The sequence below is a fragment of the Palleniella muris genome (assembly GCF_004792655.1).
Lineage (GTDB): Bacteria > Bacteroidota > Bacteroidia > Bacteroidales > Bacteroidaceae > Prevotella > Prevotella muris_A.
This window is the reverse complement of record NZ_SRZC01000013.1, coordinates 1-57,671: the sequence shown is the minus strand read 5'-3', so window position 1 is coordinate 57,671 and position 57,671 is coordinate 1. Positions and strand designations below refer to the sequence as shown.

The window sequence follows — 57,671 nt, the reverse complement described above, 5'->3', positions numbered from 1 at the left end:
TACCACGAGAAATATGGCATACGTGACCATCGTGGCGGTGGCAGAACCTCTGCCCGCATAACCATCAGCAGATGTGTCGCCGGTGCATTGGCAAAACTTGTGCTGCGACAGATTGGTGTGGAGATTCATGCGTACACAATGCAGGTTGGCAATGTCGGTATAGGAAAGGATTATCAGAAATACGACCTGTCATTGTCGGAGACAAATGCTGTCCGTTGTCCTGATTTGCAGAAGGCAGCGGAAATGGAACAGCTGATAAAGGAAGTGAAGTCAGAAGGTGATACCATTGGTGGTATAATCCAATGTGTGGTGAAAGGATGTCCTGTAGGACTTGGTTCACCGGAGTTTGACAAGCTTCATGCTGTCCTTGGCAAAGCAATGTTGAGCATCAATGCTGTTAAGGGCTTTGAGTACGGTGATGGTTTCGATTGTATATGTGCTCGTGGTTCGGAACAGAACGATGTGTTCTATAAGGATGCGGACGGTTCTGTGCGGACACGAACTAACCATAGCGGCGGAATTCAAGGCGGACTGTCGAATGGGCAGGATATTGTCTTCCGTGTAGCTTTTAAGCCTGTTGCTACATTGCTGAGAGAACAGGACACAATCGACATGGAAGGGAATCCTACTGTGCTGAAGGCAAAGGGACGCCATGATCCTTGTGTTCTGCCACGTGCAGTTCCTATTGTTGAGGCTATGGCTGCGATGGTTATACTTGATGAATATCTTAAGAACAGAAGTGTAAGATAATAAGAAAACTGCTGAGAACTAATTTATATGGAGTTTTATAAATTGGTTCTCAGCAGTTTCTTTATTTTAGGAGAGAATTTATTCCGAGAGAATTTGTGCGTAAATCCTTTCAAAATGATTGCGGAGGAGAGTGGGGGAGGCTATTATATTACGTATGTTTTTCAGGTGCTGTTCATTCTCCGAACCGGCAATCCAAAGGTGTATATAGCCACGGGCGGAGTATTTGGCATCCAGATGTTTGTAGAACCGCTCAAAATGTTCCTCCTTTGTTTTCTCCGGATAATGGTCCATACCATATTCTATGGTGCGGCGCATGATAGTTTCCGGTTCCAGTTCGCGGTCTGCCTCAGCGACAATCTTTCCGTAGATGCTTCTCGGTGCTTTTGAAGCGGAAGCACGATGGTCTTCAACGGCCTCTTTCATTATCTTCAGTTGTTCCGGTGAGAACCAACGTCTTAGCCTTGCGTCGGTGATAAGAATCTTTCCTGATGTGATGTGGTGTATTGCACGAGGTCCTTCAAGTCCCAGATCATGGTATGCTGCAATGACATAAGCCATATCCTCGTCCGCACCGATATTGCGCGCAAGGGTCAGGGACTTGTTGATTACATTTGTTGCGTGCCTTATTGAATGGGCACGGTCGAAATCATTGTATCGAGGGAGAATCTCCGTCTCGATGAAATTCATTATTTCAAGATTCATGTCAGTTATTGAATGTCCAGTTGAGTCCAAAGCGGAACACACGTCCGTTGATAGGATTGTGCGGTGTCAGGAAGTAGTTACCCTTGCCGGAGCAGTTGACATGGCTCATCATAAAGAAGAAGCGGCATTGTTTCAGCTGGAAGTTAGCATAGACATTGCAGATAGGGTAGTTGCCGACCTTGGTGCGTAAGTCCGGGTTCTCCTGAATTGCGAATGATTGCAACTGCGGTACATATTCCGGTGCGTAGTAGTTTGTGAAGTAGCGCATGTCGACACCGAAGTCTGTGGCAAGCACGCGGGCAATCTTGAATCGGAGGTAGAGTGTGCTGTAGACATTGAATTTCGGCAATGGAAGGACTGTCTCATCCGAGCTTTTCTGGAATGTGAGCACATTGTCAAAATGCAGGATGCCAAACTTCAGGTTCTGCCACAGTTGCGCTGTGATGACCTGCACGCTCGATACCTGATGCGGTGCTGCTGTTGTGGCGATGTGCGCGTTGTTTTCTCCCAATTCGTATGATGTTCCGAGGTAGGTGTAGTTTGTGATGTTGTCGACAGCGAACCGGAAGCGCGTTTTCGTACGCTGGAGTGAGAAGTTTCCTTCAATGTGAGTGCGTGTCGCGTTGTCAAGGTTCTCATCCCATTGGAAATGGCGTGATGTGAAAGTCTCAAAATATTCGCTTGGGTCATTAAGACTGAATCCGCCTTTTGCCTCCAAGGTAACTGTATCTCCGAGCAAAGGGAAATTGACTTCCGCCTTACCTTCTATCTCAAATTGTCCGGCATCGTCTCCGGCAACGCACACTTCACCGATGACATCAAAGTTGAAAGTCTTGCCCTGATGCCTTGAGAGTTGTCCGCCCACACTGAAGTTGTGCTCATTCCATCTTTTGAACTCGTGGGGTGATATTGGGTTGGAATAGTGGTACAATTCACTGGCAGCGAACACCTTGAGTCCGGCTTTCGCATATTTGTTGAATCCTTCGAGAAGAGAGACACCAAAAGTGTTGCGTAGATAGGAATGTTTATATCTGTCGTTGATGGAGTCTGTCTCCAAGTTGTAGAAGTCATCCTTGTAATAATTCTCCGGTGAGCTATATGCAAGATATGTTCTGCGGTAATTATCAAACTGTGCTGTATGGAAGAAACTTGTAACAGGAACGTATTCTTCCTTGGTGAAGTCCTCTTTCTCCTGTTGTGGCTTTTCCTCGATGATTTCCCCGTTGCCGGCTTCCTCCTTCTCCTCCTTTTCTTTCTCTGCCTTTTCCTTTGCAGCGGCAATGGCAAACTTTTTTGCTTCAATTTCCTGCTCAGTCATTGGAACACGGCGTGTGAAGCCCAAACTGTAGCGGTGTGTGAAGAATACGTGCTGATTGTCGTGCCTGTTCCAGTTGTTGCTGAGTACTGTGGGAATCTCGTTCTCACTGAAGTTGTCCGTGAACATTTCCGGATGTTTTATGTAATTATCATCCAGTATGCCACCGTTCTCTGCTTGTTTCTGGTGGTTTGTGGACATCAGCAGGTGCGCTTGGTATCTGTCGCCAAGATAGCTGCCCCACATAGTGTAGTTAAAATGTGAGGTGCTTTGATTCTGATAATATCCTCTTGCGTACAGGTAGTCAAACTTGAATCCCACTCCAAGTTTCTTACCAGCATTTACGGCAAACAAAGCTTTCAGGTGGTCCTCACCGTTCATCTTGTTTCCGCACTGGTTGTATTCAAAGTTTGTTATTGGCGACAGAGTGTTTGTGAAATGAAAGTCCTGCGGTTTGACAATGATTTGCGACCATCCGCTTGTGAATATGAATTCATCGTCATCATCATCTCTGTCTATGAAAATCCTGTTGATGCGTGGGGAGCCGTTATTGCCAAGGGTCTGATATTCTCCATATATTCCTGATGGGAACACATGGTTCATGCGGAGATAGGAAGTCGTATCAGGTTCGGCATGGCTCATGTCTCCGGACAAAGCATCTACTGTCCAGACATAGAGTCCTTTAGGAATCTTCTTATGTTGGGCAGTAGAGTCGCGGCGTCCGTTTGTCATATTGCCGTCTGCATCGACCATAGTTCCGTCATCAGAAAGTAGTGTGTCGTCAAATTGTGCGTTGGTTGTGATTGCACAGAAAAATAAGAGTGATATTATTAAAAGTCTTTCCACTTATCGAATTATAGAGTTATAATACATGTAGAGCCGTGTTGTTTGGGATGCCTCTTTCTATTTTCGGAATCTCAATACACATTCTGCCATTTTGAAGAACATTGATGTCATAATGACAAGAATTCCTAATGTCGGTTCTGGTTGAAGCCAATACAACAGACCACCACTTACTGCACCAATCATGAAAATAATGTTCAGAATCTGCCGTATGACGAAAACACGGCTTTTGCCTCCATTATATTCGTTGTCAATTTTTCTTTTATGTGTTTCCATTTTTTGCTTAGTTATTGTTTACTTATTCGTGAAAGATAATTGAAGATTTCTTCAACCCTGTCAATGGTTTTTCTGCGGAATTTTCCGCTCAGAGGGTATAGTCTTGTACCTTTCTTGTTTATGGCCTTGCTGTCTGTAATCCATTCCTCGGCAGTGTATATTTCTTTTTTGTCTGTTTTATATTCATAGGAAATACGGCAAAGTCTTATATCTACAGCACCGTTCTTGCAATTCGCAATGAGTGTGTATCGGAATTGGGTAAAGTCTTTTGATATGAACGAGGAGGAGAATACCATTTCCTCATCTAACTTTGCGGCTATGATATGTTCACGCTTGTTGACTGCAGCTATACGACTGTCGGATTGCAGTGAGTCTTTTGTAAGAGATTGTATGGCATTTAATGCGCGGTCGTACAATTCGTCAGCGGAAACACCGGGAACAGTTATAGTCTTGTCCCATTCCACCTTACCGTTCACTTCCGGTACTTTTCCTGCAGCATATTTTGGATCTATTTTAGAAATAGCTTGTTTTGTCTCCTTATGTGCAGAAATAGCTGTAGTATTTTTCTGCTCTTTCTGTTTCTTTCTTTTAGAGTTTTTAGTGTTCTCTACTTGAGTGTCCTCCGGCAATTCCCATTCGGATTGTGCCATTGAGCTCAGAGGGAGGCTGGCAATGGCAAGGATGATAAGTTTTTTCATGTTTGTTATTGATTAAGAAGGAATTGTTTGAAATCTGTAAATTCTTTGGTCATAGGTACAACCGCTTTCTTTCCGTGCATAAATGCCTGAAGGCGTGCCGGTATCTCAATGTCTGTTGAAAGGATTCCGTCAACGGTATCCTTGAATTTTGCCGGATGAGCCGTTTCACAGAACACTCCGGTCTCACCGTCCAGCAGCTGTTCCTCAAGAGCTCGATAACCACATGCGCCATGAGGGTCAAGGATATATCCGGTAGTAGCATAGCATTGTCTCATTGTCTCACGGATAAGCTCGTCACTGTATGTGGCACCGGAAATATCTGCGCAAATATCCCGATGTTCTCCTTTGTAAAGCTCAATGATACGTGCGAAATTGGAAGGTGCTCCGACATCCATGGCATTAGCTATGGTCTGGACAGAGGATTTCGGTTCATAGACGCCGGTTTGCAGATATTTGTAGAAAATATCGTTGGCATTGTTGGCTGCAATGAAACGCTTTATCGGCAATCCCATCCGCTTGCCGAAGAGTGCAGAGCAGATGTTACCGAAATTGCCTGACGGAACACAGACAACCAATTTGTCCGCAAGACCTTTCTCTTTCATGCGGGCATAGGCATTGAAATAGTAGAACGCTTGTGGTAGGAAGCGCGCAACATTAATAGAGTTTGCAGATGTCAGTTTCATGTGGCGATTCAGTTCCTCATCCATGAACGCAGCTTTCACGAGTGCTTGGCAGTCATCAAACACTCCGTCAATTTCTATTGCAGTAATGTTTTTGCCAAGAGTGGTGAACTGGCATTCCTGAATAGGGCTGACTTTTCCTTTTGGATAGAGCACATAGACATGAATGCCTTCAACACCAAGAAAACCGTTTGCCACGGCAGAACCTGTATCACCGGAGGTCGCAACAAGGACATTGACCTGATGTTCTTTATCAAGTTTGCCCTCTTTCTTCAGGAAATATTGCAGAATGCGTGCCATGAATCGTGCACCTACATCCTTGAACGCCAATGTCGGACCGTGGAAAAGTTCAAGAGTGTATATATTCTCTGTGATTTCTTTTACAGGACAGTCAAATTGCAATGTATCATATACGATGTCCTTCAGAGATGATGCATCAATGTCGTCTCCAAAGAACGCATCGGCAACTTTGTAGGCTATCTCCCGGAAGGACAGCTTCTCAATGTTGTCATAAAACTCTTTCGGGAGTGGCTTGATATGCTCAGGCATATACAGTCCTTTGTCTTCTGCAAGACCTTTTACGACAGCCTTTTCAAGAGTTGCTAACGGAGCCTTTCCGTTTGTTGAATAATATAGCATAATAATGTTTTGTTTACAGTGATTGGAATTGTCAGATGCTCATCAGAGCATTTATGAAACCGTCTTTCTCCAGAGTTCCGTAAGAGCCCTCTTTGCAGGAGTCTTCATCGTATTGCTGCACAGAGTCCGGTGTCAGTCCCGGTGCATAGATGAGGAACGGCACCGGGTCTGCGGTATGTGTGCGGTGACGAACCGGGGTAGGGTGGTCAGGCAGTACAGCAATGGCAACATCCTCATTCTTGACATTCTCGTAAATCGGACCTATAATCCTGGAGTCAAGGTCTTCTATCGTTTTGATTTTAAGATTGAGGTTACCGTCATGTCCGGCTTCATCGCTTGCTTCCACGTGCAGATAGACGAAATCATCTCCGTCGTGTAATGCTTTTATTGCAGCTTCCGCCTTGCCTTCATAATTGGTGTCATACAAACCGGTTGCTCCTTCGACGTCTATACATCTCAGCCCGGCAAGAGTTCCGATACCGCGGATAAGGTCAACAGCTGTGATTACCGAACCGTGCTTTATTTGTGGATACTGCTCAGGGAGCGTTTTCATGTGTGGACGATAACCGCCAGCCCATGCCCATATACTGTTTGCCGGGTCTTTCCCCTGTGCGATGCGTTCCTTGTTAAGCGGATGTTTAGCAAGAAGTTCTTGTGACCTGATTGTCAAATTGTTGATGAGTTCAGCTGTCTGTTGCGGTGTCAGTTGTGTTGTCGCGTTATCGGTATCAGTATCTTCGCCGGCCTTGACAAGCAATGGACGCCACGCTTGTCCCGGAACATCGTGAGGCGGAGTGCATTGTATGTGTTTGTTTCCACCTTTAATGACAAGGAGGTGGCGATACTGCACACCCGGATAGAAATGAACTCTGTCATTGCCAAGATGCTCTTGCAAGTGTTCCATAAGCACTTTTCCTTCCTCCGTATCAAGATGTCCGCAAGAATGGTTCTTGATTTTCTCATCTTCAATGCAGATGAGATTACAGCGTATAGCCATGTCGTCAGGAGCGAGTTCCACGCCGATAGATGCTGCTTCAAGCGGTCCGCGCCCTTCGTACACCTTTTTTTGGTCATATCCGAGTATGGAGGAATTTGCCACTTCGGAACCTGGATGAAAACCATCCTGAATGGTTTTCAGCATGCCTGTGCGTCCGTTTCTTGCAAGCAAATCCATATAGGGAGTGCTTGCAGCTTGTAGCAGAGTCTTGCCACCAAGTTCCTCGTTATGCCAATCTGCCATACCGTCGCCTATTATGATAATGTATTTCATTGTATTGATGCTTTGATTTCACATTATTATATATTGGCGATAGACATCACATTGGCAAACACTCCGGCTGCCGTAACAGATGCTCCGGCTCCGTAGCCTTGTATGAGCATAGGATATTCTTTGTAGCGTTCAGTTGTAAGAAGGACAATGTTGTTGGAACCGGCAAGCTCGTAGAACGGATGCTCCTGTGGAACTTTCTGTAATGAGACGCTAGTCTTGCCATTGTCAAGTTTTGCAACAAAACGCCAACGCATATTGTTCTCTTCCATCACTTTACGCTCTGCCTCGAACTCTTTGTCGAGTTCCGGAAGCCTCTTCCAGAAAGTCTCCAAACTGCCCTCAAAATATTCATCCGGAACGAAAAGGTGCTTCTCGACATCGTCCTGCTCCACTTTGTAGCCTGCTTCTCGTGCGAGAATGACAAGTTTGCGGACAACATCCATACCAGAAAGGTCTATGCGCGGATCCGGTTCTGCATATCCTTTTTCGTGCGCAAGACGTACAGTCTCCGAGAATGGCACCTCCTCGGAAAGTTCATTGAATATGAAATTCAGTGTCCCGGACAACACTGCTTCAATCCTAAGTATGCGGTCACCGGAATGCACAAGGTCGTTGATTGTTCCGATGATAGGCAGTCCTGCTCCGACATTTGTCTCAAAGCGGAATTTCACGCCATGAGCAAGTGCCGTTTCCTTAAGATGCTTGTAATTAGTGTATTTGGAAGAGGCGGCAATCTTGTTGCAAGCTACGACACTGACATTGTGCTCAAGCAGCTCCTGATAGAGTTTAGCCACCTCAATAGATGCCGTGCAATCGACAAAAACACTGTTGAAGATGTTCATTTTCAGTATGCCTTCAAGCATTTTCTTTGCATTGCTTGGCTCTGCCTGGTCGAGTTGCTCGCGATATTTGTTCAAGTCTATACCCTCGCGCGAGAATATAGCTTTCTTTGAAGAGGCAATTCCTACGACATTGAGGTTGAGGCGGCTGTGCTTTTTCAGTATTTCCTGCTGGTCGCGTATCTGTTCTATGAGTTTGCCGCCTACGGTTCCTACACCGCAGATAAAGATGTTGAGGACTTTGTATTCCGAGAGAAAAAAGGAGTCGTGGATGACATTGAGCGACTTACGGAGATATTTCTCCTGCACGACAAACGAGATGTTTGTCTCTGAAGCACCCTGCGCACATGCGATGATAGAGATGCCCGAACGTCCCAATGCACCGAACAGTTTGCCGGCAATGCCCGGAGTGTGCTTCATGTTCTCGCCCACAATGGCAACTGTGGCAAGACCGCTTTCTGCTGACATTGGGAACATTGCTCCGGTCTCAATCTCTTTGGCAAACTCGTTGTTGAGCACAGTCACGGCATGTTCCGCATCGGTGTCCTGCACACCAATGGATGTTGAGTTCTCGGATGATGCTTGCGAAACAAGGAACACGGAAATCCCTTGCTCGGCAAGTGCTGTGAAAATACGTCGGTTGACACCTATGACACCGACCATGGAGAGACCGGTCACGGTGATAAGTGTCGTGCCTTTGATGCTCGAAATGCCTTTGATTGGCTTGTTGTCATCGTCAACCTTCTGCTTGATGAGTGTTCCGGGATGTTGAGGGTTGAACGTGTTCTTCACCCTGATAGGAATGTTGTTGACACACACCGGATAGATTGTCGGAGGGTAAATTACTTTCGCACCGAAATTACACAGCTCCATGGCTTCGATGAAAGATAGCTGGTTGATGGTGTATGCTGCTGGTATGACTCTCGGATCAGCGGTCATGAAGCCGTCAACGTCGGTCCATATCTCAAGAATCTCTGCTCCGAGTGCGGCAGCAATGATGGATGCTGTGTAGTCCGAACCGCCACGTCCGAGATTCGTAGTCTCACCGTTGTCCTTGTCCATGGAGATGAATCCCGGTACAAGAGAGATGCGTGGAAGGTCGGCAAATGTTTTTTTGACAAGTTTGTTTGTCAATTCCGAATCAAGAATGTGCTTCCCGTTCTTGGAAGAAGTCTTGATGAACTCCCGTGAATCAAACCAATGTGCCCCTTCGATAAGTGTTGCCACAATCTGTGACGAAAGTCTTTCTCCGTAGGCAACAATGGCATCCTGAGTCTTTGGCGAAAGGTCATGTATCAGGTAGACGCCGGAGTAAATGGAGCGCAACTGTTCCAGCAGTGCATCGACAATGTTAAAAAGTTTTTCCCTGTTTCTGGAATCAGTGATTATGGTGTCAATCATCTTATGATGACGGTCAACCATTGCGTCAAATTCCTGTTTCCACTCGTCTTTGCCCTCAACGGCAAGGCGTGATGTGGCAATAAGCTTGTCGGTTATACCACCAAGGGCACTGACAACTACAACTACCGGTTGCTCTTCTGCAGCGTTAAGGACAATCTGCTTAAGGCTGAGAATACTTTCAACAGAACCTACACTTGTTCCGCCAAATTTCAATACTTTCATTTCGTTCTATTAATGTTTTTGGTCTGCCTGCATTCCCCGATACGTAAGGGGACGGAGACGGTTACACATCCGGGCAAATGCTGATTCGGCACCGTCCTCGTTCAAGACCTCAAAACAAAAGAGGATTCCCTTGCGTAAGACAAACTGCAAAGCCGGCCTTTGCCCAATGAATGATAATTTAGTGCAAATATACTAATAATTTCTCAAGAAACGATGCTTTTCTCCTATTAAATATGTAATTTGTTTGCTTTTTTTAGTATTATGACTGATTCGCTAAGGTATGACGGAAACCAAGAGAAGGCAATAGTAAAAGTGTAACGCAAATGCTGTCATGGTCAAAGGTAACGTTTTACAGTGCCAAAGGTTGTGTTTTGTCATGTTAAAGGTAACCTTTCACCGCATAAAGTGTTACCTTTTGGCAGGTATTGGATAAATGATTTTTATCTTAAGTTTAATGCGGTAATGTAAGTTTTTGATAATCATCATGTAATCATGCTTGCCTATATATGAAAAGAGCGTAAGTTCTGCAAACTATGATTCGCACAACTTACGCTTGAAAAAATACTTTCCAAGATGCTATTTCATCATGTATTGTTTATTTGTAGAACTCTGTCTTTCCGGCTGAGAGAGTGTTCTTCATCAGTGAGCAGATTGTCATAGGACCGACACCGCCCGGTACAGGAGTGATGAATGAACATTTCTCCGCAACTTCATCGAACTTTACATCGCCGGTCAGCTTGAAGCCTGACTTGCGTGTTGCATCAGGCACACGTGTCGTACCGACATCTACAATCACAGCACCTTCCTTTACCATGTCTGCTGTGACAAAGTTTGGACTGCCAATTGCTGCAATGATGATGTCCGCTTCGCGGCATTCTTTCTTGAGGTCTGCAGAATGTGAATGGCATACGGTAACTGTGGAGTCTCCGTATTGTTTCTGCATCATGAGCTGTGCCATTGGTTTTCCTACAATGTTAGAGCGTCCGAGAACAACACATTTCTTTCCGCTGGTCTCAATGTTGTAGCGTTTCAGCAGGGTGATGATGCCAAGTGGTGTGGCGGAAATGAAGCATGGGAGTCCGATTGCCATACGGCCGACATTGATAGGGTGGAAGCCGTCCACGTCTTTCCTGTAGTCAATGGCTTCAATAATCTTCTGTTCATTGATGTGTTTCGGGAGTGGGAGCTGTACAATGAATCCGTCAACGTCCTCGTCCTTGTTTAGTTTGTCAACACAATCAAGCAGTTCTTCCTCTGTGATGTCGTCCTCGTAACGAATCAGAGTGGACTTGAAGCCACAGGCTTCGCATGCAAGAACTTTGTTTTTCACATAAGTCTCGGAGCCACCGTCATGCCCTACGAGCACTGCGGCAAGATGCGGTTGCTTGCCGCCCGTTGCCATGATTTCCTTGACCTCTTCTGCTATCTCTGCCTTTATGGCTGCAGCTGTTGCTTTTCCGTCTATTAATTGGTACATTGGAATGGAAATATGATAAATTAAGATGCGTTGCCGTGTATGTGGCAACGCATGTATACTAATATGTTATCGTCTAAGGTTTTTCATGGCGTTTGCCATAGCCATCATCTTGCCTGGTCCCATGCCTGTCACCATTTTCATCATCTTGCGTGTCTGGTCAAACTGCTTTATCAGGCGGTTAACCTCCTGAATGTCAGTGCCGGAGCCTTTGGCTATGCGCTGGCGGCGTGACTGGTTGATGATGTCCGGGTTCTCACGCTCCTTCGGTGTCATGGAGCCTATGATGGCTTCAATGTTCTTGAAAGGGTCGTCAGGAATTTCGACATCCTTGATTGCCTTTCCTACGCCGGGAATCATTGCGGCAAGGTCTTTGACGTTACCCATCTTCTTTACTTGCTGAATCTGGCTGAGGAAGTCATTGAAGTCAAACTTGTTCTTGCGTATTTTCTTCTCAAGGCGCTTTGCTTCTTCTTCGTCAAACTGCTGCTGTGCACGCTCCACAAGTGACACAACGTCACCCATGCCGAGGATGCGGTCTGCCATTCGCTCAGGATGGAAGACATCAAATGCTTCCATTTTCTCTCCGGTGCCTATGAACTTGATAGGCTTGTCGACAACGGCACGTACGGAAAGGGCTGCACCACCACGTGTGTCACCGTCAAGTTTGGTAAGGATAACACCATCGATCTCAAGTCTGTCATTGAATGTCTTTGCTGTAGTGACAGCTTCCTGACCAATCATTGCATCGATGACAAGGAGGGTCTCGTCCGGATTCACTGCATCTTTTATGTCACGAATCTGTACCATCAGTTCTTCGTCGATAGACTGACGGCCTGCGGTATCGATGATGACAATGTCATTGCCGTTGAGCCGCGCATGGTTGATAGCAGCCTTTGCAACGGCAACAGGGTTTGTCGCACCTTCCTCTATATAGCATGGCACAGCAACCTGCTCTGCAAGTACACGGAGCTGCTCCATGGCTGCAGGACGGAAAGTGTCACAGGCAGCAAGCAATGGCTTGCGGTGCTGCTTGGACTTAAGCATCAGGGCGAGTTTTCCTGACATGGTTGTCTTTCCGGCACCGTTAAGGCCTGCCATAAGGATGACAGCCGGATGCCCCGGAGTTGACTCCAGTTTCATTTCTGTAGCCTTGCCACCCATGAGTGCTGCAAGCTCGTCATGGACCACCTTGACCATGAGTTCACCCGGTTTGATGGCAGTGAGCACATTCATGCCCAATGCCTTTTGCTTCACGGTGTCTGTAAAGGTTTTTGCAACTTTATAGTTAACATCGGCATCAAGCAGTGCACGGCGCACATCTTTAAGTGTTTCCGCAACATTGATTTCGGTGATTTTTCCCTCACCTTTCAGTATCTTGAACGACCTTTCCAGACGTTCATTCAAGTTTTCAAACATATCTTTTCTTTGTATTTGTTATCTAAAATGCAAAGATACAAAAAAAATATAAAAGTAGTGAGTTGAAAATTAAGATTTTAAGTTACTATAACAAAACTGTGGCATTTAATGTGGCTTATTGTTTGATAGTTGCTTTTTTGCAGGCTTCTGTGACATTGTGGTTTCTGTTGATTTGCATTTTCTTATAGCGGAATGACCACTGTTTTTCCTTCTCTTTTATGCCTAATATCTGTGAATGAGGGTCTTAATTGTGAAATTTTGATAATTTTTCATTTCATATTATGATATTTCAATATAATTGGTTTACCTTTGCTGATGTTAGGTTACTTTGTGAATTTGCTGACATTTCTTAATGAATAAAAGATTCGGAGGGAATTTGGAATATAACTTTACATTCTGCTCATATACATTTATTTCTGATAAACTAAAACCAACTGAAACTATGAAGAAAAAGATTATTGTATGCATCGCTGCATTGTTGGCGACGACTTTTAACTCCTGTGAGCAAGCTGATTTCACGTCTGATGAAGGTGATGGTGTTGAAACTGTACCATCTTCAAAGGGAAAGTCTGTGAACATTTCATTGAGGAGTGCCAGTGACACACCGATAGAATATCCTGTCCGAATATATGCTTTTGACGAGAGTGGTATGTGCAAAGCTTCGGGAACAATAACTTCTGATGCGGAAAACACCGTTGTGCTTAAACTCCCCAAAGGCACTTACCGGTTAACAGCAGTTTCATTGCCGGAGAATTATTCGCTTGTGGATGGCGATGTGCTGTCTTCAACAATAATTCGCATGCCGGAATGCGGATATGCCATGAAACCGTTTTCTACAGGCAATGCAGATGTTATTGTGTCTTCGTCTGCATCACAGTCAGTAAGTATCAGGATGGGATACAGGCAAGCAGCTGTAAACGTAAGGTTGCTCAATACGCCGGCAAATGTCACCAGTATGGATATTTCTCTCAGTACACCGTATAGCACCATGTCATTTAACGGTTTGTATGATAACGCGAAGTCTGTTACTGTCCCAAGTCGGAAATCCGGAGACTCATGGACTACGGAAACGTTTTATGTAATGCCGACACAGAACTCACAGACTATGCTGACGATGCATCTGACATTTGCCGATGGCTCATCACAGTCATATTCCTACACTTACAATGCCATACTGAACGCAGGTGTCCCCTATGTATTTACAGGGCAATATGATGGAGTGGAATCCGATGCAGACATAACGGCTTCAATCCAAGGAGGGGAGTGGGCAAAGCCTATTGAGACAACCTTTGATTTTGGTCCTGGTGTAAACTCAGGCGGCAGTCATAACGAGACTACATGGTACATGTCTTCTTTACCAAAAGCAGGTGAAGTCGTTAATGGACATGTTGTTGTGATTTCGGATGAAAAAACGTCAGAAGAGGCGGATATTGTATTGCTGTCCCTTGATGAATGGAGCAATGTTTATTCAATGGCAAATGAGAGTCATAAAGCGGAAACGAATGCGCTTGTCGACAAATATGCAGAGAATGGTTTGATGGAATGGCGCTTCCCGACAACAGAGGAAGCTACGGTGTTGAATCAGCTTTATTCATCTGATTCGGCATTGGATGAGCTCAACAGTGTGGTTTCCAATGCCGGTGGTGTGAAATTGTCAAAGACAAAAACAGGTGGAAACGTTCGTTACCTTTGTAACAATGGCAAATCTACATTCACATTTGCTGTAAATGGGAAGATAAACGCTGCGGGTGCTACTGTTGCATATAATCTCAGGCTTGTCAAGTCGATAACAGTCAAACGCAAATAAGTTGCGTGACAGAGAGTTACCTATACGAAATGTCCTCAAAGCCAAATCGGTTTTGAGGACATTTCGTATAGGTGCTTTTGGCAAGCATTTTCATGTTCTTAAAACAATGAATTGCACTCGCAAAAGACACGTGGCTTGTTGTTTTTATGAGTTCATTGTGAGCAGGAACTCTTCATTGTCACGTGTGCCGCGCATACGGTTCTGTATTTCCGTCATAGCCTCGATAGGGTTCATGTCGGAGATGTACTTGCGCAGAATCCACATGCGGTCAAGAGTTGTCTTGTCCTGCAGCAGGTCATCGCGACGAGTGCTTGACAGTATAAGGTTCGCAGCAGGGAATATTCTCTTGTTGGCAAGTGAACGTTCAAGCTGCAGCTCCATGTTGCCGGTTCCTTTGAACTCCTCGAAGATAACCTCATCCATTTTCGAGCCGGTGTCAATGAGTGCTGTCGCAATGATTGTCAATGAGCCGCCACCTTCTATGTTGCGTGCTGCACCGAAGAAGCGCTTTGGCTTTTGCAGTGCGTTGGCATCAACACCACCGGTGAGAACCTTTCCACTTGTAGGCGCGACAGTGTTATATGCGCGTGCAAGGCGGGTTATTGAATCAAGGAATATCACCACATCGTGTCCGCATTCCACCATCCTCTTTGCTTTTTCCAGCACAAGACCCGCTATTTTCACATGACGCTCTGCGGGTTCATCGAAAGTTGAGGCGATGACTTCTGCGTTCACAGTGCGTGCCATATCGGTGACTTCCTCCGGGCGTTCGTCAATGAGGAGCATCATCAGGTAAGCCTCAGGATGGCTTGATGCTATAGCATTCGCGATATCCTTCATGAGTATTGTCTTACCCGTTTTTGGCTGTGCGACAATAAGTGCGCGTTGTCCTTTTCCGATAGGAGAAAAGAGGTCTACTATCCGTGTTGACAGATTTGTTGTCTTTGGATTGCCGCACAGATTGTATTTCTCGTCAGGAAAGAGTGGGGTAAGGTGCTCGAAAGGCACACGGTCACGAATCTCCTGCGGGTCTCTGCCGTTGATTTTCAGTACATCCTGCAAGATGAAATATTTATCTCCGGTGTTTGGCGGGCACACTGTGCATTCCACCATATCTCCCGTTTTCAGCCCTAACTTGCGCACTTTTGGCATAGGGATGAATATGTCGTCAGGTGAAGAAAGATAATTGTAGTCGCTTGAGCGCAGGAAAGCATAGCCCTCCGCCATTACTTCTGTGAAACCGATAGCCTTGATACTCTCCTTGAAATCAAAGCATGGTATGCTGTCTTCCGACACTTGCAGTGATGCTGAGAGTATCTTGTTTGTTTGCGGATTGTCAAATATGTCGACATTGACAGTCATGTTTGTGTCCACAATAGGCAAGTCCTCTATTGTGATGAAGTCTGTTCCGTCGCCAGGGTCTCCGAGCCAGATTCCGTTTTCCGAGGTTTCTGCATCTTCTTCGGAGTCACTGTCTTGCTCTTCGTCATCTTCTTCTTCCTCTTCCTCATCCTCGTCCTCGGTGTCCTCCTCAGGCGTGTTTTGTGTATTCATCTTTTCTTGGAGCCGGGCAATGGTGGCATCATCGACAATCTCTTCCTCTGGCATGGCATCGTCCTCCGAATAGTCGTATTCCTGATTATCAGTGTAGTCTGTTGCACTGATAGTTTCCGGAAATTCCGGTTGCTCAGCATCCACATCATTGTAATTCTCGTCGGCAACTTCTGTTTCAAGGGAACTCTGGCTTTTCGCATTTTCCTCAGCGATTCTTGCAAGATACTCCAATTCTGCTTTTGACTTTCGCCCACGATGTTTAGGGAAAGGGTTTGCTGTGGAGTCGGAATCAGTGACCATTGGTGTTGAGAATAGTTGTGCGCTTTCCATGGCTCTCTTTTGTGATGCTTTGGTGTCAAGGTTTTCTCCCTCAATGCCATTCACACTATAGACATGGTCAGGAGCTTCTTTCTTGACAACTCTTTTACGCATGCGCTTTATAGGCTCTTCTGTATCAACCATATTGTATTGTTAGAATAAAGTCGGGTGAATTTTAGAAAAAAGGCACGTCAAGGAAATGTGCCTTTGGAAATTTGTGCAAAGGTATGATTTTTTTTTGTTATTTCAAAATAATTTTAAGAAAAAGGTATGTGATTTTTGTCCTTTTGCTCATTTTTGTGCGTTTTTGGCAGGAAAAGCGATGCAGATGCTTGTGTTTGCATTAAGAATAGGTTGTGTTTTCAATTGGAAATTTCTGCCATGCCGACTCATGTCGTGGCTGTGAGTCCGGCAGTGTCTGGCACATGCCAACACTTACGCAAGCATCATTTCATCCAAAGTGCTTTTATTGTGTCTTGTTGCTGTTGCAAGGATAATGTCGCCTGTTGTGAGACATCCATACACCTTCCTTTTTGCAGCAAAGAAATGTCATGAGTTTTCTAATTCTCTATTTATCATAATAGGAAAAACTAAGTTTTCAGAGATGAAATGTGACACTCTGCGTCTCCAATCGTTATCTTTCGTGCTGTGAAAGGTTAGCTCTTGCATCATGGAAAGTAACCTTTTGCAATGAGGGAGGTTAGCAAATCCACTGTTATTCGTTACAAAAAAATGGCGAAAGGTGACCATTCGCGGTGCTTTCTTGTATGTGTGATTTTGTTTTGTGATGATAATGTTTTGATATACAGTGAGATAACGGGTGTACAAATTCGTGCGATATCAGGCTGTCTGTCGTCTCTATATTGTTTCCGCATGAAATATGGAGGGCAAAAAGACCATGAGTTTTCTAATTCTCCAGGTTGGTTTGGTGTATCTGTTTCGTGTGTGAGTCTTGCAAGGTGCCGGATGAAGCATGATATGCCATGCCTATTAATATTATTAAGGTGTAATGTGGAAAAATAGCTTTTTTGCAAAAAAATGCTTGAAATATTTTGGAGGATTCGGAAAAAATCAGTACCTTTGCACTCGCATTTGGAGAAATGCTTCTGGTAAAGAACACGAAAATGCGGAAATAGCTCAGTTGGTAGAGCACAACCTTGCCAAGGTTGGGGTCGCGAGTTCGAGTCTCGTTTTCCGCTCACATCTTGAATAATGGCTTTCTTCTTGTGGAAGTGGAAAGGTTTGAATGCCCAGGTGGCGGAATTGGTAGACGCGCACGTTTCAGGTGCGTGTGCAGCGATGCGTGCAGGTTCGAGTCCTGTTCTGGGCACACAATATTGCAGAGTATTCTGTGATTTTGAGATATGCTGGAGAGGTGGCGGAATTGGTAGACGCGCTACTTTGAGGGGGTAGTGTCAATCGTGACGTGGGAGTTCGAGTCTCCTCCTCTTCACCACTCAAGAATCTTATCAGAATGCGGATTTAACCTCCGTATTTTTTTGCGGAAATAGCTCAGTTGGTAGAGCACAACCTTGCCAAGGTTGGGGTCGCGAGTTCGAGTCTCGTTTTCCGCTCTTCTTTTCTTTAAAGGAAAGCAAAGAAAAAACACGACATCACTAATGAATTTATATGTAAGATATTTTGATAGCGAAATATTGGTGACCAATGCCGATGACGCTATCTCTTTTCTGTATGGTATAGACGAGATATGTATGAATGAGCGCATAGCCTCGGATATACGTGAGTATTACGAAAGTGACAACCGTTTCCCTAAACGCTACAAAGTGCGTCCAAAGGTCTATTTTATTATGATAAAGACTGATGCGGACACGATGCAGGCATTCAAGGACTATCGCAAAAAATCTGTGTCACAGGCAAATGAAGGCAGCATGCATAACTCTTTCTATGGTCAGGGGTATAATGACTATAGGAATGCCAATGTGCATAATGTTGAATCGGCAGTCTATTCTTTGCAGAAGGAGCATTTCGGCTGGTATGAAGGCAGCCTTGATTTCAAGCGTGTCGTGACCAATCCGTCCACAGGCAAGAGCGAATACCGTGATACGCATTTCGTAGCACGATGCAAGGCTATGTCCGGTATGGATTGCTATAATCGCATTGTTGACCATCTGTATTCGCGTGTTGATGGACGCAGCCAGTTCCCGTCAGCCAAAGGCAAGAATTTCAGGTACAAGTTCCTTGGTGAATGCAAACCTTTACCCATAGAGTACAATGAATAAGGTGATGCTTATAGGTAATGTGGGAAAGGAGCCTGATGTCAGGTATTATGCGGCAGACCAAGCCGTGGCTCATGTCAGGCTTGCTACAACAGAACGTGGCTACACTCTCCCCAACGGAACTCAGGTTCCTGACCGAACGGATTGGCATTCACTTACTTTCAGCAAGGGACTGGCAAAGGTTGTGGAGCGCTACGTTCATAAAGGCGACAAGCTATATATAGAAGGGCGTATCAGATACAGTACTATGGAGGACAAGCGTGGAGTGCGTCAGCTTGTAACCGATATTCTTGTTGATAATATGGAAATGCTGTCACCAAGGAAGTCTGAGAATACTGGGCAGACGCAGCCTGCTGCCATGGGACAGGAAAAAGATAACATTGAAATTCCATTTTAGATGGACTTGGACATTATATTACAATCATTAGGGCAAGTGCATTTCATAACACCAACAGTTGGTGTTGTTTTTGCTTTCGTGCTGACACTTGTTCTTATCTTCTTTTCCGGGTTGGCGAGTGGCTCGGAGATAGCTTTTTTCTCTCTTTCACCGAATGAACTTTCAGAACTCGCCCCGGAACATTCCAGCACTGATGCGACCATCAAATATTTGCGTGAGGATTCCGAGCGCACTTTGGCTACAATATTGATTGTCAACAATCTTGTCAATGTGACTATAGTTATGCTGTGTAACTATATTTTCACACATATTGTTGATTTCGGTGGTGTCGTATGGCTTGAAATCCTCTGTGTTACAGTACTGCTGACATTTATATTATTGCTCTTTGGTGAGATTCTTCCGAAAGTATACAGCCGTCAGAATCCGTTGGCATTTTGCCGTAGGATATGCGGAGCGGTGATGACATGCCGGACTGTATTCTGGCCGTTGGAGTCTATACTGATGTCCACAGGCTTTTTGGCTTCCAAAGTTGTGCAAAAGGATAATTATGTCCTTAGTGTGGATGAATTGGAACAAGCGTTGGAACTTACGGACAAGGATGACATTCGTGAGGAGGAAAGGATTCTCCAAGGTATTGTCCGCTTTGGTGATGAGATGGCAAAAGAGGTCATGACCAGCCGTCAGGACATTGTGGATTTGGAGATTCAGAGCTCGTATGCCGATGTGCTGAAATGTGTTATTGAGAATAATTACAGTCGCATCCCTGTCTATCAGGGAAGCGAGGATAATATCTGTGGCGTGCTATACATCAAAGATTTGCTGCCACATCTCTCCAAACCGTCGACATTCCGTTGGCAGTCGCTTATCCGACCGCCTTATTTTGTTCCTGAGACAAAGAAAATTGATGATTTGCTGCGTGATTTCCAAAAGAACAAAGTGCATATAGCCATTGTGGTGGACGAGTTTGGAGGAACATCAGGAATAGTTACTCTTGAAGACATTCTTGAAGAGATTGTAGGCGAGATTAATGACGAGTTTGATGATGAAAAACGTTCGTACGTGCAGATTGCCAATGGTATATATGTATTTGAAGGAAAAACATTGATAACAGACCTTGTGAAGATTCTTGATGTCGATGATGATGAGTTTGACGAGGCAAGTGGTGACAATGGCACCATAGCAGGCATGCTTTTGGAACTGAAAGGTGATTTCCCTGTGCTTCATGAAAAATTGGCATATAAGAACTACTCTTTTGAGGTTCTTGAATTGGAGGGCAGGCGTATTTCCAAAGTCAAGCTGATGATTATGGCGGACAATGCATAATGCTGTTACGTTCAATAGAATTGCTCGTGATTACATTTGTTGTATGGTAATGCAAAGTAATCATGGGCTGAATTTCTAAATCGGAAGTCAACCATCTTTGTGGGGAATCAATAAGTTTTTGCGGGCAGTAATATTTCCCAAAGAAAAGAACCAAGAAGAAATGATGAATGAAAATGATTTTTCTGGCAGATATGCAATTGGAAAGGTTAGGCAGATTGCAGAAGAATTGTCGTGTGATGGTGCTGAAATAAAGCTACTTATGGACTGGCTGCAGCATTCTTCTGATAAGCGTGTGCGGATGAATGCTGCATGGGTATTGAACAATATGGATAGGAAAACTCGTACAAGGTTGCTTTTGCCATATCGGGATGAATTGACTGACCTTGCCATGTGTGATTTGCCCTTCCGCCGTAAGATGATTCTTTCTTTGTTACTTGATTTTCCTGTAGATAACAATCCACGTATAGATTTGCTTGATTATTGTCTGGGACATCTGTGTGACGAGAAAGAGAGCCCCAGTAGCCGTGCTTTTATGATATATCTTGCAGCAAAGATGTGCAAGCCTTATCCAGAACTTTATGCAGAACTGCTCAACATGTTGGATATGTTGCCGGCTGTTCTGCCACCGAGTATTGCCTGTGCAAAGCGGAAAGTTAAAGGTAATATGCCTTGAACAATTGGCTTTGATATGCTTGTGCCAGTTTTTTTTGTTTGTCTGAGCAATGATATGCTTTCAAACATTATATATAACCTAAGCTATAAAAAATATCGCCACTACCAATAAGTATGCACTTGTCAGTAGTGGCGATATTTTTTATTCAAAGAACTATTAGATAAAATAGTTGCGTGAATTGATTGTTGTTTTATTTTTCAATATAAAGCATTGCAACACGGTTGAACTCGTATACTTCGAACAGCTTGTCTGTTTCACCGCAACCCTCAGCTGTGATGCGATTTGGATCAATGCCATATTTCTTCACGAGCATGTCCTTGACTGCATTTGCACGGCGTACACTAAGGTTCATGTTGTTGTCATGTGGACCTTCCGGAGATGCATAGCCCTTGATTTGTATTTTAAGTTCAGGGTGATTCTGCATCATCTTTGCTGCAATCGCTACATTGTTAGCCTGCTCAGGAGTTATTACAGATTTGTCGAGCTGATAGAATACAGCCGGCAGACTTGGCTCATTGATAACTGTCTTTGGTGCTTTTTCACAATCTTCAAGAGCTTTTTTCAGATTTGCAATCTCGTTCCTGAGTTTCTGGATTTCGTCATTGTCTGCAACATTTTTTGCACGGAGACTGTTGATTTCGTTATTCAGAGCGTCAATCTCGTTCTGGTCACATGGCTCTACAATGAGGAAATTGTGTGAACCATTTGAAGTCTTGAACTTGTAGTTCACACCTACGTTGAGCTGCAAGAATGAAGAATTGCTATGGTATTTCACGCTTTGGAAGCCCTGTGAATAAGGATCAGAGTTGACACCTGCGATATTGTAGATGATAGCAGGCTCTGCATATACAGACCATTCACGGTTTTTGCCGAAATTGTAATTGAAATCCAAACCAATCTTGTGGTTTATCATGTTCTTTACAGTTCCATTCTTAGTTGTATTCTGTCCCCAATAAATACCTGTTATGACATGTATATCAAACTTGCGTGGTTGTCCCAAATATCCCCAGAAGCAGTTGCTGATGTTTAATGAACCCAAAACTCCTGCTGTCCAGTAACGTGTGTTCTCTTTTTCTAAGTTCTCACCATACATCTCGTTGATATACTGACCAACACTCTTACCATTTGCTTTAGTGGAAAAATAATAGTTTCCTTCTAATGCAAGACCGAAAGAAGGGGTCAGCCATTTTCCAATGCGGAGACCTGCATTTCCGTTTACGCTGAATTTGTCAGGCTGGTTTGTTGTTTTTGTTGATGCACCACCATTTACGCCAATGTACCAGTTGTCAAAAAACTTGTTGCCATAAAAACCGTGTTCATTGTTTTGTGCATTTGCAGCCATTGCAACTATACTAAAGACTGCAATAAATAGACTCTTTTTCATTTTTGATATTTATTAAGGAATAAGAAATTAATCATATCTTCTGCAAAATTATTGTTTTTTCTTAATACCTCCAAATTTTCCGGTTAAAATCAATAAAAAAAACGTTAAAATGCTGCAAATATTAGTTTTTTGATGATTATCCGGGGCTTTTGATGATTGTTTTTGCAAAAACTTGCAAGTAAATATTAGTTGCCATTTGCAGATTCGCAATCATCAAATAGATGACATTTTAAATAATGTATCTGGATTACTCATATTGTTGACAGATACATTATGAGCAATCCATAAGAGCATTTTTGAACCTCTTTGCGATTTTAATCTTCAAGTAATGCTTTCGCTTTTTCCAGTAGCCATTCCTGCTGCTCTGGAATTGACATATTACTATTGTCAAGAAGGATGGCGTCCTCGGCCGGTTTTAGTGGAGACACTTCACGATTGGAGTCCATGTGGTCACGCTCCTTGACATTTTTCAGTATTTCGTCATAATCTGCCGGCATACCTTTCTTTTGCAGTTCATCATATCTGCGTTTGGCGCGAACCTCCGCCGACGCTGTGACAAAAACTTTCAGTTCGGCATTGGGGAACACCGTAGTGCCAATATCCCTGCCATCCATGACAATACCTTTTCCTTTACCCATTTCTCTCTGCTTGTTCACCATTGCTTCTCGGACAAATGGGATGGCGGCAATAGGGGAGACATGCTTGCTGACCTTAATACTTCTGATTTCATCCTCTACACGCTCTTCATTAAGATAAGTGTCAGGGCATCCTGTTGTTGCGTTGAGTTTGAACGAAATGTTAATCTGTGGCATTTGGTTGCAAAGTTGGTCCATGTCAACCTTATTATCCATGCTTATCAGATTGTTGCGCATAGCATACAATGCTACCGTGCGATACATGGCACCTGTGTCTACATAGATATATCCGAGTTCTTTAGCCAACTGCTTTGCCATTGTGCTTTTGCCACAGGAAGAGTGACCGTCTATGGCTATGGTAATCTTTTTCATATATTATTATAAGATTTGTTTGTTATATTTTTATAGTATGAAAGCTATGTTTGCGATGATGCTTGATGATGATACATGATATTTTGCGTATGACAAGTTCAGTCTGAATCGTTCAAGGTTTATGCCTGCTCCAATAGACAGACCGGCAGAATGGGCTGAAGAGTTCCCCTCGCTGTCAATGGTCTTCATCTCGTCTGCACGACGGAAGCTATATCCTCCCGCAACATAAAACTGTTCTGAGAGCAGGGCTTCAGCACCAATACTTAAGTGATTGATAATTTTGTAATTAAGGTGATTCAAGTCAACAAGAGTTGCGGAAAGCCTCAGTGGTGATGTGCCCAATTGCTTGCTGACACCAAGTTGTATGTCAAGAGGCATTTTCTCATAATTATTATCATACGCTTTTATCTGTCCTCCAAGATTTTTTACAACGAGGCTAAATGACCATTCCACATCCGGAAGATAGTAGTTTAATCCAAGGTCGACGGCAACGGCAAGTGATGTGTATGAAGAGATATTGCCATATACCATTTTTGCAGCAATGCCACCGGCAAGGTTTTCCATTAGTTCATATCCAAGCACCCCGCTCAAAGCAATGTCTGTAGCAGAAAACGTGCCAAGGTCGTTATTGTATTCGTCTCTGTGTTGCATGGAGCCGTACCCCATATATTGCACTCCAATTCCCACATTCCACTTTTCTTTGAACACCATATTAAAGGCTGCAGAGGCGTTATGGCATCCACTCATATAGTTCATGTATTGCAGTCCGACCGTTTTTGGTGTGGCTCCTATGATTAGTGAAGGGTTTTGGAACATCATCATCAGGTCATCATCAGGTATCGTGATGTTGTCGCCTCCAAGAGCTGCCGCGTGAGCGCTAACCGGAAGACGAAGGAAATTATATTCTGTCCGACTCTCGTCCTGAGACCATAGGTTTGCGGTCAAAATGAGGAAAAGACAAGTGGAAAGCGTTCTCTTCATATAAATATTTATAATTTATCAGCAAAGTTAGTCATTTTTCCAGAAAAGAGATGTATATTTGCATATTATTTTATAATATAATAACGATTTTGATAGTAAGAAAGACATATCGTGCTGACATAGACCGGCTTCGTCCGAAGATATTCCTACTGGCTTTTATTGCTGTTGTAGGGATGTTCTTGTTGGTGCTGCAATGGCAATCTGTGAATTTCACATCCCGTCTTTTGGAAGACATCTCTGATGATGTCGAAGTGGACATGGATTTCCTGGCATCATTGAAACCGGAAGAGGATGTCATTGCCGCCAAGGTTCATGAGCAGCCTTCCTCAACGGATCAAATAAATAAGGTTGATGAGCTGACAGACCAAGCAGAACTTGAGGAATTGAAGGAGCAGGTAAAATTCACCACTTCAGAGTCAGATAATGCTGACCAACTGAAAGAGAGTGAGGCGGATCCGATAGCCCCTGCCAACGCTTCTGTTGCCGGTGAAGATGTTCCATTGCGTGTTGTAGAGCAGTTGCCGGAGTTTCCGGGCGGGATGTCTATATTCATGACTTGGCTTACCAATGAGCTCCACTACCCGCCATCTTGTCGCAAAGCGAACCAGCAGGGCACTGTGTCTGTGAAGTTTGTTGTGGAAAAAGACGGCTCTATAACAAATGTTGAGATAGCCAAGCCATCTTATGCTCCCCTAAACACTGAAGCCTTACGTGTCATCAAGGCTATGCCCAAATGGAAACCAGGGCAGGAAAAGGGAAAGCCAGCACGCACGGTTGTAGCTATACCGATTGTCTTCGCTTTGTGATTCCGGCAAATTTATGAACTAATTTATATAACATAAGTATGAAAACATCAAAAGAACTACTCGCCATTATCAATGAGTATATGGATAATATAAATTATGACAGGCAGCCTAAGTCTCTTTACGAACCAATAAAGTATGTATTGTCTCTTGGTGGCAAACGTATTCGTCCGATACTGATGCTTTTGACTTACAATATGTATAAAGAAGACGTTGAAGCTGTACTCCCTTGTGCTTGTGGCATAGAGACTTATCATAATTTCACTTTGCTTCATGATGACCTTATGGATAATGCTGACATGCGTCGTGGAAAGGAAACTGTACATAAGAAATGGAATGCCAACATGGCTGTCTTGTCCGGAGACACAATGTTGGTTACAGCCTTTTCACGTATGGCAGAATGCGACGCAAAGCACATGCCTGATGTGATAAGACTGTTCACCAAAACCGCCCTCGAGATAGATGAGGGACAGCAGTATGACATAGAATTCGAGTCACGCAATGATGTCTGTGAGGAGGAATACATAGAAATGATACGCCTAAAGACAAGTGTACTGCTTGCCTGTGCCATGCAGATTGGTGCTATCCTCGCCGATGCTTCTAAGGAAGACAGGGATAACCTTTACATGTTCGGTGAGAAACTTGGTCTTTCTTTCCAGTTGCAGGACGACTATTTGGATGTTTATGGAGACCCAAAGGTCTTTGGGAAGAATATCGGTGGCGATATAATTGAGAACAAGAAGACTTTCATGCTCATCAATGCCACGAAGCTGGCAGAAGGTGGAGATAAGGCAGAATTGGAGAGATGGTGCTCGTTCTCTGCAGAACAGGTGATGGCCGGAGATTGCGACCGAAACGAGAAAATAAAATCTGTGACAGGCATTTATGACAAATTAGGCATAGGCAAACTCGCAAAGCAGCGTATGGAATATTACTATCAGGAAGCCTTGCGTCATCTTGATGCAGTCTCTGTTCCGGAAAGCAATAAGGCACAGTTGCGTGAGTTTGCGGCAAACATGATGAAGCGTGAGAAATAACACTACTTTCCAACAAACATAACAGAGCCGTGATAGATACTCATACACATTTGGACGGAGAGGAATTCAAGGACGACCTCTCGGAAGTCATAACGCGTGCAAAGGCTGCAGGAATAGAGAAAGCGTTCATTCCCGCCATAGACTTGCAGTCGAGCAGGCGGATTTTGGCATTATGCCAGCAATATTCCGACTATTGTCATCCGATGATTGGCATTCACCCTGAGGAAGTCAAGAATGATTGGCGGGAACAAATGGATGGCATTATGGCACTATTGTCATCAGATGTTATCGGAATAGGTGAGGTGGGACTTGATTATTATTGGAGCCGTGAGTTCGAGAAAGAGCAGCTAGCCTGCTTTGAGAGGCAGGTGGAATGGTCTGTTGCCACACAGCTGCCACTTATGATTCATTGCCGCAAGGCGCAGAATGAAATGGTCAAACTGTTACGTAAGTATGAGAAAGACCTGCCGGGCGGAGTGTTCCATTGCTTTACTGGAAATGAGCATGAGGCATTGGAACTTCTCGAATTTGAAAGGTTTGTGTTAGGAATCGGAGGTGTGTTGACATTCAAGAAGAGCAACCTTCCTCAGACATTGTCGTCTGTTGTGCCACTTGACCGCATTGTTCTTGAGACAGACTCCCCATATATGGCTCCTGTTCCGCATCGTGGAAAGCGTAATGAGCCATCATTTGTTGCAATGGTATGCAATCGTCTTGCAGAGGCTTACGGCGTTGCTGCAGCTGAGGTTGATGCAATAACGACAAAGACCGCCAAACGCATATTTGGGTTGTAGAGCGGGAATCATATTCTATAATAGAAACGAAACAGCCGGATATTCCTTACGTCAAGGTGTATCCGGCTGTCTCGTTTCCGACTTTTGCAGTTCTGTACGAATGCGCTATTTGCAGAATAATCTGTAACGTGGATTTCCGTGGTGATAATTCTTCAAGGGTAAAATACGGCATAGGCAATAAAGATTGGTTAATATTTGTTCGTCTTGACTATATAACGCATCATATTGCCTTTTATTGTAGCTGTTTCAGCGTTTTTTTCATATTCGTGGTTGTTGGTTGCACTTAAAGAAAACAGCCATATATTGGAAAGTGTTTAACCTAATTAGCTTTGAGACATCTCGATTGGAAGGTTATGCTGTTTCAAAAAACTGAGTTTGTCCCAGTAGCCCCTCTGATATACAATAAGATTGTTTTTGATATGGAAGAAGCCGCAACCACGCAACCCCAATGGGTCTTTCCATTCCATTATTGCCCATTCTCCATCTTCAAAAATATTTTCAACAATGCAAACCATCTTGGCTGTTGCAAACTCATCGGCAAACATACGAGATATAGCTTCTTTTCCTACTATAGGCACGTTGGCTACCTGATGGTTTACAGCATCATCCGCATATAATGCGGCAATTCCCGCCACATCGGATGCGTTGAAGCAATCAATCCACTTTTGTAGTATTTCTTTAGGTCTCATTTTTATTGAATAAAATTGTTATTCGCTTATGCGGAAGATAAATATTACTCCTTGTCATTCATGGTGCAGACTTATAAGAACCATTATTCTGTAATAAGTCGATACATCGTTGCAATATCCTCCGATGCCATCTCGAATTTTGATTTCTCAATCAGTATGTTTTGCCCCGTCATTATATAAGATGGAAGGATGCGAATACCGTTATATAAAATCTCAGTATTGCGCAATTTATAGGTGGATACGCTTGGAACGGCATTTTTCTTGGTTGCCTTCTTGCTAATCATATTGAAGGCTTTCTTTGCCACATCCCCCATAAGCATGATAACCTTGACATTGGGAAACAATGCAAGTTCTCTTTCCAGATATGGCAGACTTTCCTCTATACTCTCCTTTGAAACAGCATATTCGGTTTTGGGCGTTTTGACGGCATTGGTAATGTAAATCCCACTGTTTAGAATATCCTGCACAGAGCTTGCCTCTATCCCGGCTTTTCGGAACAATGGAATTGTCGTTGTCATATACGCAGCATTCAGTCTTCCATAGAAATCATCTTCTATGCATGATGGGACAACCTCGTTTATCATGATTGCGTAAATCGTTTCCGGCATAACATCCACATCATTAAAACGTAAACCTGTTTTACTTGTAGAAAGCTGTTCCAGTTCTTTTTGAATATTCATAATCCTAACCTTTATAGTTCTGCTTGATTTCATTGATTGACTTGCCGCCAATGCCGAAATTCTCATCAGGCAATTCCTTGATTGTGACAGTGAAGAACCGCGCCGGGATATGTGTTATCTCGGAAGCTGTTACCGTGAGCTGTTCAATCAACTCTTTCTTTTGCTCTGCGGTCAATCTGCCGCTTTCAATGGTTATGTATGGCATATTATTACAAATTTAATTTAGACATAATTGAAGTCATGTTCTGCCCAAGATTGCGCATATTTGCCATTCCTTCATCGTCTTTCAAAACATCGCCTATGTCTTTGCCGTAAACCATGTTCCAGTAAGTAGAGCCGATAACAATCATTTCCTTGTTGAGCATAAAATGATTCATGGTATCTATGGCTGTCATGCCTCCGGCACGTCGAACTGCGGCCACCGATGCACCTATCTTATGTTTAAGTAATCCGGGATTGGTGGCGACAACAACTCCTCCACGGTCAAGAAACGCCTTCATCTTCGATGACACATCAGCCGAATAAACCGGTGAGCCCAAAATAATTCCGTCTGTCTCAACAATACGGCTGAATACATCGCAAAAACCATCTCCTTTGAATACACAATTACCATGTCCTTTACAGGCAAGGCAAGCGCGGCACGGTTGGATATCTATGTCTGCCAACTGAATCAGCTCCGTTTCAATACCGGCTTTATTCAGTTCTTCAAAAACCGTATTGATTATTATCGCAGTGTTGCCTTCTTTGTGGGAACTGCCGTTAATACCTATTACTTTCATATAGATTTTGTCAGTTTATCCATTATAGAAAATCATGTATTTGTTGAGATTCGACAAACTCCATTTCTATGCAATTCCAAATCTCACCGAGGCAAGTGTAGCTTTCAGTCTCTTCTTTTTGAACTTGCTTGAATCCCGCAGCTTCATAACAATGTATTGCAGATGGATTATTTTCAAATACACCAAGCGATACTTTAGTCGCATCTAATTCTTTGTGGGCATAATCAACAGCCATGCCGACAAGTTTTTTACCCAAGCCGAGACCTCGCTTTGCATCATCAACTATTACGAATCCAAGTCGCCATTCTGAATTTTCAGGGGTTGGCTTTCTGAGTGTTATATAACCTATGACTTCTGCAACATCAACCATAGTAAGAGCGATTGAAGAATGTCCGTCTATGAATTTGTCATGAAATGAGTTAATATCATTTCCCGTGACAGGGTAACGCGAATACCTGTCGGCACACCATTGACGCATCAGATACTCGCTTTTCAGCCATCCGGCAATAATATTTGCGTCAGCCGGATGAAATTCTCTCAATCGCACGTTCATGGCCTGTAATCACGCTTTATTTCATTGATTGACTTGCCACCGATACCGAAATTCTCATCAGGCAATTCCTTGATTGTGACAGTGAAGAACTGCGCCGGGATATGTGTTATCTCGGAAGCTGTTACTGTGAGCTGTTTAATCAACTTTTTCTTTTGCTCTGCGGTCAATCTGCCGCTTTCAATGGATATGTATGGCATATTATCTTTGCTTTATATAGTTTGTAATCAGCATTGAGATTATTCCGATACAAAGATAGATCGAGGCATATACCAGAAACCACGGTTCCTGAATCCCAAAGAACAGCCATACTCCTGCAAGAAATGCCACGGCAGAGATGATTGGGAGATGCCATAATTTCTTGATATTTTTTCCGGAAACAAAGCCAAGGATTATTGAATATAATGGGTTTATGACAAGGAACAGCATCATGCACAATGCCATACCTGCACATTCGGATGCAAGTTTTGCTACGGCAAACGGCAGGAAAAACATAATTGCCACGGTTATGCTAATCCATATCGTAATTACTCTGCGGTTTTCGTTCATGACAATGGTTTAATTCAATAGTTTTATTAGGTCATCGACAGAAACATCCATCCTTTGGGAAACTTCTTCCAAAGCCATTCCATTAGAGATGAATCTCTCTATGACCATTTTCATTTCCTCGCCGACTTCTATGAGATGTCCATCCAAATCGTAAAAGCGGATTACCCGTTGTCCCCAATCATGCTCAACGACATTGCCTAAAAATTTGAGTGAGGGATAATCATTCAGTTTTTGCAGAAAGCCGTCAAAATCATGTTCCTCAAAGACAATTTCAACATTGTCGGGCTTTTCCCGGACTTGCTCTTTGGGCACGCCAATGAGCCAATCGAAATCCTGCTGTAAAGCCAGACCGCATGAGAACAGGATATTTCGTCCATAATCCTGACAGACTTCCAACCCGAATATGCTTTCGTAGAAACTTCGGGCTTTGTTTATATCTGACACGGATAAAACCGTACAACAATATTTCATATTTGTTTTTTCCAGTGTTAGAGGTTGGGATATAATTGGCGCATCAGCTCTCAGGTTTTAAAGTTGCAAGATGAGCATAACGCTTCTTTTTTCTTATGTCTTGGAAAGCGTTGCCTCTGCCCGAATGCAAAATTAGTTGTTTTTATTGATATTTTGTTTAAACCAATTAGCTTTAAGGCATTTTTAACGAATATAAATTAGATTAAACAACTTCATTATAAAGATAATCCAATCATAATTATAAGAGGTCACGTTTCAAATGGTGAATACGTGAGTTCGGGATAAAAAAGTTCCTTTCAATAATGGATGTTTCGTGTTTTTGTCAATCTGCAACCAAAGTGAGGCAACTACTTGCAAATTGTCATGTGTTCATAGCCTTTTTGTGAGATAAAAATATAACAGATGTTAAAATGCTATTGGTGTGACGAAAGGTAAGACTTTGTGTTGTAAAAAGTAATCTTTTGCCAAGTGAAAGGTAACGCTTTGCATTGTGAAAAGTAACCTTTCATAATGTCATTCAATGTCTTTTGAGTTTCATGTCAGCAGACAGCCTTTCCAATTCCATCCTTTATGGGTTGGTTGTTGTGCTGTGGTGAGTGGATATGCCGCCATTATGTATTCATCGTTTGCTCAAAGTACAGCAATTTGGCTGTGTAGGTTGTTTTTTTTGTTTATAATGATGAAATAATTTGTATAATTCCACAAAATGCTGTACTTTTGCAATGAAAACGAATGCCACATAGATTCATGACAGATTACTGTTTATTCTATATAAATAATGTCATGTCATGACTTAATGTTGCTATAATAATAAAAATCCTTATCCATGTCAATCTTTTTGCGAAATATTGTTTTGCATTTGGGTGCCTGCCTTCGCACCACAGCTTTGTTCTTTGCATCCACAATCATTCTCTTGCCTCTTGCTGCCCAAAGTGAGAATGACGGCAGGACTCGGATTGTGATAGAGACAACATTGGGAAACATCAAGGTTGCGTTATACGATGAAACTCCGCTACATAGTGAGAACTTCAAGTCGTTGGTGGACAGAGGGTTTTATGACGGACTGCTGTTCCATCGTGTCATAAATAAGTTTATGATTCAGGCGGGCGATTCCACAAGCCGCTCTGCTGCTCCTGGAGGATTGCTTGGCGACACCTCGGAACCTTATACCGTACCTGCAGAGATTCGTTTCCCAAATCTTTTGCACAAACGCGGAGCGTTATGCATGGCACGTGAAGGCGATGCCACTAATCCACAGAGGGTTTCGTCGGCATATCAATTCTACATTGTTTACGGAACACGTTTCAATGATGATATGCTGGATAAGGTGCAGGCGCGACTTGATGCGTATACAGGAGGAAAAGTCGTGCTTACACCGGAAGCCAGAGAAGTGTACAAACGCATAGGAGGCACTCCACATCTTGATGGGCAATACACGGTTTTTGGCGAAGTCATCGAAGGAATTGACATTGTGCGAGACATCCAATGGGTTGATACTGATGCCAATGACCGTCCGGTGAAAGATGTACGCATCATCAAAGCTTACACGCTGGAGGCCGAATGATTTCCATTTTATACATGAGACGAAAAGTACTTGGTGACAGAGTGTTAAAAAAAAATAAATACAACTTGTTACGATTGCGTACTCTTGGTGTTCTCGCAAAAAATATGTAATTTTGCACTCTGTTTGGAATAAGTATCAATTAGAAACGCAAAAATTTAGGATAGAAATGTCTAAAGTTTGTATGATTACGGGAAAGAAAGCCATGATAGGCAACAATGTTTCCCACTCAAAGCACCGCACAAAGCGCAGCTTTGATGTAAACCTCTTCAGCAAGAAATTCTACTATGTAGAAGAGCAGTGCTGGATTTCACTTAAGATTAGTGCAGCTGGTCTGCGTCTGATCAACAAAATCGGTCTCGATGCAGCTCTCAAGAAGGCTGTGGCAAACGGTTATGTTGATTGGAAGGACATTAAAGTTATAGGAGAATAATCAAGATGGCAAAGAAAGCTAAAGGCAACAGAGTGCAGGTTATCCTCGAGTGCACTGAGATGAAAGAGAGTGGTCTTCCTGGAACAAGCCGTTATGTGACTGTTAAGAACAGAAAGAACACTCCTGAGCGTATGGAGCTCAAGAAGTATAATCCAATCCTTAAGCGCATGACTGTGCATAAGGAAATTAAATAATCCATTAAACCGATTAGACAATGGCAAAGAAAGCGGTCGCAACCCTCCACGAAGGCAAGCAGGATGGTCGCGCTTACACTAAGGTTATTAAGATGGTGAAAAGTCCTAAGACCGGTGCTTATATTTTTGACGAGCAGATGGTCAAGAATGAGGACGTAAAGGATTTCTTCAAATAAGCAAGATTTCTTTCACCGTAATATTCGAAAAAGATACTTTTGTCCGCACAAAGTTCTGCAACGCAGAGCGTTGTGCGGATTTTCTGATTAGATATGGGATTGGGAAAAATCAAAGGACATGCTGCACTTATCGGTGCAAACGTTATATGGGGATTATACGCTCCGTTATGTAAGGATTTGCTGAATGCGCAGATTATACCACCCCTCATTCTTGCCGGCATAAAGACAGCCGGTGCGGCGTTGCTGTTTTGGGTACTTTGGGCAGTATTCAGGATTGTAAAGCCTTCCCATACTATTTCCAAAGAGCATATCGAGAAGAAGGACTATTTGAAAATCTTGAATGCTTCACTGATGATTATCGCTGCCAATCAGATATTCATCACTTTAGGATTGAAGTACGCCAGTCCGGTCGACGGAACGGTATTATGTGGTATCACACCATTCTTTACTTTGATCTTAGGAGTTGTTTTCCTGAAACAGAAGGCGGGATTGATAAAAAACTTAGGTGCAATCCTCGGGTTTGCCGGTATGTTGCTGTTCGTATTCGGCAGCGATGTAAATACTGCGATGCATGTCAGCAATCCGGTGCTTGGTGACACCCTGTTCGTATTGAGCCAAGTATGCGGAGCCATCTATCTGGTGTTTTCCGGTGATATTCTTGGAAAATATTCATCGTTCACACTGATGAAATGGATGTTCCTGATTTCCGCTGTAATAATGTTGCCGCTATATGTACCGGACGTTATGGCACTTGACTGGACATTGCTGTCAACAGACATGTGGATAGAGTTGGGATATATCATCACCTTTGCAACATTCCTTGCATTCCTTCTTCTTCCGGTTGGTCAGAAGCAAGTGTCACCGACAACGGTGGCTATGTATAATTATCTGCAACCTGTCGTAACTGCCACTTATGCAGTAATATTCGGATTGGCACAGCTTAGCATGCAGACCATTGTTGCCACAGCATTGATTTTTGTCGGTGTGTGGATAGTAAACAGAGACAATAAATAAAAACACCACTCATGGGAATATTCAGTATTTTTAAGAAAAAAGAGACTCTTGACAAGGGGCTTGAAAAGACCAAGACCAGTGTATTTGAGAAAATCAGCCGTGCAATTGCCGGAAAGAACACTGTCGATGATGATGTGCTTGATGACCTCGAAGAGGTGCTGATAACATCAGATGTCGGAGTTGACACTACGCTTAAAATCATAGAACGCATACAGCAACGTGTGGCGCGTGACAAGTATGTCTCCACATCAGAGCTTAATAATATCCTCCGTGAGGAAATTGCCTCTTTGCTTGAGGAGAACAATACCGGTGACCTTGATGACTGGGAACTTCCTTCCGATCATAAGCCGTATGTTATTCTCGTCGTGGGAGTTAACGGTGTTGGTAAAACAACTACAATAGGCAAACTGGCATATCAGTTCAAGCGTGCCGGCAAGAAGGTTTACCTCGGTGCTGCGGATACATTCCGTGCGGCAGCTGTTGAGCAGATAGTTATCTGGGGAGAAAGGGTAGGTGTGCCGGTTGTCAAACAACAAATGGGAGCTGATCCGGCAAGTGTTGCTTTTGACACGCTTGCCTCGGCAAAGGCGAATGGTGCAGATGTTGTAATCATTGATACTGCCGGCCGTCTTCATAACAAGGTGGGCTTGATGAATGAACTTAAAAAAATCAAGGATGTCATGAAGAAGGTTGTTCCTGAAGCACCTGACGAAGTGATGCTCGTCCTTGACGGCTCTACAGGTCAGAATGCTTTTGAGCAGGCAAAACAGTTCTCCGCTGTTACGGAAGTGTCATCCCTTGCCATAACAAAACTTGATGGAACAGCGAAAGGAGGAGTTGTCATCGGAATATCTGACCAGTTGAAAGTCCCTGTGAAATATATCGGACTTGGTGAGAATATGGAAGACCTTCAGTTGTTTAACCGTAGGAATTTCGTAGACTCTCTGTTTGGCAAGAAATAAGGACATTATACGTTTAATGTCGTGTTGTTGAAGCTATTATATTGATATGATAAAAGGAAGAGTTGACATAATCACGATGGGGTGCTCGAAGAATCTTGTTGACAGTGAGTCTTTGATGCGCCTTTTGGGAAAGAAAGGCTATGATGTACATCATGAGCCAACTGTTCCTGAAGGTGAATATGTTGTAGTGAACACTTGTGGATTCATTGGCGATGCAAAGGAAGAAAGCATTAATGCTATCTTGGAACTTGCAGAAGCAAAGGCAGAAGGACGGATAGGAAAACTCATTGTCATGGGATGTCTGTCAGAAAGGTATCTCGCTGATTTGGAGGAATCAATACCGGAAGTGGACAAGTATTACGGTAAGTTTGATTTCAAGGACTTTGCAGCTTCATTGCCGGAAGTGGACAGCAATGTCAATGATGGTGATGTGAAACTCACAACTACTCCAAAGCACTATGCTTATATCAAAATAAGTGAAGGGTGTGACCGTCGTTGTGCTTACTGCGCCATTCCTCTTATCACAGGAAAGCACAATAGCCGCACTATGGATGACATCCTTGATGAGGTTCGTCTTCTTGTAGCCAATGGCGTCCGTGAATTCAATGTCATAGCTCAGGAACTGACATATTACGGCATAGACCTGTATGGTGAGCGTCGCATAGCACAGCTTATTGATGAAATAGCGCATGTGAAAGGAGTGAAATGGGTACGTCTTCATTATGCTTATCCTAATCAATTCCCGATGGAACTCCTTGACGTGATGCGTAAGAACAAGAATGTCTGCAAGTACCTTGACATTGCACTGCAGCATATTTCTGATAATATGCTTGAACGTATGCATCGCCATACTACAAAGGAGGAGACGATGCGACTTATAGAACGCCTTCGTGAAGCTGTTCCCGGAATACACTTGCGCACGACTCTCATGGTTGGTTTCCCAGGAGAGACTGATGAGGATTTCCGTGAACTTGTTGATTTTGTCAAATGGGCACGCTTTGAATGTATGGGAGCATTTGCTTATTCGGAAGAAGAGGGTACATACAGTGCCTTGCATTACAAAGATGATATTCCAACCGAGACAAAGCAACTGCGACTCGATAAACTGATGCGCGTGCAACAGAACATTTCTGCAGAATTGCAGGCAAACCTTATCGGAGAAACGATGACTGTCGTTGTTGACAGAAAAGAAGGCGACTATTATATCTGCCGCTCAGAGTTCAGTTCGCCGGAAGTAGACCCGGAAGTCCTTGTGCCTGCTCATGAGAAAACTCTCCGCAAAGGATGTTTCTATGATGTCACCATAATCGCTGCCGAGGAGTTTGACCTCTATGCAACGGTTGTGAAATAGTTTTGCTCATTATCCATAAACATACAGACTGTGAATAATAAGGAATTTATAGCTACTTTGGCAAAAAATACAGGTATTGGCAAAGAGAAGACACAGACTTTGGTCAATGCTGTCATAGCAGCCATGTCTGCAACGTTCGATGATGGTGATAATGTCACTGTCGCTAATTTTGGCACTTTTGAACCTAAGAAACGTACAGAACGTATCATTGTTAATCCTTCATCAGGACAGCGTATGCTTGTTCCTCCAAAGATTGTGCTTAACTTTAAGCCTGCTGCAAATGTTAAGGATAATATTAAGAAAGGAGGAATGGAATGAGTACGATGAAAGAACTCGCACGCACAGTGTCCGAACGACAGGGACTTACACGTGCGGAGTCAGAACAGTTTGTCTATGCAATGTTTGAGCTCATAAAGTCCACCCTGCATTCCGATGACCAGGTGAAAGTCAAAGGATTGGGCACATTTAAGGTTCAGACAGTCAAATCACGCAGCAGTATTAATGTGAATACCGGTGAAAGGGTTTTGATTGATTCTCATGAGAAGATAACCTTCACGCCGGATAAGGCTATGGCTGAAGCGGTCAATAAACCTTTCGGGCATTTCGAGACAGTAGTGCTCAACGATGGGGTTGTCTTTGATGACATGGAAAATTCGGCAGATGATGAAGTGGGTATTTCTGATGAGCCTCGTATAGAACCAAGCATGCAAGAAAATTTGTCAAAACCTTCTGAGCAGATAAGTGATATACAGATTACATCGACTGTTCCGGAGAATCTGAATATTGGTTCAGAAAGTAATGAGGCTATTCCAAAGAATCAGGAGATGATTTCTGACAATCATGAGGAAATTCAGGACCAAGAAAATGAAACTATCCCTGAAGATGAGCAGGAGGCTGAAGAAGAGATTGTTGCAACGGACTCGGAAAACATAAACGCTTCAGATATAAAATTCTTACTGTCGAAGACAAATGTAACAGAAGAAACTCCAGAACCAAATGCCGAAGATGACAAACCGTCTTCTGGCAAAACAGGCAATAAGATGATGCTCTTCCTTTACAGTGTGCTCCTTGCCGCATTTTTTGTAGCAGGATTCTTTACAGGTCGCATGACGATGACCACAGAACATGCTGCAACCTCTCAGACAAATGTTCCTCCGAAAAAGACTGTTATAAGGAAGGTTGTAAAAGCCACTCCTAAGCCTGTTGCTGTCAAAAAGAAAGATACTATCCATGTGGAGCAGCCGAAAGCGGAGGTTCAACAGCAGACAACAGTTGAGCCGCACAAGAGTCCGGAAAAGGAAATCATTGGGAATTCATACGATTCCGACCCGAGAATACGTACCGGAGCTTATATTATCACCGGCATCGAAAAGACTGTAACAGCAACAAAGGGGCAGACTATTGAAAGCATCTCAAAGACACACTTGGGGCCGGGAATGGAATGCTATGTAGAGGCTGTCAATGGCGGAATGAAAGAGTTGCGTGAAGGGCAAAAGGTAAAGATACCTTCTCTTAAGATTAAAAAAAGAAAAAAGCAATGAAGAATAGTAACGGCATATAAAACTCCACACATACATCAGAAAAACAGACATTAGTCCAACTGACAGTGCACCGCATTGGAGTTGGACTAATGTTTTTATTGTCCTTAAACAATAAAAGTGTTATTGTTTTAAAAAACTAAAGAGTGAGTCAAAACCATTTCATTATTTTTTATTACCTTTGCAGAAATTAAGGATAATAATAAATTATTTTCTCTAAACAATGGGTGGTTTTTTCGGGACGATTCAAAAGAAAAGATGTGTTGAGGAGTTGTTTTATGGTATAGACTATCAATCACATCTTGGTACAAAACGTGGAGGTATGGCTACTTACAGCAAGGAGACGGGTGGTTTCAAACGCTCAATCCACAATCTGGAGAGTACATACTTTAGGACTAAGTTTGAGGACGAGTTGCCGAAATTTTTCGGTGAGCAAGGAATTGGGGTTATATCAGATACTGATGCCCAACCTTTGCTGATGAATTCTCATCTTGGCAGATTCGCTATCGTTACAGTGGCGAGAATAAATAACGCAGAGGAGATTGCCCATAAACTGCTTGCGGAAAACATGGTGCTTTCTGAGTTCTCTTCAGGCAGAATCAATCCTACAGAGCTTATAGGACTTTTGATAATCAAGGGCAAGGATTTTGTTTCGGGAATCGAGAATGTTTACAAGAATGTTCAAGGTTCTTGTTCTATGCTCATCCTAACTGAGGACGGAATAATAGCAGCACGTGACTTTTGGGGCAGGACACCGATTGTCGTTGGACAACGGAAAGACACTGATGGTAACATTGAAGCCATGGCGGTAACATCAGAGACTACAGCTTTCCCTAATCTTGGTTTTGAAATCTCTCATTTTATCGGACCGGGTGAGATTGTGCGACTGACAGCCGACGGAATGCAACAGTTGCGTAAACCGGAGAATCAAATGCAAGTTTGCTCTTTTCTGTGGATATACTATGGTTTCCCTACATCAATCTATGAAGGTAAGAATGTAGAGGAAATGCGTTATCAGACAGGCTTTGCTATGGGGGAGGAAGATGATACGGAGATTGACTGTGTAGGTGGAATTCCTGATTCGGGTATAGGCATGGCTGTGGGATATGCTGCCGGTCATCATGTTCCTTTCCAGCGCGCAATTTCAAAATATACTCCTACATGGCCACGTTCTTTCATGCCTACCAGCCAAGAGACACGTAACCTTGTAGCGAAGATGAAACTGATTCCAAACGAGTCTATGCTCAAAGGCAAGCGTTGTCTTTTCTGCGACGACTCCATTGTCCGCGGAACACAGCTACGTGAAAACACGAAGATTCTCAAAGAACTTGGTGCAAAGGAGGTTCACATGCGTATAGCCTGTCCTCCGCTTATATGGGGATGCCCATTCATAAACTTCTCTGCATCAAAGAATGTATTGGAACTTATAACACGCCGTGTTATTGAGGATTTTGAGTCTGGAAGAACAAAGGCAACACAATTGAGTGATGTTTCCGGTGGAACAAAAGGAGATAATGTGTGTGAGATGGAAATCTCTGATGAGCGTCTGCATCAATATGCGCAGACAGGCTCTCCTGAATACGAGGCAATGGTTGCAGAGATAGCGAAACGACTAAATCTTGATTCCTTGCGTTTCACAAAAATAGAGGATATCATTGAAGCTATAGGTTTGCCAAAGTGCAAGATATGTACCCATTGTTTTGATGGAAGTTCGAGTCATACGATAAATAATTTCTAAACTTTTATAGCCCTTGTACCTACAAATAAATGGTACAAGGGCATTTTAATTACCGCTCTATTTTATTGAAGAGAAGGCGGAAAGAGAATTTGCTTGAAGAATCTCTGACATTAGTATTGCTAGCGTGTAAGTTCACCAAAGCCATAAAGTAAGTCTGCACGTCCGCCTGTCGGACGGAAATAAACCAGACACGAATAGCGATTCTCCGTTTGGTGGTAGTTCCCTTCCGCCGGTAGTGTTATTGTTTCTCCATTATTCTGGCGGAGGAGGTATTGATATGAGTAATATCCCATTTTAAGTTTGACCGCACAATGGTATTGCTTGTGTTCAGGGTCGTATTCCATAAGATACTCATTTAGTAGACGGTCAGTCGTCCATTGACCATTAAGGTAGACATCACCTTTGAATGGTCGTGGTGAGTCATATGTGAAATGGCAAATAAAGTATTCTGATTCAGTGTCGTTGTTTATGTTGTCTGTGTTGCGGATATAGAATGCTCCGTTGGCATCCTCGTCGTAGACATAATTCGGGCGTGGTTTGTCGGTGAATAGCCATACATGATAGTTCTCTCCGTCGAAATCCGTATGGTCAACTCCCATGGAGGTTCTATGGAGGTCAAGAAATTCAAATTTTCGGTATTCGTTTCCTGCTGCAAAGATCAAGTCCTTGCAATGTTTCCATTCAATTCCATCAGCAGAGCGGAATGTTGGGCGTGGCAGCCAACGTGCGCTTGTCCACCTGTTGTTTTGCAAAGTAATAGTTTTTATTTGCTCGTCAGGGTTCTGTATTCTGATATTATTATATGAGATACGAACAGTGAGTTGTTGATGTGCATTGTTAAAGTCAATATCTGTCGCAGTGGTCATTTCAAGACCTACGCTGAACTTTGGTTCTACAACCATGAAACAACATGTGGCTATGTCTTTCCCTGAATTATCGTCCGTTATTGTGAGACGATAGTTTCCTGAGAGTTTAAAGCGACATTGCTCATTAGGCAATTGGAGCCGATAATGGGTGTAGAGTGTTGCCATATTTATGGATTCTTGGTAGTCATCAATTGTCAGCCCATTGTAAAATCCATCAATGAAGTCTGTCTCAAAAAGTCCTTTGCTTGGTGTCCAATCCGCTTCACAATGTTCGAGTTTGTAAGTGTATCGGTGGTAATCATGTGTAAGATTGTCAAACTCTATGTTTATTCTTTCATCACGTCCAAGAGAAATGATAGGTAACCCCAGCCAGTTCTGCTCTGCGACAACTTCAAGAGACTTTATCTCTGGTGAGAGGATTTCATGACGTTGAGCATTCATGCAGGTTGGTATCAACGAAAGGAGGTGTACTGCTACTATTATGATTGCATATTTCTGTTTCATGACATTATTTTGATATTGTATGTGCAAAGTTACTACAAAAAAGTGAAATGCGGAAAGATATAGTGATAGAATTGAGTTACAAGGGTTTTGGTTGAAGTGGCGATAATCCGTGAAGCCATTACAATCCCTGCCGAAGCCAAATCCTGACGCCGCTACGTTACTTGTTCGTAACCATGCCCGAAAATGCGACAAACGGGTACGAATAGCGAAACAAGGCTCTAAGGAATAGTGAGTTATCCATAACTCATGCGAAAAATCAGGTTACGGAAAAAGATTGCGCCGTTCCTCCCCGTTTTGCGTACCAACACCGGACTCTTCACCAACTAATTTTGAAACCCAAAAATTAAGGACAATGAAGAGTACATTTTCAGTAATCTACTACCTCAAGCGTCAGGTAGTGAAAAAGGACGGGACAGTTCCCGTCATGGGACGCATCACGGTGGACGGCAGCCAGACACAGTTCAGCTGCAAACTGACTGTCGATCCGAAACTGTGGGACACCAAAGGTGGACGTGTCACGGGCAGAAGCACGGCGGCACTCGAAACGAACCGTATGCTTGACAAGATGCGGGTACGCATCAACAGGCATTATCAGGAAATCATGGAGCGTGACAACTTCGTCACGGCGGAGAAGGTGAAGAACGCCTTTCTCGGACTGGAACACCGCTACCACACGCTGATGCAGGTGTTCCGCCAGCACAACGAGGACTACGAGAAGCAGGTGGAGGCAGGCATGAAAGCCAAAGGCACGCTGCTGAAGTACCGCACCGTTTACAAGCACATGCAAGAGTTCCTCGACATCCGCTACCATGTGAAGGACATCGCCCTAAAAGAGCTTACCCCGGCTTTCATCTCCGACTTCGAGATGTTCCTGCGCACGGACAAGCACTGCTGCACCAATACCGTGTGGCTGTACGTCTGCCCGTTACGGACGATGGTATTCATCGCCATCAACAACGAGTGGCTGACGCGCGACCCGTTCCGCGAGTATGAAATCAAGAAGGAGGAAACAACACGCAGTTTCCTGACCAAAGATGAGATCCGCCTGCTGATGGAGGGGAAACTGAAAAACGCCAAACAGGAATTGTACCGCGACCTCTACCTGTTCTGCGCCTTCACGGGGCTGTCGTTCGCGGATATGCGCAACCTTACGGAAGAGAATATCCGCACCTACTTCGACGAACACGAGTGGATAAACATCAACCGCCAGAAAACGGGCGTGGTGTCCAACATCCGCCTGCTCGACATCGCCAACCGCATAATCGGCAAATACCGGGGACTGTGCGGGGACGGCAGGATATTTCCCGTTCCGCATTATAACACGTGCCTTGCCGGTATCCGTGCCGTCGCCAAGCGTTGCGGCATCACCAAGCATATCACGTGGCATCAGAGCCGCCACACGGCAGCCACGACGATATTCCTCTCCAACGGTGTTCCCATCGAAACGGTCAGCTCCATGCTCGGACACAAGAGCATAAAGACGACGCAGATTTACGCAAAGATAACCAAAGAGAAGCTCAATCAGGACATGGAGAACCTTGCCGCAAGATTGAACGGCGTCGAGGAATTTGCAGGTTGCACCATCTAAAAAGAAAAGCCATGAAACGTGACACAATCATCATCGAGGACAAGGCAGTCAGCGTAACCGGTAACGACGTGTGGATGACCGCCACCGAAATAGCCGGATTGTTCCATACGACCGTCCCGGCAGTGAACGCCGCCATCAGAGCCGTCCGCAAGTCGGACGTGCTGAACGACTACGAGGTGTGCCGCTACATGCAGCTTGAAAACGGGCTGCACGCGGACGTGTACGCCCTTGAAATCATCATCCCGGTCGCTTTCAGGGTGAATACCTACAACACCCACCTGTTCCGCACATGGCTGGTGGGAAAGGCACTCTCACAAGAGAAACGGCAGACATACGTGATGTTCATACAGAACGGAAAAGCCGGGTATTGCTGATTGCACATACCCCATAAGACAAGTAAACGGGTAGCACCACAAAAGGTGTCACCCGTTTACTTTTTCATGAAACCGCCTCACTCCAGCGGCTTGCGGTAGTTCGCTTCCAGTACCCCGCGCAGCCCCGTTTCCGGGTAAAGCACCTTCCCTCCCAAAAGTATGAAGGGCAACACGCGGTTGTTGCGGTATTCCTGCAAGGTGCGCCGGCTCACACGGAGCAGTTCCGACACCTCGCCGTCCGTCAGGTAACGTTCCCCGTCCAGCGGAGGACGGTAGCTTTCCAGAAATGCGGACAGCCATTTCGAGCCTTTGCGCATATCCTGCACCACAGAGGCTATCGGCTCGTCTTCCATCGTAAAAACATCGTTGTTCTCGTTCATCATAACTTCGGATTCAGTGGGTGAATAAATCAAATCATCTGCCGTGCGGATAGAGCGTGCCGACAAGCGGTATCAGCCGCTTCACCTCCTCTGGCTTGTAATAGAACCTGCGGTTTATCTGCGAGTAGCCGATAAGCCGCCTGTCACGCAGCGTCTGCAACGTGCGCGGGCTTATTCTCAACTGCCCGCAGACCTCCTCGCCCGTGAGCCATCTTTCCATGCGCCCCGTGTCGCTTTTGCGCCTCAGGGCGGCGACCTTCTCCGAGAGTGCGCCGAATGCCGCCACCATCATCTCGAAAGTCTTTTTCTCGATAGATACTATTTCCATATTCATGTCATTTAGAGTTTGCCGCAAAGGTAACGAAACGGCATACAAGACGTATCGTTTTCCGCTGAAAGGCTGCCTGTTGCGCCGTTTGACCGGGTTACGGAGCCATCTTCCGCAAAAATCTTACGTGAGTCACGTAGTGAGTTGTTAAAGCCCCTTTTGTTTATTGCCGAATTTTGTCGCAGAAACAAAAAGAAAGGACTGAACATGAAAGTGATAACAATGGAAAGTTCCGCCTACAAGGAGATGATGGCGCAGATTGCGAACATCGCAGGGTACATCCGCGAGGCAAGGGACGAGAAGAAACGGAAGCGGGAAACCGAAGACAAGCTGCTTGACACGGCACAGGCGGCGAAGATGCTCAACGTGAGCAAGCGCACCATGCAGCGTATGCGCACCGACCACCGTATCGAGTATGTGGTGGTACGCGGAAGCTGCCGCTACCGCCTTTCCGAGATACTGCGGCTATTGGAGGACAACACAGTAAGGAACGAGGAAGGGACAATAGACACCCTGTTCCACAACCACACGCTGCGCACGGGCGGCAAACCAAAAGGAAGGAGGACATAGGTCATGGAACTGCTCACACGAAACAACTTCGAGGGCTGGATGCAGAAGCTGATGGAACGGCTCGACCGTCAGGACGAACTGCTGCTGGCGATGAAGGCTGAGGGGAAACAGCCCACTATCACGGAAAGCATCCGCCTTTTCGACAATCAGGATTTGTGCATGTTGCTCCAGATAAGCAAACGCACCCTCCAACGCTACCGCAGCGTAGGCGCATTGCCCTACAAGACGCTGGGCAAGAAGACCTATTACAGCGAGGAGGACGTGCTGACATTCCTTTCCAACCATATCAAGGACTTCAAAAAGGAAGATATAGCCTTCTACAAGGCTCGTATCCATAATTTCTTTCATAAATAACCCATTAAAACATTTTTCAGATGGCAAAGAAAAAAGACGAAAAGGACGTGCTGGTAGTCCGTGACGAGAAGACAGGCGAGATCAGCGTGGTAGCCGGGCTGAACGCGGACGGCACACCCAAGCGCACCCCCGCAAAAGCGGAGAACGCGCAGAGTTTCCTGCAATTCGACCGACATGGCGACGTGCTGGACAACTTCTTCAAGAACTTCTTCCGGCAGTGCAAGGAACCCAGCCGCTTCGGTTTCTACCGCATTGCGGCAGACCAAGCTGAAAATCTCTTAGAGGTGATGAAGCAACTGCTGAAAGACCCCGAAGCGAACAAGGAGCTGCTCGCCCCTCACAAGGTGGACACCTCCGACTATGAGAAGAAGGTGCAGGAAGAGATGGCAGCACAACAGACAGAGAAACAAGAACCTCAAAAACAGGAGAACATGGAACAACGGAAAGAACAGCAACAGGACAAATCCGAACAGATGCAGGGCAAACGTGGCTACCAGCCCATCGACGAGAGTAAAATCAACTGGCAGGAGCTGGAGGACAGATGGGGCGTAAAGCGGGACAACCTTGAAAAGTCCGGCGACCTTACGAAGATGCTCAACTATGGCAAGTCCGACTTGGTAAAGGTCAAACCGACCTTCGGCGGCGAATCATTCGAGCTGGACGCCCGCCTCTCCTTCAAGAAGGACGGTGAGGGAAACATCAGCCTCGTGCCGCACTTCATCCGCAAGGAGCAGAAGCTGGATGAGTACAAGGAACACAAATTCTCCGACAATGACCGGAAGAACCTCCGCGAAACGGGCAATCTCGGTAGGGTCGTGGACATTGTGGACAGGGAAACGGGCGAGATCATCCCCTCCTACATCAGCATCGACCGCAAGACGAATGAAATCACGGACATTCCGGCAAGCAGGGTGCGCATCCCGGAGCGCATCGGCAAGACGGAAATCACCACGCAGGAGCGGGACATGCTCCGCGCCGGACTGCCCGTACGCGACAAGCTCATCGAGCGCAACGACGGCAGAAAGTTCGTCACCACCCTGCAAGTGAACGTGGAGCAGCGCGGCGTGGAGTTCGTGCCGGGAACCGGCAAGTCGCCCCGTACCGCACAGACACAGGAAACCAAAGGCGACACATCGAAAAGTCAGGCGCAGGGCGGGGAAAATGCCGCACAGACCAAGAAGGAGCAACGCCGCAACACGTGGACGAACGAGGACGGCAGCATCCGCCCCATCAGCAAATGGAGCGGCGTGAGCTTCACCGACCAGCAGAAAGCCGACTATGTGGCGGGTAAAGCCGTGAAGCTGGAGAACGTGACCGACAAGCAGGGCTTCCATGCCACGATGTATATCAAGTTCAACCCGGAGAAGGGACGCCCGTACCGCTACGACACGAACCCTGACAATGCACAGCAGGTTGCTCCGTCCAACGAGAGCCGCACGCAGGTGGCGGTGAACAACGATGGCAAGACCAACGAGGCTACAAAGAATCTGAGAGAGCCGTTGCAGAAAGGTCAGACCAACCCGAAGGACGCCCGCCAGCAACAGCAGCAGGAGAAGCCGCAGAAGAAAACGGGCAAGGGCATGAAAATGTAATCCCGTGTCCGCCACTGAATCCAAAATAAAATCCAAAGTATCAACAAAAAAGAAGAAGACATGAAGACAATCATTGCAGAAAAGCCCTCCGTGGCACGTGAAATCGCCCGCATCGTGGGCGCGACAAAGAGAGAGGAAGGATATTTCGAGGGAGGCGGTTATGCCGTGACATGGGCATTCGGACACCTCGTTCAGCTTGCCATGCCCGACGGCTACGGCGTGCGCGGATTTGTCCGTGACAACCTCCCGATTATTCCCGACACATTCACGCTCGTCCCCCGTCAGGTCAGGACGGAGAAAGGTTACAAGCCCGACAGCGGCGTGGTGTCGCAGATAAAAGTCATCAAAAGACTGTTCGACACAAGCGAACATATCATCGTGGCGACCGATGCCGGACGCGAGGGAGAGCTTATCTTCCGCTACCTCTACCACTATACGGGTTGCACCACTCCTTTCGTGCGCCTGTGGATCAGCTCTCTCACCGACAAAGCTATCCGCGAGGGACTGCGGAAACTCGAAGACGGCAGCAAATACGACAACCTCTACCTCGCCGCCAAAGCGCGGAGCGAATCCGACTGGCTCGTGGGCATCAACGGCACACAGGCGTTATCCATCGCCGCCGGACACGGCACGTATTCCGTGGGGCGGGTGCAGACACCAACGTTGGCTATGGTATGTGAACGCTACTGGGAGAACCGCCGCTTTACGTCCGAAGCATTCTGGCAGCTCCATATCGCAACGGACGGTTGCGACGGCGAAGTCGTGAAATTCTCATCCTCCGAGAAATGGAAAGAGAAAGAACCGGCGATGGAACTATATAATAAGGTAAAGGCGGCAGGTTGCGCCACTGTCACGAAAGCCGAGCGCAAGGAGAAGACGGAGGAAACTCCCTTGCTCTACGACCTGACCACGCTCCAGAAAGAAGCCAACGCCAAGCACGGCTTCACGGCGGAACAGACGCTTGAAATCGCGCAGAAACTCTACGAAAAGAAGTTGATAACCTATCCGAGAACGGGAAGCCGCTACATCCCCGAAGACGTGTTTGCCGAAATTCCCAAACTGCTCGCTTTCATCGGCACACAGCCCGAATGGAAAGACAAGGTGCGGGCAAAAGCCGCCCCGACACGCCGCAGCGTGGACGACGGCAAGGTGACAGACCACCATGCCCTGCTCGTCACGGGTGAGAAACCGCTCTTCCTCTCCAAAGAGGACAATACCATCTATCAGATGATTGCCGGGCGCATGGTCGAGGCATTCTCTGAGAAATGCGTCAAGGATGTGACCACTGTCACGGCGGAATGTGCCGGAGTGGAGTTTACCGTAAAAGGCAGCGTCGTGAAGCAAACCGGATGGCGTGCCGTCTATGGCGAGGAAAAAGAGGAAATTACCATCCCCGGCTGGCAGGAAGGCGACACGCTGACACCGAAAGGCTCGTCCATTACCGAAGGAAAGACCAAACCCAAGCCGCTGCATACCGAAGCCACCCTGCTCTCGGCAATGGAAACGGCGGGCAAGGAAATTGAGGACGACGCACTGCGGCAGGCGATGAAGGACTGTGGCATCGGTACTCCCGCCACACGCGCCTCCATCATCGAAACGCTTTTCAAGCGCGGTTACATGGAACGCTGCAAGAAGTCGCTTGTTCCCACCGAAAAAGGACTTGCCCTCAATTCCGTCGTCAAGACGATGCGCATCGCCGATGTTGCCATGACGGGCGAATGGGAAAAGGAGCTGGCGCGTATCGAGCGCGGGGAACTGTCCGACGACACCTTCCGCAAGGAGATAGAGGCGTACACACGTGAGATAACCTCCGAACTGATCTCGTGCGACAAGCTCTTCGGCAGCCGTGACTCCGGCTGCGCGTGTCCCAAGTGTGGCACGGGCAGGATGCGGTTCTACGGCAAGGTGGTACGCTGCGACAACACGGAGTGCGGACTGCCCGTGTTCCGGCTGAAAGCGGGACGCACCCTGTCCGACGATGAAATCAAAGACCTGCTCACCGAAGGGCATACCAAGCTGCTCAAAGGGTTCAAGAGCAAACAGGGCAAGAGTTTCGATGCTGTTGTCGCCTTTGACGGGGAATATAACACGACTTTTGTGTTCCCGGAGGCTAAAAAGGACAAGAAATTTTCAGGACGGAAGAAATAGTATTAACTTTGCCACTTGTTCAGAGTAATGAATTGTTCTTCGATACCGGATTACACTCATACTTTGGATTTAGTGGTGGCACTCGGAGGGATACCGAGTGCCTTTTTCTTCCTTTTTCCAACCGATTATCCCGTTAATTATCAATCCGCTAAATCCAAAGTAATGAACAACAAGAAGAAAAACGAGGGTCAGACCGACTTTTCCTATTACGGTCTGTACCTGCTGGACTATCTCCGCACGAACAAGTTTGAACAGGCTGACGACACCGCTTTCATACGGGAACGGGCCGACCGTGCCGCCGAAACGTATGAGAGGGCACGGCTTGAAGGCTATCCCGCCGATGGTGCGCAGGAACTGGCGATGGACACGCTGCTGCGCGGGCTGCATTATTCCCGTTACGCCATCCTCCGCGAAGTCGTGGAAAACGAGTTTGCCGATGAAGTGCCGGAAGAGAAGCGTGAAGCCTTTGTCCTGAAACTGCTGCCGCTTGTCGGCAACGTGTTCTCCGTCTATGACCTCTCGGATGACAATTTCGCCCTGTCTTCCGATTACGACCTGCTCTACACGGAGCTGACGGGAGCAACCGTCCTTTACTTAGACGAATATGGCGTTTAACCGCAAACAGAAACTGCGGGACAACATCGAGGCGATACGGACGGCATTCATCCTTGACAGGGAAAATAGGACAGCGACAACCGAAGAGCGTGCCATACTTCAAAGGTACTGCGGTTTCGGCGGTCTGAAATGTATCCTCAACCCTGCAAAGGAACTGACGGATGCCGTCCGGTGGGCGAAATCCGACCTCGAACTGTTCGCCCCGACGGTGGAGCTGCACAGGCTTATCCGTGAGAACAGCAAGGACGAAACAGAGTACAAGCGGTTTGTGGATTCGCTGAAAGCGTCCGTGCTGACCGCTTTCTACACCCCCAAAGAGATAACCGACACCATCGCGGACGTGCTGGCAGATTACAGCGTCCGCCCCGCCCGTATGCTCGAACCGTCGGCAGGTGTCGGCGTGTTCGTGGATTCCATGCTGCGGCACAGCCCCAATGCGGATGTGATGGCTTTCGAGAAGGATCTGCTCACGGGTACAATCTTGAGGCATCTCTATCCCGACCAGAAAATGCGCACCTGCGGTTTTGAGAAAATCGAAAGACCGTTCAACAATTATTTCGACTTGGCGGTGTCCAACATTCCGTTCGGTGACATTGCCGTGTTCGACGCGGAGTTTCAGCGGAGCGACTCTTTCGGCAGACGCTCCGCCCAGAAAACCATCCACAACTATTTCTTTCTCAAAGGACTGGATGCCGTGCGTGACGGCGGTATCGTGGCGTTCATCACCTCGCAAGGGGTATTGAATAGCACCAAGACCTCCGTGCGTAACGAGCTGTTCAGTCAGGCCAATCTGGTATCCGCGATACGCCTGCCCAACAACCTGTTCACGGACAACGCGGGCACGGAGGTGGGCAGTGACCTGATTGTCCTGCAAAAGAACCTCAGCAAGAAGGAAATGTCGCAGGACGAGCGGCTGATGACCGTGATACAGACGGACACGAAAACCGCCCTGACCGACAACGCCTATTTCATCCACCACCCGGAACGCATCGTGCATACGATGGCGAAACTTGACACAGACCCCTACGGGAAGCCCGCTATGGTTTATCTGCACGAGGGCAAGGCAGCAGGCATCGCCGGGGATTTGCGCCGTATGCTCGACGAGGATTTCCATTACAGGCTTGCCATGCGCTTGTATTCGGGTTCAATCCGGCAGGCAGGAACGGAAGAAAAAGTTGCCGTTCAAAATAAAGTAGAGCGTCCTGCCATAAAATTGGAAACAGTATCCTCGGCGCAGACGGTGGAAACTCCGACAGAAAAGCCGCAACCCGCAGATGAAAAGCCGGAGATAGAACCGCGCCCGCAATATTCCGCAGGCGTGCAGCTCACCCTGCTTGACCTCTGGGGGATGACGGAAGAGGTCAGCCAACCGAAAACCTCCAAAAAGAAAAAGACGGTGAAAAAGGCAGTTACGGCAAAGTCCACTCCGCCCAAACCGAAAGTCACGGTTACACCGACAGCTCCAACTGCAAAACCCGCAATGGAGAATAAGGAGGTGAAAGCGGAGAACACCGCCAAGCCTGCCGACCCGGACGACATCTATGCCACACTGGACTGGGATACCAATCCTCCCATCAACGGTTTCTATGAAATGATGATGGGTTTGACGCCGGAGCGTAGGAAAGAACTTCGGGAACTGGCAAGGCAGCATAACGAGAAACAAGTGGCGGAAAAGACGGAAGTGAAAGCCGTGCCGGAAACTTCCCGTGAGCAGCCACGACAGGAGGAAACACAGCCGGAGGCAGTCGCCGCACCTGCCGTTACAGATACCCCATCGGAAGCGGTGGGGACTTTCCTTTTCCCCGACATCGAAGCGGAAAAGCCGAAGGAGGAAGTCGTGGACCTTTCTCCGCGTGCCTACCACCGCACGCCGGAGATGCACCTGCGCGAAGGGTCGCTGGTGGCTGACCGGGGGCGTCATAACATCGGCTACCTGAAAGACATCACGCCATACGGGGCGACATTCCAGCCGCTCGACCTGAAAGGATACCAGAAGGAAAAGGCGTTGTTGTATGTGTCGCTGCGTGACGCCTACGAGCGTCTGTACCGTTATGAATCGCTCCGGCGCGAGGCAAATGTTCCGTGGCGAGAGCATCTGAATACCTGTTACGATGAGTTTGTCATGCGCTACGGCAACCTCAACGCCAAGCAGAACGTGAAGTTAGTGATGATGGATGCGGGCGGGCGCGACATCCTTTCGCTGGAACGGATGGAAAACGGAAAGTTCGTCAAGGCGGACATCTTCGAGCATCCTGTTTCCTTCGCGGTGGAGAGCCATGCCAACGTAGGCTCTCCCGAAGAAGCCCTGTCTGCGTCGCTCAACAAATATGGTACGGTCAATCTCGACTATATGCGGGAGATAACCGACAGCACGGCGGAGGATTTGCTCACTGCCCTGCAAGGGCGCATCTACTACAATCCGCTCGTGACCGGTTACGAAATCAAAGACCGTTTCATCGCCGGAAATGTCATAGAGAAAGCGGAACGCATAGAGGCATGGATGGGTGACAATCCCGAAAATGAGCGTATGCCGGAGGTGAAGCAGGCGTTGGAGGCTCTGAAAGATGCCGAGCCGCAGCGCATCGCCTTCGAGGATCTGGACTTCAATTTCGGGGAACGCTGGATTCCGACGGGTGTCTATGCCGCCTACATGAGCCGGCTGTTCGACACGGAGGTGAAAATCGCCTATTCCGCAAGCATGGACGAGTTTTCGGTGGTGTGCGGCTACCGCACCATGAAAATCACGGACGAGTTTCTGGTGAAGGGGTATTACCGGAACTATGACGGTATGCACCTCCTAAAACACGCCCTGCACAACACCTGCCCTGACATGATGAAGTCCATCGGCAAGGACGAGCATGGCAACGACATCAAGATGCGCGACAGCGAGGGAATACAACTCGCCAACGCCAAGATTGACGAGATACGAAACGGCTTCTCCGAATGGCTCGAAGAGCAGTCGCCGCAGTTCAAGGAGCGGCTTGTGACGATGTATAACCGCAAGTTCAACTGTTTCGTGCGCCCGCGCTACGACGGCTCCCATCAGACCTTTCCCGACCTCAACCTGAAAGGGCTGGCAAGCCGGGGTATCAAGAGCGTCTATCCCTCACAGATGGATTGCGTCTGGATGTTGAAACAGAACGGCGGCGGAATTTGCGACCACGAGGTGGGAACCGGTAAGACGCTGATAATGTGCATCGCCGCGCATGAGATGAAGCGTCTGAATTTGGCACACAAGCCGATGATTATCGGGCTGAAAGCCAACGTTGCGGAGATTGCAGCCACCTATCAGGCGGCATATCCCAACGCACGTATTCTGTACGCTTCGGAGAAGGACTTTTCGACCGCCAACCGTGTGCGCTTCTTCAATAATATAAAGAACAACGACTACGATTGCGTCATCATGTCGCACGACCAGTTCGGCAAGATACCGCAGTCGCCGGAATTGCAGCAGCGCATCCTGCAAGCAGAGCTTGACACGGTGGAGGAAAACCTCGAAGTGCTACGGCAGCAGGGAAAGAACGTGTCGCGGGCGATGCTGAAAGGATTGGAGAAGCGCAAGCACAACCTTGAAGCGAAGCTGGAGAAGGTGGAACACGCCATAAAGTCACGCACGGACGACGTGGTGGATTTCAAGCAGATGGGCATCGACCACATCTTCATAGATGAGAGCCACCAGTTCAAGAATCTGACTTTCAACACGCGCCACGACCGTGTGGCGGGATTGGGAAACAGCGAGGGAAGCCAGAAGGCACTTAACATGCTCTTTGCCATACGCACCATACAGGAGCACACAGGAAAAGACTTGGGTGCGACCTTCCTCTCCGGCACGACTATCAGCAACTCACTGACTGAATTGTACCTGCTGTTCAAGTACCTGCGCCCGAAGGAGCTGGAACGGCAGGACATAAGGTGTTTCGACGCTTGGGCGGCGATATTTGCCAAGAAGACGACGGATTTTGAATTTAACGTGACGAACAATGTGGTCCAGAAGGAGCGTTTCCGCTACTTCATCAAAGTGCCGGAGCTTGCCGCCTTCTATAATGAAATCACGGACTACCGCACGGCGGAGGATGTGGGCGTTGACCGTCCTGCCAAGAACGAGATACTGCACCATATACCGCCCACGCCGGAACAGGAGGACTTCATACAGAAACTGATGCAGTTCGCCAAGACGGGCGATGCCACCTTGTTGGGCAGGCTGCCGCTTTCGGAAACGGAAGAAAAGGCGAAGATGCTCATCGCCACGGACTATGCCCGGAAAATGGCACTCGACATGCGCATGATAGACCCGAATTACGAAGATCATCCCGACAACAAAGCGAGTCACTGTGCCAAGATGATCGCGGAGTATTATCAAAAATACGACGCCCAGAAAGGCACGCAGTTCGTTTTCTCTGATTTGGGGACATACCAGCCGGGCGACGGGTGGAACGTCTATTCGGAAATCAAGCGCAAACTGACGGAGGACTACGGTATACCGCCAAGCGAGGTGCGCTTCATTCAGGAGTGCAAGACCGACAAGGCGCGGAAGGCGGTGATAGACGCCATGAACGCCGGGACGGTGCGTGTGCTGTTCGGCTCTACCTCTATGCTCGGAACGGGTGTGAACGCCCAGAAACGGTGTGTGGCTATCCATCATCTCGATACGCCGTGGGTGCGACATGAAGTCGCATAGATAATTGTTGGAATGATACTTACGGGTATCAGCTTTAACCCGCTGTTCCGTCAGCGGTAGCCTACCGACCGATGCACCTTAATGTTGTATTAAGCGGTCGGGACGAAGTACACTTTCGCAAGACAAGACAGAACCGTGAGGGGAAGTCAAGTACGGTTAGTATCATACCGTAGAGTGGCGAGGCTGGATAGTATGGTTAGCGCAAGCGAACTGTTAGTAAACTTCGTAATGTCACGAAAGAGTGTAAGATACTGGCACACTCTACCCAAAAGGGAAGCGGTCGGTTAATCCTCTCCATGGTAGGATTACACGGATATAAGCACCGCCGGAGGATGAGACAGAACCTAACCTATCCGTTAGTTATCTATGTGGAACATGGTAAGCCTGTATATCTCCTGTCATGTAAAAATGACAGGTAAGCTGACAGCAATGAAAGCCGAATGGTGTGCAGGTATAAGATAACAGAAAAAGCGAATGCCGTTCTGTAATGGAGCGGATACGGATTGAACCGACATCACGGGCTGATGTTGGGCGACATCATCCGACACGAAAGTGGGCAGACTTCTGTGACGACATTAGGTAGGCAATCAAACCGAATGTTGTCAAATGGTGATTCTTTACAATTAACTTTTAGAACTTTCAAAAGGAGGAAAGCAAATGAACGAAAACAAGACATCGTGTGCGCCTGCTGACAATCAGCAAACACTTTGGGACAGAATAGACTGGACTAAAGCGGAGTTGGCTGTCAGAAAGCTACAAGCACGAATTGTAAAGGCTCAGAAGGAAGGCAGATACAACAAGGTGAAAGCCTTGCAGTGGACGCTGACCCACTCTTTTTACGCAAAAGCCTTAGCCGTAAAGAGAGTTACTTCTAACGGAGGTGGCAACACCCCCGGAGTGGACATGGAAACATGGGAGAAACCCGAAGCAAAAACACAAGCAATAAGCGAACTCAAACGCAGAGGCTACCAGCCGAAGCCATTGAGAAGAGTCCACATCAAAAAGAGTAATGGCAAACTGCGACCGTTGGGAATACCGACAATGAAAGACAGAGCCATGCAAGCACTCTACCTTATGGCATTAGAACCAGTGTCGGAAACAACAGCCGACTCACGTTCATACGGTTTCCGCAAGGAACGCCGCTGTATGGACGCGGTAATGCAATGCCATAACATTCTCCGAAAAGGCTATTCTCCCGAATGGATTCTGGAGGGTGACATAAAGGGGTGCTTCGACCATATCAGCCATGAATGGCTGCTTGCCAACATCCCTATGGACAAGGCAATACTCCGAAAATGGTTGAAATGCGGCTATATCTTCAACAAACAGATGTTCCCGACAGAGGAGGGAACGCCACAAGGTGGCATTATCTCTCCCACGCTTGCCAATATGACATTGGACGGATTGCAGAAAGTCCTTGCAGAGAAATATAAACGAGTTAGAATCAAAGGTAAGTTATATTCGCCAATGGTGAATCTTGTCCGTTACGCTGATGACTTTATAATTACCTGCGAGAACCGTGAAACACTTGAAAAGGAAATCAAGCCATTGGTAGCCGACTTTATGTCTGAAAGAGGTCTGACCTTATCAGAAGAAAAGACGGTGATAACCAATATCCGTGACGGTTTCGATTTTCTCGGTTTCAACATCCGCAAATTCGGTAATGAAATATTGACCAAGCCGACCAAGAAAGCCGAAAAACGCTTTATGGAGAATATCCGTAAGGTGACAAAAGGTCATAAGGGTTGCAAGCAGGAATCATTAATCAGGATGTTGAATGCTAAAATTCGAGGATGGGGAGCATATTATCAGCATGGGGCGACACGTGATTCTTTTCACAGAATCGACCATCAGATATTTCTCGCCTTGTGGCAATGGGCTAAACGCCGTCATTCCAAGAAAGGGAAACAGTGGATAAAAGACCGCTATTGGCACAATATCCGAGGGAACAGCTGGACTTTTGCGGCTAAGTTCAAGAAATCAAACGGCAAAGAAGACCAACTTACCTTGTTGAAACTGGCATCTTCGTTTCCTTTTCTGCAATATACGCAGATAAAGGGGGACATGAATCCGTTTGACGCAGACTGCCGCCTGTACTTCAATAAAAGAATGAAGTCAAAGATGCTTGTGACGCTGAAAGGACGTAAATCCCTGCTTTACCTATGGGAAAAGCAAGGTCGGAAATGTCCGATATGTGGTGAACCGATTGACACGCATAAGGCATGGAATGTAATGCCGACCGTACAAGACGGACGGAAATGCAATCTGTTGGTTCATGATGAATGTTTCAAATTATCCCGTAAAAACAATGGAAACAAGAAGTAGGATGAGCCGGTCTCTGCACACGAACAGAGACTTTGAAAAGCTTGAGCCGTATGAGGGGAAACCCTCACGTAAGGTTCTGAGGGGGGGAAGAGGGCAGTAATGCCCTTGACCTACCCGATCGACCGTCCGACTTGCAACAGCGTGACGGACGCGGAGTTAGGGCAGGTAATGAGATTGCCAAACATTTCGCCGGGAACAACGTGGATGTAATCATCTACGCGGTGGAGAAGTCACTGGACAGCTACAAGTTCAACCTCCTGCACTGCAAGCAGACTTTCATAAGCCAGCTCAAAAGCGGTGCGATGGGTGCGCGTACCATCGACGAGGGGGCAATGGACGAAAAATCGGGCATGAATTTCTCGGAATACATGGCGTTGCTCTCCGGCAATACCGACCTGTTGGACAAGGCGAAACTGGAAAAGCGGATCGCATCGCTCGAAGGGGAACGCAAGTCGTTCAACAAGGGCAAGCGTGATTCGGAGTTCAAGCTGGAGTCAAAGACCGGCGAGTTGCGCAACAACACGGCTTTCATAGATGCCATGACGGAGGACTGGAACCGCTTCCTGTCGGTGGTGCAGACCGACAAGGAGGGCAACCGCCTTAATATAATAAAGGTGGACGGAGTGGATTCCGCCGATGAGAAGGTCATCGGAAAGCGTTTGCAGGAGATAGCCAAGAATGCCACGACCGGAGGGTTGTACACGCAGGTCGGTGAACTTTACGGTTTTCCGATAAAGGTGGTGAGCGAAAGGATACTCAAAGAGGGATTGGAGTTCACCGACAACCGCTTCGTGGTCGAGGGGAACTACAAGTACACCTACAACAACGGGCATCTGGCGATGGCTGACCCGTTGGCCGCCGCCCGCAACTTCCTCAACGCGATGGAGAGGATACCCTCCATCATCGACCAGTACAAGGCGAAGAACGAGGTGCTGGAGATGGAGATACCGCAGTTACAGGAGATAGCGGGTAAGGTGTGGAAGAAGGAGGACGAGCTGAAGCAGTTGAAGTCCGAACTTGCCGCCCTTGACCGAAAAATTCAGCTGGAGCTTGCGCCACCCACGCCCGAAGTCGCAGAAAAGGAGAATGAAGGGCAACAGCTCAAGCCGGAAGCGGAAGATGTGAGGAACAGGCAGGCGCAATATCCCGAAAATGCACCGCCGCAGATACGCAGTCCGGCGGATAGTATCGTTGCCAACCATGTCATAATCGGGCGTCCGGGACTGTATGCCAAGGAGGAAACCCGGTCCAAAGGATTGAAAATATAACCTAAGGAATTTTATCTGAAGTATTAATAAGGGCTATCCCAAAAGGTCTAAAAGTAAATTTTATCCTTTCTGCAAGTATCTATAGGATGGCAACTGCATTTTTTTCTTTTTGGGCAGCCCTTATTAAAATTTATTCTTATTTTAGGTTATATACATTCATGTCCATTTATGTAAAAAATTCCTGCTGACCTTGTTTATGTCTTGTCAGTCACCATTTGCAAAACCATATTTGACCCTCAAAGAGGCTGAATTTGATAAGTAACTTGCTACATACTCATAATAAGGAGCTAAATAGAACACGAATGGGAAATACACAAATGCTAAACTAAAGAAGATATTGGCCAAAATAAACGCTATACCGAGAGAGAAACTTGATTTTTCAACTTCCTAAAACGGTGTTGTTCAAACATTTCTACTTATTTGTACTTGCCAGTTGAACCTACGCTTCCCTAATAAAATGTCTATGAACTTGTTCAAACTAATTTATATTCGTTAATTATTCGCTAAAATACAAAAAATACAGCGTATTTTCCAAAAGGTTTATTATATTATT

At 46.0% G+C, this 57,671-nt stretch carries 50 protein-coding genes, 4 tRNA genes and 2 pseudogenes (1 of these 56 running past the window's edge); 33 read left to right on the top strand and 23 right to left on the bottom strand.

All coding sequences use genetic code 11. The annotated features are described in order from the left end of the window. A protein-coding gene (gene aroC / locus E5358_RS08935) for a chorismate synthase (RefSeq protein ID WP_135939848.1) crosses the window boundary here: on the top strand, nt 1–750 show its 3' portion. It extends 327 nt beyond the left edge of the window; 750 of the gene's 1,077 nt are visible here — the last part of the coding sequence; the start codon falls outside the window, past its left edge; the stop codon is at nt 748–750. Between the two features lie 78 nt (nt 751–828). Here aroC and E5358_RS08930 read toward each other — a convergent pair whose 3' ends face one another. The 8 genes from E5358_RS08930 to ffh form a co-directional block, all read right to left on the bottom strand. Then, nucleotides 829–1,452 (bottom strand): HD domain-containing protein, encoded by a 624-nt coding sequence (locus tag E5358_RS08930; protein ID WP_135939847.1) that lies wholly within the window; start codon nt 1,450–1,452, stop codon nt 829–831. Between the two features lies 1 nt (nt 1,453). Further along, entirely contained in the window at nt 1,454–3,613 is a 2,160-nt protein-coding gene (locus E5358_RS08925) for a putative porin (protein ID WP_277821233.1), read from the bottom strand. A 284-nt stretch (nt 3,614–3,897) separates the two neighbouring features. Further along, the gene (locus E5358_RS08915; protein WP_135939845.1) at nt 3,898–4,584 is read right to left on the bottom strand and encodes a DUF4468 domain-containing protein; all 687 of its coding nucleotides are present in this window, start codon (nt 4,582–4,584) and stop codon (nt 3,898–3,900) included. Between the two features lie 5 nt (nt 4,585–4,589). After that, on the bottom strand, nt 4,590–5,903 hold the full coding sequence (gene thrC / locus E5358_RS08910; RefSeq protein WP_135939844.1) for a threonine synthase: 1,314 nt from the start codon (nt 5,901–5,903) through the stop codon (nt 4,590–4,592). A 31-nt stretch (nt 5,904–5,934) separates the two neighbouring features. Then, the gene (locus E5358_RS08905; RefSeq protein ID WP_135939843.1) at nt 5,935–7,173 is read right to left on the bottom strand and encodes a cofactor-independent phosphoglycerate mutase; all 1,239 of its coding nucleotides are present in this window, start codon (nt 7,171–7,173) and stop codon (nt 5,935–5,937) included. A gap of 26 nt (nt 7,174–7,199) precedes the next feature. Next, nucleotides 7,200–9,635 carry a bifunctional aspartate kinase/homoserine dehydrogenase I gene (gene thrA, locus E5358_RS08900; protein ID WP_135939842.1) on the bottom strand — a complete coding sequence of 812 codons (2,436 nt, stop codon included), beginning with the start codon at nt 9,633–9,635 and terminating at the stop codon, nt 7,200–7,202. Between the two features lie 595 nt (nt 9,636–10,230). Next, nucleotides 10,231–11,112: a bifunctional methylenetetrahydrofolate dehydrogenase/methenyltetrahydrofolate cyclohydrolase FolD gene (folD, locus tag E5358_RS08895; RefSeq protein WP_135939841.1), complete on the bottom strand. Its 882-nt coding sequence runs from the start codon at nt 11,110–11,112 to the stop codon at nt 10,231–10,233. A 66-nt stretch (nt 11,113–11,178) separates the two neighbouring features. Beyond that, nucleotides 11,179–12,528 (bottom strand): signal recognition particle protein, encoded by a 1,350-nt coding sequence (ffh, locus tag E5358_RS08890; RefSeq protein ID WP_135939840.1) that lies wholly within the window; start codon nt 12,526–12,528, stop codon nt 11,179–11,181. Between the two features lie 442 nt (nt 12,529–12,970). On the opposite strand from ffh, the gene E5358_RS08885 reads away from it, so the two are divergent. Beyond that, entirely contained in the window at nt 12,971–14,335 is a 1,365-nt protein-coding gene (locus E5358_RS08885; RefSeq protein ID WP_135939839.1) for a FimB/Mfa2 family fimbrial subunit, read from the top strand. 144 nt (nt 14,336–14,479) lie between these two features. Here the strand turns inward: E5358_RS08885 and rho are convergent, their stop codons facing one another. Further along, nucleotides 14,480–16,351 carry a transcription termination factor Rho gene (gene rho / locus E5358_RS08880; protein ID WP_135939838.1) on the bottom strand — a complete coding sequence of 624 codons (1,872 nt, stop codon included), beginning with the start codon at nt 16,349–16,351 and terminating at the stop codon, nt 14,480–14,482. A 982-nt stretch (nt 16,352–17,333) separates the two neighbouring features. Here rho and E5358_RS08875 point away from each other — a divergent pair. The 8 genes from E5358_RS08875 (at nt 17,334) to E5358_RS08840 (ending at nt 20,837) form a co-directional block, all read left to right on the top strand. Beyond that, nucleotides 17,334–17,406: transfer RNA gene (locus tag E5358_RS08875), tRNA-Gly, on the top strand. A gap of 49 nt (nt 17,407–17,455) precedes the next feature. Next, nucleotides 17,456–17,537 (top strand) — tRNA-Leu (locus E5358_RS08870). 39 nt (nt 17,538–17,576) lie between these two features. After that, nucleotides 17,577–17,663 (top strand) — tRNA-Leu (locus E5358_RS08865). A 45-nt stretch (nt 17,664–17,708) separates the two neighbouring features. Next, a tRNA-Gly gene (locus E5358_RS08860) sits at nt 17,709–17,781 on the top strand. Between the two features lie 45 nt (nt 17,782–17,826). Beyond that, nucleotides 17,827–18,447: a hypothetical protein gene (locus E5358_RS08855; RefSeq protein ID WP_135939837.1), complete on the top strand. Its 621-nt coding sequence runs from the start codon at nt 17,827–17,829 to the stop codon at nt 18,445–18,447. Beyond that, the gene (locus tag E5358_RS08850; RefSeq protein ID WP_135939836.1) at nt 18,440–18,841 is read left to right on the top strand and encodes a single-stranded DNA-binding protein; all 402 of its coding nucleotides are present in this window, start codon (nt 18,440–18,442) and stop codon (nt 18,839–18,841) included. Before E5358_RS08855 ends, E5358_RS08850 begins: the two co-directional genes overlap by 8 nt. Next, a complete protein-coding gene (gldE, locus tag E5358_RS08845; RefSeq protein WP_135939835.1) occupies nt 18,842–20,164 on the top strand; it encodes a gliding motility-associated protein GldE in 1,323 nt (440 codons plus the stop codon). A gap of 160 nt (nt 20,165–20,324) precedes the next feature. Beyond that, nucleotides 20,325–20,837, top strand: coding sequence for a hypothetical protein (locus tag E5358_RS08840; protein ID WP_135939834.1), 513 nt, complete (start codon nt 20,325–20,327; stop codon nt 20,835–20,837). Nucleotides 20,838–21,027: 190 nt separating this feature from the next. On the opposite strand, the gene E5358_RS08835 is transcribed toward E5358_RS08840, so the two are convergent. The 3 genes from E5358_RS08835 to porQ all read right to left on the bottom strand — a co-directional run bounded on the left by E5358_RS08835 (nt 21,028) and on the right by porQ (nt 24,209). Continuing rightward, on the bottom strand, nt 21,028–22,221 hold the full coding sequence (locus E5358_RS08835; protein ID WP_135939833.1) for an OmpA family protein: 1,194 nt from the start codon (nt 22,219–22,221) through the stop codon (nt 21,028–21,030). A gap of 314 nt (nt 22,222–22,535) precedes the next feature. Then, the gene (cmk, locus tag E5358_RS08830; RefSeq protein WP_135939832.1) at nt 22,536–23,228 is read right to left on the bottom strand and encodes a (d)CMP kinase; all 693 of its coding nucleotides are present in this window, start codon (nt 23,226–23,228) and stop codon (nt 22,536–22,538) included. A 30-nt stretch (nt 23,229–23,258) separates the two neighbouring features. Continuing rightward, nucleotides 23,259–24,209 carry a type IX secretion system protein PorQ gene (gene porQ / locus E5358_RS08825; RefSeq protein ID WP_135939831.1) on the bottom strand — a complete coding sequence of 317 codons (951 nt, stop codon included), beginning with the start codon at nt 24,207–24,209 and terminating at the stop codon, nt 23,259–23,261. Nucleotides 24,210–24,298: 89 nt separating this feature from the next. Between porQ and E5358_RS08820 the strand changes: the two genes are divergently transcribed. Genes E5358_RS08820 through E5358_RS08810 form a run of 3 tightly spaced genes read left to right on the top strand, consistent with a single transcriptional unit; the run spans nt 24,299 to nt 26,843 of the window. After that, complete coding sequence (locus E5358_RS08820; protein ID WP_168354621.1) at nt 24,299–25,015, top strand: energy transducer TonB; 717 nt, start codon at nt 24,299–24,301, stop codon at nt 25,013–25,015. Between the two features lie 38 nt (nt 25,016–25,053). Further along, nucleotides 25,054–26,049 carry a polyprenyl synthetase family protein gene (locus E5358_RS08815; protein ID WP_135939829.1) on the top strand — a complete coding sequence of 332 codons (996 nt, stop codon included), beginning with the start codon at nt 25,054–25,056 and terminating at the stop codon, nt 26,047–26,049. 29 nt (nt 26,050–26,078) lie between these two features. Further along, nucleotides 26,079–26,843, top strand: coding sequence for a TatD family hydrolase (locus E5358_RS08810; RefSeq protein ID WP_135939828.1), 765 nt, complete (start codon nt 26,079–26,081; stop codon nt 26,841–26,843). Between the two features lie 323 nt (nt 26,844–27,166). On the opposite strand, the gene E5358_RS08805 is transcribed toward E5358_RS08810, so the two are convergent. From E5358_RS08805 to E5358_RS08770, 8 genes are all read right to left on the bottom strand, one after another. Next, a complete protein-coding gene (locus tag E5358_RS08805; RefSeq protein ID WP_135939827.1) occupies nt 27,167–27,532 on the bottom strand; it encodes a nuclear transport factor 2 family protein in 366 nt (121 codons plus the stop codon). An 83-nt stretch (nt 27,533–27,615) separates the two neighbouring features. Further along, entirely contained in the window at nt 27,616–28,212 is a 597-nt protein-coding gene (locus tag E5358_RS08800; RefSeq protein ID WP_135939826.1) for a uracil-DNA glycosylase family protein, read from the bottom strand. 4 nt (nt 28,213–28,216) lie between these two features. Beyond that, nucleotides 28,217–28,417 carry a 4-oxalocrotonate tautomerase DmpI gene (gene dmpI / locus E5358_RS08795; RefSeq protein ID WP_135939825.1) on the bottom strand — a complete coding sequence of 67 codons (201 nt, stop codon included), beginning with the start codon at nt 28,415–28,417 and terminating at the stop codon, nt 28,217–28,219. A gap of 4 nt (nt 28,418–28,421) precedes the next feature. Continuing rightward, a complete protein-coding gene (locus tag E5358_RS08790; RefSeq protein ID WP_135939824.1) occupies nt 28,422–28,991 on the bottom strand; it encodes a flavodoxin family protein in 570 nt (189 codons plus the stop codon). Nucleotides 28,992–29,013: 22 nt separating this feature from the next. After that, nucleotides 29,014–29,544 carry a GNAT family N-acetyltransferase gene (locus E5358_RS08785; protein ID WP_135939823.1) on the bottom strand — a complete coding sequence of 177 codons (531 nt, stop codon included), beginning with the start codon at nt 29,542–29,544 and terminating at the stop codon, nt 29,014–29,016. Continuing rightward, complete coding sequence (gene dmpI / locus E5358_RS08780) at nt 29,541–29,741, bottom strand: 4-oxalocrotonate tautomerase DmpI (protein WP_135939822.1); 201 nt, start codon at nt 29,739–29,741, stop codon at nt 29,541–29,543. Before dmpI (E5358_RS08780) ends, E5358_RS08785 begins: the two co-directional genes overlap by 4 nt. A gap of 1 nt (nt 29,742) precedes the next feature. Next, nucleotides 29,743–30,090, bottom strand: a complete 348-nt coding sequence (locus E5358_RS08775) for a hypothetical protein (RefSeq protein WP_277821232.1) — start codon at nt 30,088–30,090, stop codon at nt 29,743–29,745. Between the two features lie 9 nt (nt 30,091–30,099). Then, nucleotides 30,100–30,561, bottom strand: coding sequence for a VOC family protein (locus tag E5358_RS08770; protein ID WP_135939821.1), 462 nt, complete (start codon nt 30,559–30,561; stop codon nt 30,100–30,102). A gap of 958 nt (nt 30,562–31,519) precedes the next feature. On the opposite strand from E5358_RS08770, the gene E5358_RS08765 reads away from it, so the two are divergent. The 10 genes from E5358_RS08765 to E5358_RS08720 all read left to right on the top strand — a co-directional run bounded on the left by E5358_RS08765 (nt 31,520) and on the right by E5358_RS08720 (nt 39,528). Next, nucleotides 31,520–32,125: a peptidylprolyl isomerase gene (locus E5358_RS08765; RefSeq protein WP_338400494.1), complete on the top strand. Its 606-nt coding sequence runs from the start codon at nt 31,520–31,522 to the stop codon at nt 32,123–32,125. Between the two features lie 166 nt (nt 32,126–32,291). Then, a complete protein-coding gene (gene rpmB / locus E5358_RS08760; protein ID WP_135939819.1) occupies nt 32,292–32,555 on the top strand; it encodes a 50S ribosomal protein L28 in 264 nt (87 codons plus the stop codon). Nucleotides 32,556–32,560: 5 nt separating this feature from the next. Beyond that, a complete protein-coding gene (gene rpmG, locus E5358_RS08755; RefSeq protein WP_135939818.1) occupies nt 32,561–32,749 on the top strand; it encodes a 50S ribosomal protein L33 in 189 nt (62 codons plus the stop codon). Nucleotides 32,750–32,769: 20 nt separating this feature from the next. Continuing rightward, complete coding sequence (locus E5358_RS08750) at nt 32,770–32,925, top strand: DUF4295 domain-containing protein (protein WP_135939817.1); 156 nt, start codon at nt 32,770–32,772, stop codon at nt 32,923–32,925. A 99-nt stretch (nt 32,926–33,024) separates the two neighbouring features. Further along, a complete protein-coding gene (locus E5358_RS08745) occupies nt 33,025–33,939 on the top strand; it encodes a DMT family transporter (RefSeq protein WP_168354620.1) in 915 nt (304 codons plus the stop codon). 11 nt (nt 33,940–33,950) lie between these two features. Continuing rightward, nucleotides 33,951–34,901, top strand: coding sequence for a signal recognition particle-docking protein FtsY (ftsY, locus tag E5358_RS08740; RefSeq protein ID WP_135939815.1), 951 nt, complete (start codon nt 33,951–33,953; stop codon nt 34,899–34,901). Between the two features lie 46 nt (nt 34,902–34,947). After that, on the top strand, nt 34,948–36,252 hold the full coding sequence (gene rimO, locus E5358_RS08735) for a 30S ribosomal protein S12 methylthiotransferase RimO (RefSeq protein ID WP_135939814.1): 1,305 nt from the start codon (nt 34,948–34,950) through the stop codon (nt 36,250–36,252). 30 nt (nt 36,253–36,282) lie between these two features. Next, entirely contained in the window at nt 36,283–36,570 is a 288-nt protein-coding gene (locus E5358_RS08730; RefSeq protein WP_135939813.1) for an HU family DNA-binding protein, read from the top strand. Then, nucleotides 36,567–37,793, top strand: coding sequence for an HU family DNA-binding protein (locus E5358_RS08725; protein ID WP_135939812.1), 1,227 nt, complete (start codon nt 36,567–36,569; stop codon nt 37,791–37,793). Before E5358_RS08730 ends, E5358_RS08725 begins: the two co-directional genes overlap by 4 nt. Nucleotides 37,794–38,013: 220 nt before the next feature. Further along, nucleotides 38,014–39,528, top strand: coding sequence for an amidophosphoribosyltransferase (locus tag E5358_RS08720; RefSeq protein ID WP_135939811.1), 1,515 nt, complete (start codon nt 38,014–38,016; stop codon nt 39,526–39,528). A gap of 119 nt (nt 39,529–39,647) precedes the next feature. Here the strand turns inward: E5358_RS08720 and E5358_RS08715 are convergent, their stop codons facing one another. After that, nucleotides 39,648–40,898 carry a type IX secretion system plug protein gene (locus E5358_RS08715; protein WP_135939810.1) on the bottom strand — a complete coding sequence of 417 codons (1,251 nt, stop codon included), beginning with the start codon at nt 40,896–40,898 and terminating at the stop codon, nt 39,648–39,650. Nucleotides 40,899–41,250: 352 nt separating this feature from the next. On the opposite strand from E5358_RS08715, the gene E5358_RS08710 reads away from it, so the two are divergent. Next, nucleotides 41,251–42,486 carry a site-specific integrase gene (locus tag E5358_RS08710; RefSeq protein WP_004291422.1) on the top strand — a complete coding sequence of 412 codons (1,236 nt, stop codon included), beginning with the start codon at nt 41,251–41,253 and terminating at the stop codon, nt 42,484–42,486. 11 nt (nt 42,487–42,497) lie between these two features. Then, nucleotides 42,498–42,860, top strand: coding sequence for a hypothetical protein (locus tag E5358_RS08705; RefSeq protein ID WP_004291423.1), 363 nt, complete (start codon nt 42,498–42,500; stop codon nt 42,858–42,860). A gap of 77 nt (nt 42,861–42,937) precedes the next feature. Here the strand turns inward: E5358_RS08705 and E5358_RS08700 are convergent, their stop codons facing one another. Together E5358_RS08700 and E5358_RS08695 are read right to left on the bottom strand one after the other, a co-directional pair. Then, nucleotides 42,938–43,243, bottom strand: coding sequence for a helix-turn-helix domain-containing protein (locus E5358_RS08700; RefSeq protein ID WP_004291424.1), 306 nt, complete (start codon nt 43,241–43,243; stop codon nt 42,938–42,940). 31 nt (nt 43,244–43,274) lie between these two features. Continuing rightward, nucleotides 43,275–43,574: a helix-turn-helix domain-containing protein gene (locus E5358_RS08695; RefSeq protein WP_004291426.1), complete on the bottom strand. Its 300-nt coding sequence runs from the start codon at nt 43,572–43,574 to the stop codon at nt 43,275–43,277. 138 nt (nt 43,575–43,712) lie between these two features. Between E5358_RS08695 and E5358_RS08685 the strand changes: the two genes are divergently transcribed. The 8 genes and pseudogenes from E5358_RS08685 to E5358_RS08650 all read left to right on the top strand — a co-directional run. Further along, a complete protein-coding gene (locus tag E5358_RS08685) occupies nt 43,713–44,138 on the top strand; it encodes a helix-turn-helix domain-containing protein (RefSeq protein ID WP_004291432.1) in 426 nt (141 codons plus the stop codon). A gap of 3 nt (nt 44,139–44,141) precedes the next feature. Beyond that, nucleotides 44,142–44,492, top strand: a complete 351-nt coding sequence (locus tag E5358_RS08680) for a helix-turn-helix domain-containing protein (RefSeq protein WP_004291454.1) — start codon at nt 44,142–44,144, stop codon at nt 44,490–44,492. Between the two features lie 20 nt (nt 44,493–44,512). Next, a complete protein-coding gene (locus tag E5358_RS08675) occupies nt 44,513–46,084 on the top strand; it encodes a DUF3945 domain-containing protein (RefSeq protein ID WP_004291455.1) in 1,572 nt (523 codons plus the stop codon). Nucleotides 46,085–46,144: 60 nt separating this feature from the next. After that, nucleotides 46,145–48,232 carry a type IA DNA topoisomerase gene (locus E5358_RS08670; RefSeq protein WP_004291456.1) on the top strand — a complete coding sequence of 696 codons (2,088 nt, stop codon included), beginning with the start codon at nt 46,145–46,147 and terminating at the stop codon, nt 48,230–48,232. Nucleotides 48,233–48,394: 162 nt separating this feature from the next. Continuing rightward, complete coding sequence (locus E5358_RS08665) at nt 48,395–48,847, top strand: DUF1896 domain-containing protein (protein ID WP_004304266.1); 453 nt, start codon at nt 48,395–48,397, stop codon at nt 48,845–48,847. Continuing rightward, nucleotides 48,837–53,504: pseudogene (locus E5358_RS08660) on the top strand (N-6 DNA methylase); the annotation flags it as partial. The gene E5358_RS08665 and the pseudogene E5358_RS08660, both read left to right, overlap by 11 nt. A gap of 678 nt (nt 53,505–54,182) precedes the next feature. After that, nucleotides 54,183–55,850, top strand: a complete 1,668-nt coding sequence (ltrA, locus tag E5358_RS08655) for a group II intron reverse transcriptase/maturase (RefSeq protein ID WP_004323414.1) — start codon at nt 54,183–54,185, stop codon at nt 55,848–55,850. Nucleotides 55,851–55,954: 104 nt separating this feature from the next. Beyond that, nucleotides 55,955–57,118 (top strand): annotated as a pseudogene (locus tag E5358_RS08650) (DNA methylase); the annotation flags it as partial. Nucleotides 57,119–57,671: the final 553 nt, after the last annotated feature.

Coding starts and splice junctions, on each gene's coding strand:
- E5358_RS08930 (WP_135939847.1), bottom strand. CDS start 1,452: ATGAATCTTGAAATAATGAATTTCATCGAGACGGAGATTCTCCCTCGA.
- E5358_RS08915 (WP_135939845.1), bottom strand. CDS start 4,584: ATGAAAAAACTTATCATCCTTGCCATTGCCAGCCTCCCTCTGAGCTCA.
- thrC (WP_135939844.1), bottom strand. CDS start 5,903: ATGCTATATTATTCAACAAACGGAAAGGCTCCGTTAGCAACTCTTGAA.
- E5358_RS08905 (WP_135939843.1), bottom strand. CDS start 7,173: ATGAAATACATTATCATAATAGGCGACGGTATGGCAGATTGGCATAAC.
- thrA (WP_135939842.1), bottom strand. CDS start 9,635: ATGAAAGTATTGAAATTTGGCGGAACAAGTGTAGGTTCTGTTGAAAGT.
- folD (WP_135939841.1), bottom strand. CDS start 11,112: ATGTACCAATTAATAGACGGAAAAGCAACAGCTGCAGCCATAAAGGCA.
- ffh (WP_135939840.1), bottom strand. CDS start 12,528: ATGTTTGAAAACTTGAATGAACGTCTGGAAAGGTCGTTCAAGATACTG.
- E5358_RS08885 (WP_135939839.1), top strand. CDS start 12,971: ATGAAGAAAAAGATTATTGTATGCATCGCTGCATTGTTGGCGACGACT.
- rho (WP_135939838.1), bottom strand. CDS start 16,351: ATGGTTGATACAGAAGAGCCTATAAAGCGCATGCGTAAAAGAGTTGTC.
- E5358_RS08855 (WP_135939837.1), top strand. CDS start 17,827: ATGAATTTATATGTAAGATATTTTGATAGCGAAATATTGGTGACCAAT.
- E5358_RS08850 (WP_135939836.1), top strand. CDS start 18,440: ATGAATAAGGTGATGCTTATAGGTAATGTGGGAAAGGAGCCTGATGTC.
- gldE (WP_135939835.1), top strand. CDS start 18,842: ATGGACTTGGACATTATATTACAATCATTAGGGCAAGTGCATTTCATA.
- E5358_RS08840 (WP_135939834.1), top strand. CDS start 20,325: ATGATGAATGAAAATGATTTTTCTGGCAGATATGCAATTGGAAAGGTT.
- E5358_RS08835 (WP_135939833.1), bottom strand. CDS start 22,221: ATGAAAAAGAGTCTATTTATTGCAGTCTTTAGTATAGTTGCAATGGCT.
- cmk (WP_135939832.1), bottom strand. CDS start 23,228: ATGAAAAAGATTACCATAGCCATAGACGGTCACTCTTCCTGTGGCAAA.
- porQ (WP_135939831.1), bottom strand. CDS start 24,209: ATGAAGAGAACGCTTTCCACTTGTCTTTTCCTCATTTTGACCGCAAAC.
- E5358_RS08815 (WP_135939829.1), top strand. CDS start 25,054: ATGAAAACATCAAAAGAACTACTCGCCATTATCAATGAGTATATGGAT.
- E5358_RS08805 (WP_135939827.1), bottom strand. CDS start 27,532: ATGAGACCTAAAGAAATACTACAAAAGTGGATTGATTGCTTCAACGCA.
- E5358_RS08800 (WP_135939826.1), bottom strand. CDS start 28,212: ATGAATATTCAAAAAGAACTGGAACAGCTTTCTACAAGTAAAACAGGT.
- dmpI (WP_135939825.1), bottom strand. CDS start 28,417: ATGCCATACATAACCATTGAAAGCGGCAGATTGACCGCAGAGCAAAAG.
- E5358_RS08790 (WP_135939824.1), bottom strand. CDS start 28,991: ATGAAAGTAATAGGTATTAACGGCAGTTCCCACAAAGAAGGCAACACT.
- E5358_RS08785 (WP_135939823.1), bottom strand. CDS start 29,544: ATGAACGTGCGATTGAGAGAATTTCATCCGGCTGACGCAAATATTATT.
- dmpI (WP_135939822.1), bottom strand. CDS start 29,741: ATGCCATACATATCCATTGAAAGCGGCAGATTGACCGCAGAGCAAAAG.
- E5358_RS08775 (WP_277821232.1), bottom strand. CDS start 30,090: ATGAACGAAAACCGCAGAGTAATTACGATATGGATTAGCATAACCGTG.
- E5358_RS08770 (WP_135939821.1), bottom strand. CDS start 30,561: ATGAAATATTGTTGTACGGTTTTATCCGTGTCAGATATAAACAAAGCC.
- rpmB (WP_135939819.1), top strand. CDS start 32,292: ATGTCTAAAGTTTGTATGATTACGGGAAAGAAAGCCATGATAGGCAAC.
- rpmG (WP_135939818.1), top strand. CDS start 32,561: ATGGCAAAGAAAGCTAAAGGCAACAGAGTGCAGGTTATCCTCGAGTGC.
- E5358_RS08750 (WP_135939817.1), top strand. CDS start 32,770: ATGGCAAAGAAAGCGGTCGCAACCCTCCACGAAGGCAAGCAGGATGGT.
- ftsY (WP_135939815.1), top strand. CDS start 33,951: ATGGGAATATTCAGTATTTTTAAGAAAAAAGAGACTCTTGACAAGGGG.
- rimO (WP_135939814.1), top strand. CDS start 34,948: ATGATAAAAGGAAGAGTTGACATAATCACGATGGGGTGCTCGAAGAAT.
- E5358_RS08725 (WP_135939812.1), top strand. CDS start 36,567: ATGAGTACGATGAAAGAACTCGCACGCACAGTGTCCGAACGACAGGGA.
- E5358_RS08720 (WP_135939811.1), top strand. CDS start 38,014: ATGGGTGGTTTTTTCGGGACGATTCAAAAGAAAAGATGTGTTGAGGAG.
- E5358_RS08715 (WP_135939810.1), bottom strand. CDS start 40,898: ATGAAACAGAAATATGCAATCATAATAGTAGCAGTACACCTCCTTTCG.
- E5358_RS08710 (WP_004291422.1), top strand. CDS start 41,251: ATGAAGAGTACATTTTCAGTAATCTACTACCTCAAGCGTCAGGTAGTG.
- E5358_RS08705 (WP_004291423.1), top strand. CDS start 42,498: ATGAAACGTGACACAATCATCATCGAGGACAAGGCAGTCAGCGTAACC.
- E5358_RS08700 (WP_004291424.1), bottom strand. CDS start 43,243: ATGATGAACGAGAACAACGATGTTTTTACGATGGAAGACGAGCCGATA.
- E5358_RS08695 (WP_004291426.1), bottom strand. CDS start 43,574: ATGAATATGGAAATAGTATCTATCGAGAAAAAGACTTTCGAGATGATG.
- E5358_RS08680 (WP_004291454.1), top strand. CDS start 44,142: ATGGAACTGCTCACACGAAACAACTTCGAGGGCTGGATGCAGAAGCTG.
- E5358_RS08675 (WP_004291455.1), top strand. CDS start 44,513: ATGGCAAAGAAAAAAGACGAAAAGGACGTGCTGGTAGTCCGTGACGAG.
- E5358_RS08670 (WP_004291456.1), top strand. CDS start 46,145: ATGAAGACAATCATTGCAGAAAAGCCCTCCGTGGCACGTGAAATCGCC.
- E5358_RS08665 (WP_004304266.1), top strand. CDS start 48,395: ATGAACAACAAGAAGAAAAACGAGGGTCAGACCGACTTTTCCTATTAC.
- ltrA (WP_004323414.1), top strand. CDS start 54,183: ATGAACGAAAACAAGACATCGTGTGCGCCTGCTGACAATCAGCAAACA.